Origin of the sequence: Streptomyces sp. NPDC021115 (genome assembly GCF_044333065.1) — a bacterium.
Taxonomy (GTDB): Bacteria; Actinomycetota; Actinomycetes; order Streptomycetales; family Streptomycetaceae; genus Streptomyces.
Genome location: NZ_JBIRQF010000003.1, coordinates 692,557 through 748,796, shown reverse-complemented (window position 1 = coordinate 748,796; position 56,240 = coordinate 692,557). Strand labels below are relative to the sequence as shown.

Below are 56,240 nucleotides of genomic sequence, written 5' to 3'. Positions count from 1 at the left end.
TACGAGCGCTTCACGCTGGTGCCGCTGGGTCGCACCATCGGGGCCGAGATCCGCGGCGCGGACCTCTCGCGGCCGCTGGACCCGGGGCTGCGCGAGGAGTTGAACCGCGCCCTGCTGGAGTGGAAGGTGCTCTTCTTCCGCGGCGCGCACCTCACCTCCGCCCAGCAGCGGGACTTCGCCCGGCACTGGGGCGAGCTGGAGACCAACCCCCTGCTCGCCAGTGGTTCGAGCCAGGACGTGGCCCGCTTCGACAAGAGCGAGGGCGCCACCCCCACCTTCGAGAACGTGTGGCACGCCGATGTCACGTTCCGGGAGCGGCCCGCGCTCGGCGCCGTGCTCCAGCTGCGCGAGGTGCCGCCCGTCGGCGGCGACACCATGTGGGCGGACATGGCCGCCGCGTACGACAACCTGCCCCGGGAGGTGCGGGAGCGCATCGACGGCGCCACGGCCGTGCACGACTTCATCCCCGGTTTCTCCCGCTTCTACGGCCCCGAACGGCTCGCCCCGTTCCAGGACGCGTTCCCGCCCGTCGAACACCCGGTGGTGCGCACCCATCCGGAGACCGGGCGGCGGATGCTCTTCGTGAACACCTCCTTCACCACCCGGATCACCGGCCTGGACCGGGAGGAGAGCGACCGGCTGCTGAGCTATCTGTGCCGTCAGGCGCAGGTCCCGGAGTACCAGGTGCGCTTCCGGTGGCAGCCCGGCGACGTGGCGTTCTGGGACAACCGCGCCACCCAGCACTACGCGGTGAACGACTACGCACCGCACCCGCGGGTGGCCGAGCGGGTCGCCATCGAGGGGGACCGCCCGTTCTGACGCGGAACGGGCGCGGCGGCGGGGTTGTGCCCCGCTGCCCGGGACTCATGCACCACTGCTCGGGACCGGTCCGGATACGGGATATCGGGCGCGGCCATGGCCAAAGCTGAGGTATACCGTTACCGGGGGCAACACGTCGACGGTCCTGACGGACCATGGAGCAGAGGCCGGGCTGTGGCAGGGGGCCTCGGAGGTTACGGGTGCGATACCGGGTCCTTGGGGCGCTCGAGCTGTGGGACGGCGACGCATGGACGTCCCTCGGCCCGGCGAAGTGGCGGATGCTGCTCGCGGTGCTGCTGTGCCACGCCAACCGGACCGTCCCGGCCGAACGGCTCATGGACGAGCTGTGGGGCGAGGACCAGACGCCGCAGAGCGCGGCCAAGTTGCTCCAGACGTATGTCTCCCGGCTGCGGCAGAGCCTCGGCGACGCGTCGGGCCGGGCCCTGATCACCGACAAGCAGGGGTACAAGGCGCACGGCTACCGGCTGGCTGTGGAGACGGCCGACTTCGACGCCCACCGGTTCGAGCAGCTGGTCGAGGAGGGGCGGCGCGGACTCGACCGGGAGGCCGAGTCCCCGGAGGACGCCGCCGAGCGGCTGCGCGAGGCGCTGGTGATGTGGCGCGGCACGCCGTTCGCTGACGTCCCTTCGACCCCGTCCGTGGAGGCGGAGAGCACCCGGCTCGGCGAGCTGAGGCTCCAGGCCCTGGACGCCCGTATCGACGCCGACCTGCGGTGCGGTCGGCACGCCGACGTCCTGGGTGAGCTGGAGGCGCTGAGCGCCGAGCATCCGTACCGCGAGGAGTTGCGCGGCCGGTTGATGCTGGCCCTGTACCGCTCCGGGCGGCAGGCCGACGCCCTGGCCGCGTACCGCGAGCTGCACCGGCTGCTGGCCGACGACCTCGGGGTCGAGCCGATCCCGCCGCTCCAGCGGCTCCAGCAGCGGATCCTCACCGCCGATGCCTCCCTGCTGGCGCCCCCGGCCCGCCGCAAGGAGGAGCGGCCCGCCGCTCCGGCCGCGCGCCCGGCCGCCCGCGGCCCGCGTCAACTTCCGCCCGCCAGCCAGGCGTTCACCGGACGGCATGGCGAAGTGGCGGTGATCCAGGCACTTCTGGACCAAGGCGATCAAACCGACCAGGGCCAAAGCGATCAGGGCGCCGAGAATGCCGACTCCGGCCGCCCCGTGGTGATCGCGGCCATCGACGGCACCGGCGGCGTGGGCAAGTCCACGCTGGCCATCCACGCCGCGCATCAGCTCGCCGAGCGGTTCCCGCACGGCCAGCTCTATGTCGATCTGCACGGCACCACCGCCGGGCTCTCGCCCCTCGAACCGGCCGAGGTGCTCGGGCGGTTCCTGCGCGCCCTGGGCGTGGACGGGTCGAGCGTGCCGGGCGACACCGACGAGGCGTCGGCCCAGTTCCGCTCGCTGGTGGCGGGGCGGCGGCTGCTGGTCATCCTCGACAACGCCGCCTCCGTGGACCAGGTCCGTCCGCTGCTGCCCGCCGGGCCGGACTGCGCCGCGCTGGTCACCAGCCGCGAGATGCTGACCACCCTGGAGGGCGCCACCCATCTGCATCTGGACGTCCTCCCCCACGACCAGGCCGTGGCACTGCTGGAGCGGATCGTCGGGGTGGAGCGGGTGCGGGCCGAGCCCGAGGAGGCCGAGGCCATCACCCGGCTGTGCGGCCGGCTGCCGCTGGCGCTGCGGATCGCGGGCGCCCGGCTGGCCGCCCGGCGGTCCTGGCCGCTGCGCACCCTGGTGGCCAAGCTGACCGACGCCCGCGGACGGCTGGACGAGCTGCGCTTCGGCGACCTGGCGGTGCGTACCAGCTTCCAGGTGAGCTACGACGCCTTCCGGCTCGGCGGGCGCTCCGACGACGCGGACGCGGTACGCGCCTTCCGGCTGCTGAGCGTGGTACCCGGGCAGGACGTGAGCCTGCCGGTGGCGGCCGCGCTGCTGGACCACCCCGCCGACCGCGCCGAGAACGCACTGGAGCGGCTGGTCGACGCGCAGCTGCTGGAGAGCCCGGACTCCGTCCGGTACCACATGCACGATCTGCTCCGGCTGTTCGCCTCGGAGCGGGCCGAGCGGGAGGAGCCCGAGGGCGAGTCCGCCGCGGCGCTGGAGCGGACGATGGCCTGTTACGTGGCCACGGCCCAGCGGGCGGTCACCCTGCTCGACCCTCGGCGGCCCTGGCCCCGCCATCCGGTCGAGGGCACCGTGGTCCCGCTGGGGGACCGTACGGAGGCGGAGGCGTGGCTCAAGACCGAGGCGGGCAACCTGGTGGCCGCCGTCGCCCACTCCGTCACCCAGTCGGACGGACTCGCCCGGCTCGGCATCCGGCTGGCCCAGGCCCTCCAGTGGTTCCTGTACCCGCGGGCCCACGCCCAGGACCTCCAGACCATCAACGAGCTGGCGATCGGGGCGGCCAGGCGGCTGGGCGACCTGGAGAGCCAGGCGTGGGCGCTGGATCATCTCGCGGGCGCTCACTGGCTCCAGCACAGCTACGAGGAGATGCGGGCCGCCCTGGAGCGGGCGCTGGAGATCTGGCGCGCCATCGGCCATCAGCGGGGCGAGCAGCGGTCGCTGTGCAACCTGGCTGACGCGCTGTCCGAACTGGGGCTGTTCGAGGAGGCCATCGGGGTGCAGCGGCGTCAGCTCGCGCTGGCCCGGGACACCGGGGACCGGGCGGCCGAGGTGATCGGCCTGGGCAACCTGGGCCGCGCCCACCGCGGTCTGGGCCGCTCCGACGACGCCCTCATGTGCTTCAAGGAGAGCCTGGAGCAGGCCCGGCGGACCGGTGACACCCACCATCAGGGCTTCGCGATGTACGAGATCGGCATCACGTACATGGAGCAGGGGAAGTTCCCGGAGGGCCGGGCGCATCTGGACGAGGCGCTGCCGGTGTGGCAGCGCCCGGGTACGTACGAGGGCTGGCGCGGGCACACCTGGAGCGGGCTCTTCCCCGCCTGTATGACGCTCCAGATCGGCCCCGGCCCGCACTGAGGCGGGGCCGGGGTCCGGGCCCGGGGCTTCGCTACGGCTTGCGCGCCACCCCGCCGTACGCCCACACCCGGCTCGGGTCGTGCTTGGCGCCGATGCCCGGGCGCCAGGCGGTCAGCTGCACCAGGCCCGGTTCGAGCACGTCGAGCCCGTGGAAGAAGCCCATGATGCCATCGTGGTCGCGCGCCTCCGCCGCGACCGGGCTGACGCTGAGCGGTGTCCAGTCCCGGTCGTCGGGCGTCTCGTCGGTGAAGTCGCCGGTGACATGCGAGACGATCAGATAGCTGCCGGGCGGGGCCCACTCCATGAGCCGGGCGACGATGCCGTACGGATCGTCCTTGTCGTCGATGTAGTCGAGGATGAAGGTGAGCACGATCCCGACCGGCTGTCCGGGGTCGAGCAGCCGGCCCACCTCGTCATGAGCCAGGATCTTGTCGGGCTCGAGCAGATCGCCGCTGATCATCGTGGTGCCGGGGACCGCGAGCCGGGCCTGGCCGTGGCTGGCCACGATGGGGTCGTTGTCGACGTAGACCACGCGGGACCGGGGGTTCACCGCCTGGGCGATCTCGTGCACGTTCGGGGTCGCGGGCAGGCCCGAGCCGATGTCCAGGAACTGCGTGATGCCCTCTTCGGCCAGCTCGGCCATCGCCCGCTGGAGGAACCGGCGGTTGGCCAGGGCGGTGTCGCGGATCTCCGGCGCGATCCGCAGGAAGTGCTGGGCCTGTTCGTAGTCGGCGAGGTAGTTGTCCTTGCCGCCGACGAGGTAGTTGTAGACCCGCGCCGGGTTCGCCCGATGGCCGGGGTGGCGGCCGTGGTCGAGCGGCTCCCAGTCCACCGTGGTGAGCCCGATGCCGGGCCCGCTGCTGTTCATCCGAGATTCCCCTGCCCTTGAGCCTGCCTCGCCCTGCCGCTTGCCGGTTCCGTCACCGCGGATGCGGCGCCGGTCCCGGACGCCAGGTGACCGTGTCACTGGGTCCCGGTTCCGCCCAGGCGACCGGGGCTCGCGACCAGAGGTGGAACGGCAGGTCCACATCCGCCGACACCCGGCTGAGCTGGCCCCAGGAGTACGCGTGGGAGTGGACCACCGCGGCCTGGAGCGCCGCTTCGAGGCAGGCCCGCGCGGTGCGCTCCGCGCGGCAGGTGCCACTCGGTCCGGACCCCTCCACGCCGCCGGAGAGCTGATAGGTGCTCCAGGCGTAGAGGGGTTCGTCCTCGGTGTGCGGTCGGGGTTGCGGTTGCTGCTGCTGGTCGACGTTCACGGGCCCTCTCCAGACGCGTCTCTACCGGTGGGGCTTGGCGATGCGTCCAGCATCGGAGAGGGCGGATTACCGGCGGTATAGCGGCGGTAAAGCGGTATGCGACGGCGCTATACCGGCCGGAGGGCGCGGGTCGTACGGGGCGTGCGCGGCGTACGGGGCGCAGGGGAGCCGGTCACCCGGCGAGCCAGGCCAGCACCTCCCGGTTGATCCGCTCGGGCTGTTCCAGGTGCAGGAAGTGGCCCGCGCCGTCGACCAGTTCGACGCGGGAGCCCGCCGGGAGGTGGTCCTTGGCGCTGTGGACCACGTCGGAGCCGATGCAGCCGTCGTCGGTGCCGTGCAGGAAGAGGATCGGCCGCTCGCCGGTGGCGGTGATCGCCGCCTGCTCCGCCGCGTACGCCGGGACCTGGCGGGCCGGGTCGAACAGGGCCTTGTAGTAGCCGATCGCGGCGGCGAGGTGGGCCGGGTCCTTCAGGCTCTCCTTGACGTGCGCGATGTCCTGCGCGGAGTCGTGGTAGCCGGGCGACCAGTCGCGCCACAGGCCGTCGATGAGCGCCATGTCGTGGGCCGCTGCGCCCGCTTCGGCGAGCGGGGTCTGGAACAGGAAGATGTAGAAGGAGCGCTTGAACTGTCCGTAGTCGTAGTCGAAGAAGTCGGCCAGCACGCCGCCCAGCGGGGGCACCGACATCGTCACGGCCCGCCGCCAGCGCTCGGGGGCGTGGGCGGTGGCGCCGTAGGCGGCGATGGCGCCCCAGTCGTGGCCGATGAGCACCGCGTCCCCGTCGGCGCCGAACGCCTCGTGCAGGGCGTTGGCGTCGGAGGCGATGGCGCCCGCCTGGTAGGCGCCGTCGTCGGGTATGCCGGTGGGTGCGTAGCCCCGCATGAAGGGGGCGACGGCGTGATAGCCCGCGTCCGCGAGGGCGGGGAGCAGATGGCGCCAGGAGTGTGCCGTGTCGGGGAAGCCATGCAGGCAGAGCGCCAGCGGGGCGTCCGCCGGGCCCGCGTCGAGATAGCCGAACTCGATTCCATTTGCGGTGATGCTCTTGACCTGTGTCACGCTCAGCGATGCTAATTCACCGTCAGGAACACGTCCACGCACGGCATCGGGGGATTTCCTCGACCCCCGATGATCCGGCTGCGCGGTGACCGCCGGGATGGCAGACTGCGCGCTGTCACCCGCACCCGCCCCGCCCGAGGGAGGCCCCCATGACCAGCCCCAGCAGCGCCGTCGCCGACCACCATGAGGCGATGGAGCATCGCGGGTTCCTCTACCGCGACGAGGGGGAAGTGGTCGACATCTGCGTGCCCTTCCTGCGGGCGGGCCTGGAGGCCGACGACGCGGTGGCCGTGGTGGCGGCCAAGTCGAACATCGCGGCGCTGCGGGACGCCCTCGGGCAGGACGCCCCGGCGGTGCAGTTCGAGGACGCGCTCAGCTGGTACCAGCACCCGGTGAAGACGATCGCCGCGTACGACTCGTTCGTGAAGGCCGAGTCGCCGCGCCGGGTCCGGGTGATCGCCGAGCCGGTGTGGCAGGGGCGCACCCCGCTGGAGGTGGTGGAGTGGGCGCGCTACGAGTCGATCGTGAACGCGGCGTTCGCCCACTCCGGCGCCCGCGCCATCTGCTGTTACGACCGCCGGGTGCTGCACCCCGAGATCCTGACGTACGCGCGCCGGACCCACCCCGAGATCATCGACGGTGAGGGGCCGGAGCAGAGCCTGGAGTACACCGCCCCCGGTCCGTTCAGCGCCACCTGCGACCGCCGGGCGCTGACGCCCGCTCCGGCGACCGCCGAGCGGCTGCCGGTCGAGGCGGCCGATCTGGACGCCGTACGCATCTTCATCGCCGAGCGCGGCGGATGGCACGGCATGGGCCAGGAGGGCCTGCGCAACATGGTCGCCGCCGTCGCCGAGGTGGCGGGCACCGCTCTCCGCCACGGCAGCGCCCCGGCGGAGCTGCGGGTGTGGACCCAGGACGGCGACCTGGTCTGTGAGATCGCCGGACCCGGCCACTGGTACCCGGACGCCCTGTGGGGTTTCACCCCGCCGGAGGGGTCGGAGACCGGCTTCGGGCTGTGGGGCGTACGGATGCTGTGCGACGTCGTACAGATGCAGACGGACGCGGACGGCACCCTGATCAGGCTGCGCACCGGCCTCTGACCCGGCCGGGGCTCACCTCGGCGACACCGGGAGCCGGGGCACCCCGTGGTCGGCCAGCGGGCCCACCTCCAGGCCCGCGGCGCGGCACGCGGTCACCAGATGCGGCAGCGCCGCCAGGGTGACGCGCCAGCAGCCGGGCGACGACGACCGGTCGGAGTCGTGCAGCAGGACCGTGGCGCCGCCCCGGAGCCCGCCGCCGAGAGCGGCGAGCACCGAGGCCGGGGTGGCGTTCGGGGACCAGTCGTGCCCCCAGGCCGACCACAGGATGGGCCGCAGCCCGGCGCGTACGGCCGCGAACCAGCGGCCGCCGGTCAGGACCCCGTACGGGGGCCGGTACCACAGCGGGACGGCACCGGTGGTCAGCCGCACCGCCCGGGCGGCGCCCGCCACCTCGGAGACGTCCCGGACCGGCCTCGGCAGCCAGGGGCGGTTGTGGGTCCAGCCGTGGACGGCGAGTTCATGGCCGCGGAACGCGATCTCACGGGTCGTGCGGGGATAGCGCATCACGCTCTCGCCCAGCACGAAGAACGTGGCGGTCACCGCCAGCTCGTCCAGCGCGTCCAGGAAGCGCGGGGTGGAGTGGGGATCGGGGCCGTCGTCGAAGGTCAGGGCGATGTGGTCGGACCTGCCCTGCCCGGACAGCGCGGGGAAGAGCACGCGCCGGGGCCCGGGCAGCCAGGTACCGGCCGGGACCAGATGCGCGGCCGCGGCCGCCACCGCCGCGTTCCGGGCCAGCGCACCCGTGCGTCGCCCGGCCCCCGACGCACCCGTCCGTCGCCCGGCGGTCACGGCGGGCTCCCGCTGTCCGGGACGCGGCGTACCGCCGGCCGCACCAGCGCGCCGGTGGTGTCCGCGTCCCAGCCCTGGGCCATGGCGGGCGACCGGGTGAGGCCGACGATCCCGGCCGCCATCAGCCCCATGCCGACCGCCTCGGGCAGCAGCCGCAGGCCCAGTTCGACGCGCTCGCCGAACAGCACCCAGCCCAGCGCGATGCTCACCAGCGCGTCCCCGAGGGTCAGCGCGGGCTGGGAGGCGGCCAGGGTGCCCGCGCGCAGGGTGCTCTGGAGCAGCAGAAAGCTGAGCAGCCCCACGACGCACACCGCGTACAGCGGCCAGCCGGTGAACACCGCGGCCACTCCCCCGCCGAACCGCCCGGTGAACTCCTTGATGAGGGCCGCCGTGCACGCGAAGCCGACGGCGGTCGCGCATCCGAGCACCGCAGCCCGCGCCGCGCCCCGCAGCGCCCGCGCCGCCAGGGCCAGAGCCCCCACGACGAGCGCCAGCACCACACCGGCGGGCAGCCAGAGCCCGTTCCGGGCGGTGGCGTGGCCGTGCGAGGGGTCGGCCGCGACGAGGAAGAGCGCGAGTCCGGCGGCGAGCATCACGAACGCCAGCCAGGTCCGGCCGCCTGGCCGCCGGCGGAACACCAGGCTCCCCACCACCAGGGTGAACAGCAGCTCGCTGACCAGCAGCGGCTGGACGACGGAGAGCCTCCCGACTGCCAGCGCCCCCACCTGGGCCACCGCCGAGACCACCATCGCCGCGCCCCCGGCCAGCCAGTACGGGCGCCGCAGCAGCCGCAGCAGATGCCGCAGCGCCTGCCCCGCCCCGCCGCCGTCGTCCCCCGGGGCCTCCCGCTCCTGGTCCATCGCGGCGCGCCGCTGGAGGACGGAGGCTGCGCCGTTGCCGAGGGCGGACAGCAGCGCGAGGAGGACGGTCAGGGCACCCATGTCACCCCCATCTCTCAGCCGAAGCGGGCGGCCAGCCGGTGGTACAGCCCCGGGGCCGCGCCGCGCACCAGCGCGGGCAGCCGCAGCCACGCGGGTACGTAGACCTCGTCCCGGCCGCGCGCGACGGCGTCCCAGACGGCCTCGGCGACCCGCTCGGGCGGCAGCGGGCGCGGCATCCGGCGGGTGTACGGGACGCCACGGCGGGCGAAGAACGGGGTGTCCACCACGCCGGGGACCACATGGGTGACGCGTACGCCGCCCCGCCGCAGCTCATGGCGCAGGGCGTCGGCGAAGACCCCGAGCGCCGCCTTGGCCGCGGAGTACACCGCCTCGCCGCGCACCCCGACACTGCCCGCGACCGATCCGATGAGCACGATGTGGCCGCGCCGCTCGGCCAGCATGTGCGGCAGGACCAGCCGTACCAGCCGCATGGTGGCGAGCAGATCGACGCCCACCACACGGTCGATGGCGGCGGGCGGCATCGCGCTGAACGGGCCCGCCCAGCCGATGCCCGCCCCCGCGACCAGCAGATCCACCCGCCCGGCGGCGTCGAAGGCGGCCTCCACCAGACCACGGCCGCCCTCGGGGGTGGCCAGATCGGCCGGGAGGGCGACGGCCGAGGTGTGCGCGGCCACCCGGTCGAGACGTTCCCGGTGGCGGCCGCTGACCAGAAGCCGCCATCCGCCGCCCGCCGCGAACCGGTGTGCGACGGCGGCGCCGATGCCCGAGGACGCGCCGGTCACCAGCGCCACCCCGAATTCGGTGGGGGCGGCCCCAGTGGCGGCACCGGCCGTGGTGCGCGCGGTGTCGGCGTGCGGCTGTGCGTCCGGCAGAGGGCGGGCCATGGCACCTTCCTGTCTCGCTGCGGACCCGTGGCGTCGATGCGCCACCGGCCGTCGAGCGCGCGGTTTGACGGCACGCGGAGCGGATACCTCCAGTGAGCCATGAGCGGTCGCGCCTCGCACCATCGGAGGTGAGCCCCATCGGAGGTGATCATGCGCCTGCCGTCGCAGCGTTTTCTCGTGGTGAGCGCGAGCATGGGGGCCGGTCATGACGCGGTGGCCGGGGAGCTGGTGCGCAGACTGGAGCGCGCGGGACACCGGGCGGACCGGGTGGATGTGCTGGAGCTGCTGCCCGCCGGGATCGGCCCGGGGCTGCGCGCCTTCTACCGGACGGCGGTCCGCCGGGCCCCGTTGGTCTACGCGGGCATCTACCGGGCGTTCTTCCACCCCGGGCACGGCTGGTCCGGTTCCGGCCGGGGGCCACGGCCCGGCACCGCCCCGCTGGCGGCGCTCGCCGAGGACCGGCTGCTGGCACTGGCCGGGCGGCTGCGGCCCGCCGCCGTGGTGCCCGTCTTCCACCTCGCCGCGCAGCTCACCGGCCGGTTGCGGGTCCGCGGGGCGCTGCCGGTGCCGAGCGCGGTGGTGGTCACCGATTTCGCCGTGCACCGCCAGTGGCTGCACCCGGGCAACGATCTGCACCTGTGTGTCACCGACGACGCCGCCGAGCGGGTGCGGCGGGCGCTCGGACGGCCCGCGGTGGCCACCGGCCCGCTGGTGGCGGAGGGTTTCCTCGGCCCGACCGCCGGGGCGGCGGGCTGGCGGCGCCGCTTCGAGCGGCACGCCCCCGGCCGGCCGCCGGTGGTCCTGTCCGCCGGGGCCTGGGGCGCCGGTACGCGGCTGGCGGCCACCGCACGGCTGCTGTCCGCCGCGGGCCATCTGCCGGTGGCGCTGTGCGGCCGGGACGATCGGCTGCGCCGACGGCTGTCCCGGTGGCCGCAGGTGGTGGCCCTCGGCTGGGAACCCGATCTGCCCGGACTGCTGGCCGCCACGCGGGCGCTGGTGGACAACGCGGCCGGACAGACCGCGCTGGAGGCGCTGGCCACCGGAGTTCCGGTGGTGGGCTACCGGCCCATCCCGGGCCATGGCCGCGAAGGGGTGCGCCGGATGGCCGCCCTCGGCCTGACGGACCACGCGGCGGACTCATGGGAGCTGCTGCGCCTGCTCGACGCGCTCACCGCGCCCTCGGCGCTGCGGACACGCCGTATCGCCGCGGGCCGACGGCTGTTCGCCACCGGCCCCGCCGATGTCGCCGCCCGGCTGGCCGAGATGGCGGCCGACGGCGGCCAGGGCGTCGTCACGAGATCTTCGTGACGGAGCGGGTGGCCTCCTCGTAAGGGAGTGGGTGGACCGCAGCTTCGGCACGCGCACTGGCGCCGACACATCCGGGTCCACCCTTCCCACACGCCACTTCCGCCCCCGCTGCCACCGAGGTGGCGGCGCACCGACAGGAGAACGGCGGTCAGCTGGTGGCCGCGGCCTCGTACAGGCCACGCCCGGAGCGCTTGGCCCGGTCCGTCGTGCGCAGCCGCTCCAGCGTGTTGCGCACCGAGTTGACGTTGGTACGCGTCTCGTCGCGGCCCAGGGCCTCGTTGACCTCGGACGCGCGCATCGGACGGCCCGCCTTCTTCAGGGCGCCGAGCACCGACTCGGCGAGCCCGGTGGAGCGCTCGGAGGAGGTGCCCGCCGCCTTGGCCGTCTTCTCGGTGGCCTTGGGGGCGGCGGCCTTGGCGGTCGCCTTGGGGGCGGTGGCCTTGGCGGGGGCCGTGGCCTTCTCGCTCGTCTGGGCGCTCTTCTCGGTGGCCTTGGCCGCCTTGGTGGTGGCCTTGGCGGTGGTCTTGCTGGTGTCCTTGGCCGCCGCCTTCTTGGCGGGCTTCTTCGTGGCGGTCTTCTTGGCCGCGGCCTTGGTGGCGGTCTTCGCGGCCCGACCGGAACCGGCGGTGGACTTGGCCTTGCTGCGCTGGCGGCCGATGGCGGCCTTGCGCGTGGCGGCGGGCGTCCGGGTCGCCGGGGCCGCGTCGGCGGCCGACGTGGAATCGGCCTCGGTGGCCGCGTCGGTGGCGGTGGCGACGGTGTCCCCGGCCGCCTTGGCCTCCGCGATGTCGCCGTTGCCGCTCTGCGGGAGCGCGGCCCCCGACAGGGCCTGAAGGCTGCTCAGCGCGGTGCTGACCACCTCCAGCCGCTTGGCCACGGCGTCCAAATCGCCCTTCAGGGCGTCGTGTTGCTTCTCCAGTTGCGGAAGCTCGGCCTTCAGTGCCTCGATCGTCGAGCCCACACTGTTGTCGGCACTCAGCGAGTTCACCATCGCTTCGTCCCCTTTCTGGGCGTCTGCGCCCATCGTTGCTGCGATTATGCCTGCTGTTAGGTGTGTGCGGTGCCCTGTGTGCCACCACGCAAAACAACCGGGACCGCCTTGACGGCTACCGAGCAGCCAACTTTCGGTGAAGTCAGGTGGCACGAACCCCCTTGTCAGACCGGTCGTGTCATCCGCAGGAGTGGTGGCGCGCGTCGTGATGACGACACATCAGGCGTGAAAAACACCGCGCGCGCCCCCAGGCCATCTGGATACCGTGCACACCATGACCGAACCCACGACCGGCTCCCTGAAGGTGCCCGGCGCCAGGCTGTATTACGAGGTGCGCGGCACCGGCCCGGTGCTGCTGCTCATCCCGGGCGGGGCCGGTGACGCCGCTTCCTACGACCATGCGGCGGCGGCCCTCGCCGACCGGTACACGGTGGTGTCCTACGACCGGCGCGGCGCCTCCCGCAGCACCCTCGACGACCCGCCCGCGGACCAGCGGGTCGAGGTGCACGGCGAGGACGCGTTCCTGCTGCTCGACGCGGTGGCACCGGACGGCGCACCGGCGTACGTGTTCGGGTGCAGCGCGGGCGCCATCGTCGCGATGGAACTGCTGGCCCGGCATCCGGAGCGGGTGCGGCTGGCGATCGCACACGAGCCGCCCCTGGTGGAGCTGCTGCCCGACGCCGCGCGGCAGCGGGCGTTCTTCGCCGAGGTGCGCGCGGCCTACCGCCGCGACGGGATCGGGGCGGCGATGGCGGTGATGGCCGAGGGCACCGGCCCGGCGGAGGGAGCCGCGCGGCGGGATCGCGCGGCGGAGCCTCCGCCGTTCCCGCCCGAGGTGATCGAGCGGATGACGGCCAACTTCCCGTACTACCTGGAGCACGTCCTGTGCCCGTTCACCGGCCACGTCCCGGATCTGGAGGCGCTGGCGGCCGTATCGGAGCGGCTGGTCCCGGCGGGCGGCCGGGAGTCGCACGGGCTGCTGCTGTACCGCCCGGCGGTGGCGCTCGCCGAGCGGCTGGGCACCGAGGTGGTGGACTTCCCCGGCGGTCACGCGGGGCTCGGCGAGCACCCGGCCGAGTTCACCGAGGTGTTGAGCCGGACGCTGCTGCGTCGATGAGGGCGGTCAGCGCTTCGGGGGTCATGCTGCCCGGTGCGCGCCGCTCCCGGGCGCAGTCGCCCGCGATCCGTCCCAGCGTCTCGTTGACCGGTGTCGGGACGCCGTGTTCGCGTCCGAGCAGCACGATCTCCCCGTTGAGATAGTCCGCCTCGATCGTGCCGGTCCCGCGGGTCAGGCTCTGCCACGACGAACCACCGCCGCGCTCCACGCCGTCGGGCGGCCGTATCTCCACCTTCCCGGATCGGAGCGCGGCCTGTTCGGCGGCGTCGGTGTGGGCGATGCCAGCGGCGTCGAGGACCGCGACGCCCTCCGCCTTCGCCCGCGCGGCGAGGGCCTGGGCCTCGTCCGGGATCAGCGGCCCGCAGATGGCCTCGACGGCGTTGGCGAGGTTGTTGATGAGCTTGGCGTATTTCCAGCGCATCACGTCCGGCACGACCGGCGCGAGGAACACGGACCCCTCGAGGTCCGCGGCCACCCCCCGGATGGTGTCGTCCTCCCCCGACGGATAGCGGCCCAGGCTGAGGATGCCGGTGTACGGGGCGCACGGCGCGGCGACCAGCCCCGGCTCCAGGTGGGTCGAGGGCATCCAGACGCACACGCCGTAGACCCGGCGGAAGCGGCGCAGCGCCAACCGCTCGTTCTCCACCCCGTTCTGGGCGCACAGCAGCGGCAGCCGCTCCCCCGCGGTGCCGCCGCCGGTGACCGGCCGCGGCGCCCAGTCGTCCAGCGCCGCCGCGCTGTCCTGGGTCTTCACGGCGAGGACGAGCACATCGTCGGGGCGCAGTTCGACGTCCTCGGGCCCGGTGACGGCGGGCACCGGGACCTCGTGGACGGAATCGGGCGCCGTGAAGCGCAGCCCGCGGTCGCGCAGCGCCTGATAGTGCGCGCCGCGCGCCACCAGGACGACGTCGTGGCCTGCGAGATGGAGCCGGGCGCCGACCGTTCCGCCGACCGCGCCCGCTCCGATGATGAGGTAACGCACCAGGACCCTTTCCCCGTGGGTGGTAGAAACAACGTACCTGCACGGACCCGTTGGAAGAGCCCGAGGTGGAACGATGAAACTGCGCTGTGCCGTGCTCGACGACTACCAGGACGTGGCCCTGTCCTCGGCCGACTGGTCGGGTGTCCGCGACGCGGTGGAGGTGGTGTCGCACCGGGACCGCTTCGCCGACCGGGACGCGCTGGTCGAGGCGATCGGGGACTGCGAGATCGTGGTCATCATGCGGGAGCGCACCCCGTTTCCCGCGGAGCTGTTCGCCCGGCTGCCCCGGCTCGGGCTGCTCATCACCACCGGGATGCGCAACGCGTCCGTCGATCTGGAGGCGGCCGCCCGGCACGGCGTCACCGTGTGCGGCACCGCCAGCTCCACTGAGCCGCCCGTCGAGCTGACCTGGGCGCTGATCCTGGGCCTGGCCCGCCACCTCGTGCGGGAGAGCACGGCACTGCGGGACGGCGGGCCGTGGCAGAGCACGGTCGGCATGGATCTGCACGGCCGTCGCCTCGGTCTGCTGGGGCTGGGCAAGATCGGCACCAAGGTGGCGCGGATCGGCCAGGCGTTCGGCATGGACGTGGTGGCCTGGAGCCAGAACCTCACGGCCGAACGGGCCGCGGCGGAGGGCGTCGGATTCGTCGCCTCCAAGGAGGAGCTGCTGGAGACCAGCGATGTGGTCTCGGTGCATCTGGTGCTGAGCGACCGCACCCGGGGGCTGCTCGGCCCGGCGGAGCTGCGCCGGATGCGCCCCACGGCGTACCTCGTGAACACCTCCCGCGCGGCCGTCGTGGACCAGGCGGCCCTCGCGGACGCCCTGCGGGGCGGCTGGATCGCGGGGGCGGGACTCGATGTGTTCGACGAGGAGCCGCTGGGTCCTGAGCATCCGTTCCGTACGCTGCCGAATCTGCTCGGCACCCCGCATCTGGGCTATGTGACCCGGCGCAACTACGAGGGCTACTACCGCGACGCGGTGGAGGACATCGGGGCCTATCTCGCCGGAGAGCCGGTCCGCGTCCTCGTCGCGCCCTAGGGGGTGTCCGTCAGGGTGTCCAGGGCCATGACGGCGACATGGAGCCGGGACCGCTGGGCGCCGGACTCCAGGCTGCCGCCGACCAGTCGCTCGATGGTGTGCAGCCGCTGGTAGAAGGCCTGCCGTGACAGCCCGGCCTGTTTGGCGGCGACCGACTTGTTGCCCGCGGCGTCGAGGTACTGGCGCAGGATGGCCAGCAGGTCGCCGCCGTGCCGTTCGTCGTGCTGCATCAGCCGCCCCAGCTGCCGCTCCACATAGTTCTGGACGCGGACGTCGTCGCGCAGCGTGTACAGCAGCTCCGGCAGCCCGAGGTCGGCGGACACATGGAAAGGCCGCCGCGGCGTGCCGGACCCGATGGCGTCCGCGACCTCCTCGGCCTGCCGGAACGACCGCGCCACCTGGTCGAGCGCGGTCACCCCGGGGCCGACCGCGAGGACGGCTTCCTCGCCGAGCGTTTCCTCGGTGACCCGGCCGATGCGCTCCACGACGGGCTGCCACGCGGCGGCGAGCGGCAGGGTGAGCAGGACGCCGGTGCGGTCCGGGGAGAGCCTGCCGACCAGGGCGTGGATTCCGGCGCCGCGCAGGTCGTCGCCGACCCTGCTGTCGAGGTCGGCGCGGTCGGCTGCGTCGGGCCGGTGGCGAAGAGCCAGGGCGATGAAGAGGTGGCCGACGGTCGGCAGGCCCAGGGCCTCGACCCGGATGCGGGACTCGGTGCGGCCGAGGGTCTTTCCGTGCCGCAGCTCCAGCAGGGCCGACGCGCGGGCCTCCCGGTCCCACTGGGTGTGGCCGGTCATCCGGGCCAGGGTGAGGGCGGTCGCGGCGCGCCGCAGGATCAGGGTGTGCTCGGCGCCGGAGGCCGGGCCGGTCTCGTCGGGCAGCGCGACGAGGCGCCCCCAGCGCTGTCCGTCGTGTTCGACGGGGGCCACCAGCCAGCCCTCGGGGCCGCTGGGTGCCGCGTGGTCGGGGGTGGGCGTGGCGCGTGAGCGGCGCTGCCACGCCTGGAGCAGCTGGCCGCCGGGGCGGCCAGCGGTACAGACGATCATGGCGTGGTGCACCAGGTTCTCCAGCACCACCGACCGTCCCATCAGGTCGGCCGCGACCTGGACCAGCTCTTCGGGGCGGGCGCCGCGCAGCGTCAGGTCGGTGAACAGCTCGTGGACCTGGTGGGAGCGGCGCAGCAGTTCGCCCTGGGCGTCGAGGATCAGCGCGTGGACGGTCTGGGTGACCTCGATGAAGCGGATGCCGTGGGAGAGCACGATCAGCGGGAGGTCCCGGGCCCGGCAGGCGGCCACGAGGTCCGGCGGCACCTGCTGGTAGCGGCGGCCCAGCTCCACGACAAGACCGGCCGCGCCGACGTCGGCGAGCTGGTCGGCGTAGCCGCGCAGCCGGGTGGGGTCGTTGGGCTGGGGCATGCCGGTGGTGAGCACCAGCTCGCCGCCCTCCAGGAACGACGCCGGGTCCAGCAGTTCGGTGACGTGGACCCAGCGGACGGGGCGGTTCAGCCGGTCCTCGCCCGCCATGACCCGGGGCAGTCCCGCGGCGATCACGGGCAGCCGCAGTACGTCGGCGACGGTGAGCAATGCCATCCGGCCAGCTCCCTCCCTGCGCTGTGCCCGCCGGGGCGGGCGGATCTCTGGAGTCCCGGCGGCGCCCGGGGAGGCGGGGCGCCGGGACTCCAGGATCTCAGGGACCCCGGGTTCTCCGGGTCGGCAGGTACTCAGGGCCGTCGGGTTCTCAGGGACGGCGGGCGATGAGGTCGGCGACGGTGGCGATGGGCGAGGTACGGGCGCGCCCGCCCGCCTCGTGCCGGTCCGCCAGCCGGTAGGCGACGTACAGTCCGCGCACCCCGAGCCAGCGGAACGGCTCCGGCTCCCAGGTGCCCGGGCGGTGCCCGGTCCACGGCAGCCGGGTCAGCCGGGTGTCCCGCTTCAGCACCAGGTCGGTGAGGGTACGGGCGGCCAGGTTGGTGGAGGTGACGCCGTGGCCGACGTAGCCGCCCGCCCAGCCGACGCCGGTGGCCGGGTCGAGGCCGACGGTGGCCGACCAGTCGCGGGGTACGGCGAGGACGCCGCACCAGGCGTGGTCGACGCGGACGCCGGTGGTCTGCGGCAGCATGCGCTGGAGGGTCTGGGTGAGCTGGAGGATCGTACGGTCGCTGACCCGGCCCGAGTCGTCGGTGCGGGAGCCGAAGCGGTACGGCACACCGCGCCCGCCGATGGCGATCCGGTCGTCCGGGGTGCGCTGGGCGTACATGTGGCCGTGTGCGGTGTCGCCGAGGGTTTCCCGGCCCTCCCAGCCGATCTCCTTCCAGACCTCGTCGGGCAGCGGCTCGGTCACGATCATCGAGCTGTTCATCGGGAGCCAGGCCCGCCTCAGCCCCTTGAGGGAGGCGGTGAACCCCTCGGTGGCGCGGAGCACCACGGGCGCGCTGACCGTGCCGTGCGCGGTGCGGGCGCGGCCGGGCTCGATGGCGGTGACGGGTGACTTCTCGTAGATGGTGACGCCGAGCCGTTCCACCGTCTCGGCGAGCCCCCGCACCAGGGCGGCGGGCTGGAGCCGGGCGCAGTGCGGGGTGTACGCGCCCGCGGTGACCCCGTCGATGGCGATGTGCCGGGCGGATTCGGCGGGGGTGAGCAGGACGGATTCCGGCACCCCCCACTCGTGGTCCTGCTCGATCTTGTGCCGCAGGCGGGTGGCCTGGGCGGGGGTGCGGGCGACCCGCAGGGTGCCGCCCTTGACGATGTCGGCGTCGATGCCCTCGCGCGCGGCGACGGCGATGACCTCGTCCACGGCCTCGTTCATGGCCCGCTGCCAGTCGAGGACGGCGTCGCGGCCGTACAGGCGGGCCAGCCGGTCGCGGGCGCCGGGGATCAGTCCGGAGGCCCAGCCGCCGTTGCGGCCGGAGGCACCGAAGCCCGCGAATTCGGCTTCCAGGACCGTGATGCGCAGGGAGGGGTCGGCCTGCTTGAGGTAGTAGGCGGTCCACAGCCCGGTCATTCCGGCGCCCACGACGCACACATCGGCGTCGCGGTCGCCGGGCAGCGCCGGGCGTGGGGCGGGCAGTTCGGCGAACCAGTGGGCGACGCGCCCGTTGACCGGTGCCGTGGTGGCGGACATGGGGTCCTCTCGCGGTGTGGGGGAGACGGCCGGGAGCCGGGTCAGACGCCGAGCAGGCCGGGCAGCTCGGACAGGTCCTTGATCTCCTCGTACGGCTGGTAGGCGGCCGAACCGGGGAAGCCGTACCGGTTGACCCAGATCCGCCGCATGCCCTCGTACCGCTTGGTCGGCATGATGTCGTACTCCCAGCCCTGGGCGGTGTGGATGATGTCCGCCGGGCCCCGCCCGGTGGCCTTCATGAGGTATTCGAAGGCCTGCGGCAGCGGCTTGAACGCGCCCGCCTGCTCGGCGGTGAGGACGTAGTCCCACTCCACGCCCAGCTCGTCGACGGCGTAGGTGATCAGGTCGTCCTCGCTGTTGGAGAGGATGGCGATGTCGTACTCGCTCTTCAGGCGGCGCAGCGCGTCGGGGACCTCGCGGAACGGCTTGAACCGCTTGATGGCCTCGATCAGCGCCTCGCCGTCCTCGTCGCGGTACGGCAGGCCGTGCAGCAGCATGACGTTGTGCAGGGTGCGGCGGACGGTCTCCCGGTACGGGCGGTAGTGGTCCACGACGCCCTGGAAGCGCATCACGTACGCGTCGTGGTGGAACTGCTTGGGGTCGACGCCGTATTCGGCGAGCCGGTCCTTGACGATCTCGTGGGTGGCGCTCTGGGTGTCGAAGTTGATGAGGGTGCGGTAGCAGTCGAAGGAGACGAGCTTGCGCATGGAGGTTTCCTTTCGGGGGATCAGGTCGGGGTTCAGGCGCGGCGGCTGGCTTCCGCCAGGCCGAGGTCCTTGGTCTCGGGGGCGAGGACGATGCACGCCACGAGGCCGATGAGGGTGATGCCCACGCCCATCGCGAGGGTGCCGCGGACGCCGAAGTCGACGGTGAGCATGGGCAGCAGGAAGGTGCTGGAGGCGGAGCCGACCCGGCTCATGGCGGTGGCCACGCCGACGCCGGTGGCGCGCAGGTCGGTGGGGAACAGCTCGCTCGGATACACGAACTGGAGCCCGCTGCCCGCGGCCTCGAAGAACTGGAATCCGGCGAAGAGGGCGACGACCAGGAACGCGTAGTGCAGGGGCAGCACGATCAGGGCGATGAGGCAGATGTTGATGCAGACGAAGCTGCCGATGAGCAGCGGCCGCCGTCCGATCCGGTTGACCACGAGCAGCCCGACCGCCGTACCGGCGACCGCGATGGTGGTGATGAGCGCGCTGGCGCCGAAGGTGCTGCCCACCCCGAACGACTCCAGCATCTGCGGCTGGAAGGACCGTACGGCGAAGGCGGGCGCCACCTGACAGATCCAGAACACCGAACAGAACAGGGCGGGGATGCCGTAGCCGCGGCGGAAGATCTCCGCCAGGTTGCCCAGGCCCGAGCCGCCGCGCCTGGCACCGCTCTCGGCGAGCAGTTCCTCGGTGCTGACCTCCTGCCGGAGATGGCGGCGTACGACCTCCTTGGCCTCCTCCACCCGGCCCCGGGAGGCCAGCCAGCGGGGTGACTCGGGCACTCCGGTCCGGAAGAAGATGAAGATCACGGCGGGGACCGCGCCGGAGGCCAGCATCCAGCGCCAGGCGTCGTCGCCGGTGCCCATCAGCAGCCACCCGGCCCAGAAGCTGACGCCGTAGCCGACCCACCAGGCGAGCACCAGGCCGGACAGGGCCGGGCCGCGTATCTTGCGCGGCACCAGTTCGGTGGTCAGGGCGGAGGCGATGGGGTAGTCCGCGCCGATCGCGATGCCGATCAGCAGCCTCAGCACCAGCAGCTGCCACGCCTCGGTGACGAAGAACTGGAGGGCCGAGAAGACCACGAAGGTCATCAGGTTGAGCACATACATCAGATGGCGGCCGACGCGGTCGGTGATGGGTCCGAAGACCGCGCCGCCGATGAAGACACCGACCAGGACGGAGGCGGCGATCAGCCCCTCCCACATGGTGTCCAGGCTGAGCGCCGGGGTGATCAGGCTGAGGGCGACGCCCATGATGCCCAGCAGATAGCCGTCGCAGAACGGCCCGCCCATGGCGACGGCCACCATCTTGCGGTGGAAGCCGGTGACGGGGGCTTCGTCGAGGCTGTGGGTCGGTGCGGTGGCTTCTGGTGTGGGGTGTGAAGGGTGGGACAAAGACATGCTTGAGACTCCTGGGGACGAGGAGGAGGCGCTGAGGCGCTGGGCGATGCGGCACGCAGATGTGGCACCGGGCGTCAAGCATTCGTGCGGGGCGCGGCGGGGGCCGCGGGGTGTGCTGCCGGGAACGGGCAGGTGACGGGATGACGGATGGCCATCACCATGGTTCAGCCGTCCGGGACCGTCAACGGCCATCCTGTTCCATCGCGGGCTCCGTGGTGGACACTGTGTCCGACGGTCCGCCACGGGGGCTGCGCAGGACTTTGGTCCCGGACCGTGGCCTCGTACGGGACACAGCGTCCACAACGGCCGGCCGGAGCGGACACTGTGCCCGTTGCCTGGTCACGCGGGGGCGGCCAGGGTGTGGGAATCCGTTGCGCACCCTTCCTGACCTCGGGAGAACCGTCATGACACTCCGGTGTGAGCCCCCGGGCGGCGTGAGCGAGCCGTCGGGAGGCGGCCGTGGGTGACCGGCGTGCCCCGCTCATCGTCTTGTACAACGACCACCTGCCGTACAACCGGGAGCGGATCGAGTCGCTGGCGCGGACCGTGTACGCGACCGAGGAGGAACTCCCCGCGGCCCTCCCCGGTGCGGACACCCTGCTCGCCTGGTGGCCGCTGAGCCCGGCCGTGGCCGCCTCGTGGCCCGACGATCCGGCGAAGGCGCCCCGCTGGGTGCATGTGGCCGCCGCGGGGGTGGACCCGTACCTGTTTCCCGCGCTGACCGGCAACCCCGATGTGGTGCTCACCAACTCGCGCGGGGTGTACGACCAGCCCATCGCCGAATACGTCCTCGGGCTGATCCTGTCCCTCGCCAAGGACTTCCCCGGCATGTGGGACCACCAGCGCGGCCGCCAGTGGCGGCCGCGTGACAGCGAGCGGGTCGGCGGGCGGACCGTGCTGGTCTGGGGCACCGGGTCCATCGGCCGGGCCGTGGCCCGGCTGCTGCGCGCGGTCGGCATGCGGGTGAGCGGCGCGGGCCGCGTCCCGCGCGCCGAGGACCCCGACTTCGGCACGGTGCACGGCCCGGCGACCCTGCGCACCGGGCTGGGCGAGGCCGATTACGTGGTGCTGGCCGCCCCGCTCACCCCGGCCACCCACGGCATGGTGGACGCCCCGGTGCTGGCGGCCATGAAGCCCGGCGCCCGGCTGGTCAACGTGGGGCGCGGCCAGCTGGTCGACGAGCCCGCCCTCGTCGAGGCCCTGACCGACGGCAGGCTGGCGGGCGCCGCGCTGGACGTGTTCGCCCGGGAGCCGCTGCCCGCCGCCTCCCCGCTGTGGGAGCTGCCGGGGGTCATCGTCTCCCCGCACACCGCGGGCGAGGTGGTCCACTGGCGCGACGACCTGGCCGAGCTGTTCCTGGACAACCTGCTCCGCAGGGCCGAGGGCCGTCCGCTGCGCAACGTGGTCGACAAGGAACTGGGTTACGTCAGGTAAGTGGTGGCCACCGCTCCGTTTCGTCTCCGCTCCGGCCGGAAAGCCGCAGGGGACGGGGAAAAACCCAACGGCCCGCGGACGGAGGGAACGTGGCGCACACCACACCAGGTCAGGACAACGGCGCCGAGCGTATCCGGGAGGACGACACCAGAGGACAGGGCACCCCGCCGACCCGGCGGGGGCTGCTCTCGGTGACGGCGGCAGCCGGGCTCGGTCTGCTCACCGGATGTGGCGAGCAGAGCACCGAATGGACCAAACCGGCCAGGAGCCCCACGCCCTCCAAGGGCCGCGAGACCTCCGCCGCGGGCTCGGACAACAGGGCGGCCTCCCCGTCGCCGAAGCCGACCAAGCGGCGGCCCGAACTCCCCCGCGGCGGCCGCGATCTGTCCCGGTACCGCCTGGTGGGGTACTGCGGACTGCCCGGCGCCGCCGCGCTCGGCCGGCTCGGCACCGGCGACCTGGACCAGCGGGTCAAGGAGATCGAGAAGACCGCGCGCGACTACGCCGCTGACCGGGAGCCGCTGCCGGTGCTCGAACTGCTCGCGACCGTGACCAACAGCTCCGCGGGGCCGGACGGCACCTATCGCACCCGTGTCCCGGACGACACGATCCGCCGTTTCCACAAGGCGGCCCGGCGCCATGACGCGATGCTGCTGCTCAACATCCAGCCGGGGCGGGCGGCGGCGCTGGACGAGGTCAAGGCGCTGCGCAAGTGGCTGGTCGAGCCCGACGTGGGCATCGCGCTGGACCCCGAGTGGGACATGGGCCCGGGCGAGGTGCCGGGCGACACCTACGGCCACACCAGCGGCCAGGAGCTGACCGACGTGGCGCGCTATGTGTCCGACGTCGTGGCGGAACACGATCTGCCGGAGAAGCCGCTCGTCTTCCACCAGGTGGCTGTGTCCGTGGTCAGCGATCAGTCCGCGCTGCGCCCGCAGCCCGGCGTCGTCCTGATCAAGAGCGCGGACGGCATCGGCTCGCCGGGCATGAAGCGGGACACCTGGCGGCAGCTGGTCAAGGACCAGCCGGAGGGCGTACGCACCGGCTTCAAGCTCTTCTACGAGGAGGACGCCGAGGTCAGCCGGCTGATGACGCCGAAGGAGGTGCTGGCGCTGCGGCCACGGCCGGACTATGTGATGTTCGAGTGACACGCATGAGGCCGCCCCCGGCCCGTGAGAGGGGCCGGGGGCGGCCTCGTGTCGCGTCTGACGGCGCCGGGGTCAGGGCTGCGGCGCCGTGGGAACGGCGACCCGCTCGTGTTCCTCGCGCTCGCCCGTACCGGGCCGGGTGAAGCGCATCAGGACGCAGGCGCCCGCGTACAGCACCGCCACCACCAGCAGCAGGGCCTGGTAGCCGGTGACCAGTGCGAGGTATTCGAGGGTGCCGCCGACCAGCGAGCCGAGCAGGTTGGCGCCAAAGGCCGACGTGGGATCGGAGGCCGCGGCGAGGCGGTCGGAGAAGATGAGGTTGGCGCAGAAGATGGGGGCGAAGGCCAGCGCGATCGCGGCGGCCAGACGCCCGGCGAAGGGCAGCCCGAGCACCAGATGGGCCGGGATGAGCCAGGAGACGGCCAGGGTCGCGAACAGCAGGAGCTGGAGCGCCGTCTGGTTGAGCTTGCGGATCCGCCGCCGCACCTCGACCGCGGACAGCACCGCCAGCAGCACCCCGGCGAACACCATGGCGTTGACCAGCCAGGTGGTGCCGAAGTACAGCGCGAAGCCGATGACGTTCTTCGTCTCCAGCAGCATGAAGGCGGCACCGAGCAGGAACATGTCGGCGTATCGGACGGTCCGCCGCAGCTTCACACCGGTCAGCCGCACCGACCCCAGGGTCACCAGCAGGATCGCGCCCAGCACACCGAGGTAGAGGGTGGGAATGGTGCGGTGCAGCAGATACGGGAACGGATGGTCGTCGGTCGCGGCCTTCGGCACCGGCCCGGACGCCTTCCACGTGGCGCCGCAGGACTGGGCGGCCGGGGTGGTGCCGGCGACGAGGACCGCGGCCCGCTTGTTGCCGTAGTGGGTGATGCAGGGGGCGTGCCCGAAGACGGAGGTGAGGGTGCCGCCGAAGCGGTCGATGAGCCAGTTCTGCCGGTAGTAGTTGTACATGGCGAACGCGCCGCCGGGTGCCAGGTGGCGATGGGCCGCCTCGAACGCCTGCCGGGTGAACAGATAGCTCTCCAGGCGCAGATTGCTGGCCCCTGACACCAGGGTCAGGGAGTCAGGCAGCGCGAGGACGACCAGGTCGTAGCGGGCGTCGGTCTGCTCCAGGAAGGCCCGCCCGTCGTTGATGTGGACGTGCACCCGGGGGTTGTCGTACGGCCGGGCCGGGTGCAGGGAGGCGCCGATCTCCTGGAGCCTCGGGTCGATCTCCACCGCGTCCACGCGCCGGGCCCCGTGGGCGAGGGCGAGGGCGACGTCGTTGCCGTTGCCCGCGCCGATGACCAGCACCCGGCGGTGGGAGTTGCGCGGGGTCTCGCGGTAGGGCTGCTCGTACGGTGACCCCGGCTTCGTCAGCGCCTTCATCGGGGCGATGGACTGATGCGGAACACCGTTGGCGGCGATGTTGTAGTCACGGGCGGTCGAGTCCGACCGCTTGACCTCGATCTTGTAGTACGGCGACCAGGAGATGCCGGTGGCCGCCGACTCCAGGGCCAGCACCGCCACCATCACGGCCAGCGGGATCGTGTACCGGATGGTATTGCGCCGCCCGCCCAGCACCAGCATCGCCAGCGCCGCCAGCACACCCCACACCACCGAAGGGGCGCGCAGCCAGGACAGCAGCGCGAAGGACACCGAGCCGGTGAGGGAGCCGAGCAGGTCGAAGCGGTACGCCTCAAGAGACGGCAGCCGCCGGAACTGGTCGGCGGTCATCTTGCCGATGGCCGCCATGATGAGCGCGGTCAGCCCGAACAGCACGGGCAGGGTGACCCACTGCGGCAGACCGGTGGTCTTCACGGCGGTGAAGTAGATGACCTCGCCGCTGCTCTGCCGCACCTGGACCGGGAACTCCCGGACCAGCACGACGAGGACGGCCAGCGGGATGGGCGCCCAGCGGGTGAGCCACTGCCCGCGGCCGGCGGGAAGGAGGAATCCGAGGCCGATTCCGAGGAACGAGCCCAGGAGGATGAAGTTCGAGAAATAGCTCAGATGGACGATATTGGCGCCGGTCCACCGGATCAGCGCCAGCTCGACGAAGAGCATGGTGGCGCTGGCCAGCAGCAGCCTCGCGCGCACGTTTTGCGGTCCAGGGCTGTGCTCCATGTCGGCCCACGCTGTCATCCGACACGGGGCAGGTCGAGCACCAGCAGGGCGGTCCGACCGCCCCCGGAGCACATCTCACCTGATGGGCCCAACGGCCGGGCGGGGTGGCGGCGGCGCTGTTGCGGGCCGGGTGTCCGGAGCGAAAATGGTGGTGCCCGTCTCTGTTGTGCTTGTCCACCGGAGAGAAGGTGCACACCATGCCGAGGGGATCGAGCTCGAAGCGCGAGAGACAGTACGAACACATCAAGAAGGGCGCGGAGCAGCGCGGCGCGAGCGAGCGCCGGGCCAAGGAGATGGCCGCCCGGACGGTGAACAAGGAGCGCGCCCGCACCGGGGAGTCCCGGACCGCGAGCCGCGTCTCCACCGAGGACATGGCGCCCTCGCGGCGCGGCGGCCAGCGCTCGCACTCCGGGGCGCAGGGCCCCACCCGCGACCAGCTCTACGCCGAGGCCAAGCGCCGGAACATCGAGGGCCGCTCCCATATGACCAAGTCCCAGCTGAAGAAGGCCCTGGGGAAGTAGGCCGGTCCTTCGGCGGCGGCCCGGGGCCCGGGCCGCCGCCGTAGCTCCGCCCGTGCTTAGAAGGCGCCGCTGTACGCGTTGAGCGCGGGCTGGCCGCCGAGGTGGGCGTACAGCACGGTGGAGTCGGCGGGGATGTCGCCCTTGCGTACGAGGTCGATGAGCCCGGCCATGGACTTGCCCTCGTACACCGGGTCGAGGATCACGCCCTCCAGGCCGCCGGTGAGGCGAATGGCGTCGACGGTGGAGGCCACCGGGACGCCGTAGGCGTCGCCCGCCCAGCCCTCCAGCAGAGTGATCTCCTCGTCGCGCAGGTCCCGGCCGATGCTGATCAGCTCCGCGGTGTTCCGCGCGATCTTCTCCACCTTCGCGCGGGTCTCGGCCGGTTTCGCGGAGGCGTCGATGCCCAGCACCCGGCGGGGGCGGTCCTGCCCGGCGAACCCCGCGATCATCCCGGCCTGGGTGGAGCCGGTGACGCTGCACACCACGATGGTGTCGAAGAACACGCCCAGCTCGCGCTCCTGCCGCTCGACCTCGTACGCCCAGTTGGCGAAGCCCAGCCCGCCCAGCGGATGGTCCGAGGCACCGGCCGGGATCGGGTACGGCCTACCGCCCGCGGCGCGCACCTCCTCCAGCGCGTGGGTCCAGCTGTCCTTGACGCCGATGCCGAACCCGGCGTCGACCAGCCGGACGTCCGCCCCCATCAGGCGGGACAGCAGGATGTTGCCGACCTTGTCGTTGACCGCGTCGGGCCAGTCCACCCAGCTCTCCTGCACCAGGACGGCCTTCAGCCCCAGCCGGGCGGCCACGGCCGCGACCTGGCGGGTGTGGTTGGACTGCACCCCGCCGATGCTCACCAGGGTGTCGGCGCCCTGCCGCAGCGCCTCGGGGACCAGGTATTCGAGCTTGCGGGTCTTGTTGCCTCCGTAGGCGAGCCCGCTGTTGCAGTCCTCGCGCTTGGCCCAGATACGGGGCCCGCCCAGGTGGTCGCTGAGGCGGTCGAGCGGGTGGACGGGGCTGGGGCCGAAGAGGAGGGGGTGGCGGGGGAAGTCGTCGAGGGGCATGACGTGCTCCATGGGGCCGGGGACGTGCGCCGTGGTGTGTTCGCCGCGGTCAGTGTGGAGCCCTACCCCGTCGCACGACCGGCCTATGCGTGTAGTCCGTTGGAGTCGGTCGGCGCGCCCGTTCCACCGATCGCGGCGGACCATCGAAGCCAGTGCCCCTGTCCGTCCCACTCCTCCAGGGGAGCCGCGATCATGCCGCTGTACTTCGCCGACTCGTCCGAATCACTGGTCCCCGACGCGCACGCCGGTTTCGCCACCGCCCACGCCGCCCTCGTGGAACACCATCCCGGCCACGGATACTTCCGTTCCCGGGTCACCTCGCCCGCCCGCCGGGTCGGGCTGGTCTCCGGCGGCGGGTCCGGCCATGAACCGCTGCACGCCGGATTCGTCGGTGCCGGGATACTGGACGCCGCCTGCCCCGGCCGGATCTTCGCCTCGCCGCACAACCGGCAGATCTTCGAGGCCAGCCGCTCCGTCGCCGGGGACGACGGTGTGCTGCACCTGGTCAAGAACTACACCGGCGACCGCATCAACTTCGGCATCGCCGCCGAACGCCTCCACCACGAGGGCATCCGCTGCGAGCGGGTCCTGATCGACGACGACCTCGCCACCGACTCCGACGAGATCGCCGTCGGGCGGCGCGGCACCGGCGCCACCCTGATCGTGGAGAAGATCCTCGGCGCCGCCGCCGACGAGGGGCGCGGCCTGGACGAACTCGTGGCGCTCGGCGTCGATCTGACCCGCCGCGCCCGCAGCCTCGCCGTCGCGTCCGCCGCGCACACCACCCCCGCCTCCGGGGCCCCGGCGTTCGACCTGCCCGAGGACGTGCTGGAGTTCGGCGTCGGCATCCACGGCGAGCGCGCCGACAAGACCGTGCCGTACGCCCCGCTCAGCAAGCTGGTCGAGACCATGGTGGACCGGCTGCTGGCCGCCCTCCCCCCTGGTCCGCGGCCCCGGGTTCTCGCGCTGGTCAACGGGCTGGGCTCGGTCACCTCGCTGGAGCTGTACGGGATCCACCACCTCCTCGCCAAGGCCCTCGACGCCCGGGACACCGCCCTCGACCGGTCCCTGACCGGCACCTTCGTCAGCGCCCTCGACATGCGTGGCTTCTCGCTGTCGCTGCTCGCCACCGACGACGAGGTCCTGCGGCTGTGGGACGCCCCCGCCCGCACCCCGTCCTGGCCCCTGTGACCCCGACCGCCGGTCCCCCGACGCCGCAAGGAGCCCCGCGCCCATGTCCGTGAACCCCGCCCCGCGCTCCCTGACCCGCGCCACCGTCACCGCCTGGATGATGCGCTTCGCCGCCACCGTACGGGCCGTGGAGCCCGAGCTGACCGCCCTGGACCAGCAGGCGGGCGACGGCGACTTCGGTGCCAACCTCGCCACCGGGATGGACGGGGTGCGCCGCGCCCTGGACAGCCTGTCGGCCACCCCGACGGTCGGCGAGGACACCGCGGCGACGCCGCTCGCGGCCGCCGCCGGGGTCTTCCTCGACGACGTCGGCGGCACCAGCGGGCCGCTGTTCGGCCTGCTCTTCCAGGAGCTGGCCGACGCGGTCGCCGCGGCCGCGCCGACCCCGCCGGGTACCGGCGAGCTGGCCACCGGGATCGCCGCCGGTACGGCCGCGATCCAGCGGGTCGGCGAGGCCGAGGTCGGCGACAAGACCATGGTCGACGCCCTGCTACCGGCAGCGAAGGCGCTCGCCGACTGCCCGCCGACCGCCGACCCGGCCCGCTCGCTGCGGCTCGCGGCGGTGGCCGCCCACCGCGGTGCCCGGGCCACCGCCTATCTGCGCGCCCGGCGCGGGCGGGCCAGCTACACCGGGGACCACGCGGTCGGCGTCCCCGACCCGGGCGCCCTGGCGGTGGCGCTGCTGTTCGCCTCCGCCGATGGCGAACTGACCACCGTTAGCAGACTTCCCGAGCACCGGGGCGCCGAATACTGAGCTTCTGGGGAAGTTCATCGAATTTCGATGAATGCGGACAGTTCCGCAAAGGTGGGGTGTCATTCGCCACTACCGTGAATGGTCATGAGCGGGGCCACGTCGGGCAGGCGAACGGGAAACCTCGCTGGCTCGATCGAAACGGTGACCGGGAGAAGCAGTGCACCAGGACACCCCCACCCGTGTGACAACTCCGCAGTCCACAGCGGAACGACCAGCACGGGGTGAGGGCGCGGCCCGCGGAAAGGCCCGCGACGCATACTTCGACAACGCGAAGTACCTCACCATCGTGCTGGTGGCCTGTGGCCACGCATGGGAACCACTGACGTACGGCAGCCGGGCCTCGATGGCCATCTACCTCGTGGTGTACGCGTTCCACATGCCCGCCTTCGCGCTGATATCGGGCTACTTCTCCCGCACCTTCGACATGGCGCCCAGGCGGCTCCAGCGGCTGGTGACCGGCGTGGTCGTGCCGTACGTCGTCTTCGAGGTGGCGTACACCCTCTTCTCCCGCTGGGCGCAGGACAACCCGGACGAGCCGTTCAGCATGCTCGACCCGTGGTACGTGATGTGGTTCCTGGTCGCGCTGTTCATCTGGCGGATCACCACCCCGCTGTGGCTCGCGCTGCGCCATCCGGTACCGGTCGCGCTGGCCGTGGCCGCGCTCGGCTCGCTCTCGCCGGAGACCGGCGGTGATCTGTCGTTCCAGCGGACCCTGGCCTTCCTGCCGTTCTTCGTGCTCGGGCTCACCCTCCGCCAGGAGCACTTCGCACGCTTGCGCACCTGGCGGGCCCGGTGGATCGCGCTGCCGGTCGCGCTCACGGCGCTGGTCACGGCGTACGTCGTGGCGCCATGGTGGAACTCGGAGTGGTTCTACCACCGCAAGAGCGTCGCGGCCCTGGGCGGCGTACCGGAGTGGGCGGGACTGATCAGCACGCCCGTCCTCTTCGTGGGCGCGCTGGTGCTCACCGCCTGCTTCCTGGCCTGGGTGCCGGGGCGCCGCACCTGGTTCACGGCGCTCGGCGCGGGGACGATGTACGGCTATCTGCTGCACGGCTTCATCATCAAGTCGTCCCGCTTCGGCGGGTGGTACGACCATCCGTGGCTGCACACCCCGCTCGGCGAGCTGACGGTGACCGCCGCGGCCGTCGCCATGATCACGCTGCTGTGCACGGCGCCGGTGCGGCGGGTCTTCCGCGGGGTGGTCGAGCCACGCATGGCATGGGCGTTCCGGCACACCGGTAACGAGAAGTCCCGGAGCGCGGCCTAGCGGCCGGAATCCAGCGGCTCAGCGGCTCTCCAGCCGCAGACGCAGTTCACGCTCCTGGTCACCGGCCATCCGGCCCTCGTCCCGTACGGCGAAGGTGGTGGCCAGGGCGTCACGCAGCTGTTCCACCTGGCGGGGGCCGCCCTGGAGGTCGGCGGTGAGGGGCGCGCCCAGCGGGGTGGGGGCGGGCTCCCGCCGCACACCGGCCACCTCGAAGGTCTCGCTCCACACCGTGGGGTGCCCCTCGGCCTCCTCCCGCGGCGGGGCGTCGGAGTGCGGGCCGGAGGGGAAGCAGGCGTGGAGCACGCCGAACACGGCGTCGGCGTCCTCCTTGGAGTGCCCGCTGAGGGCCACCACGACCTGCGCGGCGGACTGTTCCGGACTGGCCATCGTGAACACCGTCCTCGTCATCCTGTGGGTTCGTCGGGCACCGGCGCCTCGGGGTGTACGCCCCCGCTGTGCCCCTTTCCGCGCCGGCGGGTGCCGGGTTCGTCCAGGTCGGGGACGTCTTCCGGGTGGTGGGGCGGAGCGGTGTGCGGTGTGCCGCCGGTGATGTCCAGCGGGTCCGGGCCGCCCTGGGCCTGCTGGTCGGGCAGGTCCCTGGGGATGGCCGGGGCACTCTCGCCGGGGGCTTCGGGTCGCCGGTCGTCACTCACGATGCGCTCCTCTCTCGTAGGCGGGTCCCGTTGAGCGGAAAGGGACACAGGACGCCCGGTACCCCGCACACGGACACCAATGCAGACATTGCCGCTCCTCGTTCGCGGGTGTGAGCCCCGTCACCGCGCGGCGGCGAATTTGGTCTGAACACAACCAGCGGCCGAGCCGTATCAACTGCCGTAGCGAACCCCGTCCCCTGCGTACGACCCCGTGCGCCCCACAGGAGGTAGCAAGTTGAGCCGGAGTCACAAGCGCGCCCCCAAGACAAAGATCATCATTGGGGCCGCCGCTGCCGCCGCCATCGCGGGCGCCGCCATTGTGCTGCCCAACGCCAATGCCTCGCAGGACAAGAAGTCCGAGGCCCTCGACGCCAAGCCCAAGGCGTTCAACTCCTCGTCCGCCTCGGACGCGATCGCGCAGCTCGCGTCGAGCCTGGGCGAGGCGTTCGGCGGTGCCTGGTACGACAAGGACCAGCAGCAGGTCATCGTCAATGTCATCGGTGACAACAACAATGTCGACGTCGCCGCGGTCAAGAGCGCCGGGGCCGTCGCCAAGAGCGCCAAGAACAGCATGAAGTCGCTGAAGGCGGCCGAGTCGACGCTCAAGAAGAAGGCCACGATGGCGGGCACCGCCTGGGCCATCAACCCCAAGACCAACAAGCTCCAGGTCACGGCGGACAGCACCGTCAAGGGCGCGAAGTGGGACACCCTCCAGTCCACCGTGAAGTCGCTGGGCGCGGACATGGCCGACGTCAAGCGCTCCGCTGGCACGTTCAAGACCTTCGCCGAGGGCGGTGACGCCATCTTCGGCGGCGGTTCGCGCTGCTCGCTCGGGTTCAACGTCACCACCGAGAGCGGGGACCCCGGCTTCCTGACCGCCGGGCACTGCGGTGTCGCGGCCAAGGAGTGGTCGGAGACCCAGGACGGCGCCCCGGTCGCCACGGTCCAGGACGCCACCTTCCCGGGCACCGGCGACTTCGCGCTCGCCACGTACGACGACGCCGCCACCAACGCCCCGAGCACGGTCAACACCGGCGACGGCAAGAAGGTGGACATCACCGAGGCGGCCGAGGCGTCGGTGGGCCAGGAGGTGCAGCGCATGGGCAGCACCACCGGGCTGAACGGCGGCTCGGTGACCGGTCTGAACGCGACCGTCAACTACGCGGAGGGCTCGGTCAGCGGGCTCATCCAGACCGACGTGTGCGCCGAGCCCGGCGACAGCGGCGGCTCGCTCTTCACCGAGGACGGCAAGGCCATCGGCCTGACCTCCGGCGGCAGCGGCGACTGCACCTCGGGCGGTGAGACGTTCTTCCAGCCGGTGACCACCGCGCTGGAGGCGGTCGGCGCCACCATCGGCGACGGCGGTGCCGGTGGCGGGGCCGCCCAGTAAGGGGATGCCGTTGAACGGCTGACCCTCATGCTCCGGGTGTCCCGCGCCGTTACCGCGGGACACCCGGGCGGGGCGTTTCCGCCCCCTCCAGTATCTCAGGACGTGTCAGCTGGTCAGCGCGCCAGGCCGGTACGTCAGGCCGGGCGCACCCGCTCCAGGGTGATCGGCAGGTCACGCACCCGCACCCCGGTCGCATGATGGACGGCGTTGGCGATGGCCGCGGCCGTGCCGACGATGCCCAGCTCCCCGACGCCCTTGGCGCCGATCGGGCTGAGCTGGTCGTCCTCCTCCTCGATCCAGTGCGCCTCGACATCGCGCACATCGGCGTGTGCCGCCACGTGGTAGGTGGCGAGGTCATGGTTGGCGAAGTCGCCGAAGTTCGGGTCGAGTTCGAGGTTTTCGTACAGGGCCGCCGACAGCCCCATGCACATGCCGCCGCGCAGCTGCGAGCGGGCCGTACGGGCGTTGATGATGCGTCCGGCGGCGAACATCCCCAGCAGCCGGTCGACCCGTACCTGCCCGGTGTCCGTGTCCACCCGCACCTCGGCGAACTGGGCGCCGAAGGCGTGGCGCGAGAGGTCCTTGCGGGCCCTGATGTCCTCGGTGGTGTCCGCGTGGGCCTCAAGACCGCCGGGCGGGATCTTACCCGACACCTCGTCGAGCCGCTTGGCCAGCGCCCGGCACCCCTTGCTCACCGCCCACCCCCAAGAGCTGGTGCCCATGGAGCCCCCGGCGAAGGGTGCCAAGCCATGGACGCTGCGGCCGATGTCCAGGGTGACCCGGTCCAGCGCCACGCCGAGTTCGTCCGCGGCCACCTGGGTCAGTGCGGTACGGGCGCCGGTGCCGATGTCGACCGCGGCGATCCGCACGGTGAACCGCCCGTCCGGCTCCGCGCGGGCGGTGGCCGCGGCGGGCCAGGTGGTGGCCGGGTAGTTGCCCGCGGCCACGCCGGTACCCACCAGCCAGCGCCCCTCGCGGCGGCGGCCGGGGCGGGGGTCACGCCCGGCCCAGCCGAACCGGGCCGCGCCCTCGCGCAGACAGGCGACCAGGTTGCGGCTGCTGAAGGGGTGCCCCGTCTCGGGGTCCACGGACGGTTCGTTGACCACCCGCAGCTCGACGGGGTCCATGTCCAGCGCGTACGCCAGCTCGTCCATCGCGCTCTCCAGCGCGAACATCCCCGGCGCCTCGCCGGGCGCCCGCATCCACGACGGCGTGGGAACGTCCAGCTGCGCCAGGCGGTGGATGGTGCGGCGGTGGGGCGCCGCGTACATCATGCGGGTGGCGGCGACCGTCTGCTCGCAGTACGCGGTGAGCCGGGAGCTCTGCTGGAGCGCGTTGTGCGAGATCGCGGTGAGCCGGCCGTCGCGTTCGGCGCCCAGCCGGACGCGCTGCACGGTCGGGGTCCGGTAGGAGACCATGGTGAACATCTGCTGCCGGGTCGCCGCCAGCTTCACCGGGCGGCCGACGGCGCGCGCGGCCAGCGCGGCGAGCACCGTGGGCGGCCGGGGCACCGCCTTGGAGCCGAAGCCGCCGCCCACATGGTCCGCCACGATCCGCACCGCGCCCTCGGGGAGCCCGAAGAGGGCGGCGAGCGTGTTCGCCGTCATCCAGGGCCCCTGGTCGCCGTTGTAGAGGGTCAGCGTGTCGCCGTCCCAGACCGCGAGGGTGGCGTGCGGCTCCATCGCGCTGGTGTGCTCGGGCGGTGTGGTGTACGTGGCGTCGACGGTGACCGGCGCCGTGGCCAGGGCGGTGTCCACGTCGCCGGTCTCCGCCCGGCCCGGGTATCCGGCGTTGACCGTGTCGGGGACGAAGATGTCCGGGTCGCCGTCGCGCAGGCCGACGTCGTACGGCTCCTCCTCGTAGGTGACGCGCACCGCCGCCGCGGCCTGACACGCCGTCTCGAAGGTGTCCGCGACGACGGCCGCCACGATCTGCCCGCGGTAGGCGACCTCGGCGGACTGGAGGACGGACAGCTCCGGGTCGTCGGTCGGGTGCAGCCGCGGCACACTGCCGCTGTCCAGCACGGCGACGACCCCGGGGAGGGCGAGCGCGGCGCCGGGTTCGACGGAGCGCACCCGGCCGCGGACGACGGTGGACTGCACGGCCACCCCGTAGAGGGCGTCCGGTACGGGGTATTCGTACGCGTAGAGCGCGGTGCCGGTGACCTTGTCGCGCCCCTCGATCCGGGTCACCTCGGCGCCCACGGTGCGTTCGAGTGTGGTCATCGCCCCTCCCCTGCCACGAGGTCGCGCACGGTGGCCGCGACGAGGTCCACGGCGAGGCCGATCTTGAAGGCGTTGTGCGGCAGCGGGCGCGCCGCGGCGAATTCGGCCAGGGCCGCGGTCCGCAGCGCGTCCTCGGTCGGCCGCTGTCCGGTCAGCAGCCGCTCGGCCTTGTGCGCGCGCCACGGCTTGGGCGCCACCCCGCCGAACGCGAGCCGGATCTCCCGCAGCGCTCCCCCGTCGTCGGTGGCGGCCACGGCGGCGAGGGACACCACGGCGAACGCGTAGGACCAGCGGTCGCGCACCTTGCGGTAGTGCATGGCGCCGGGCGGGGGCGGGGGCAGCTCGACGCCGGTGACGAGGTCGCCGGGCTGGAGCACGTTCTCCCGGTGCGGGGTGTCGCCGGGCAGCAGGTAGAAGTCGGCGAGCGGCACGGTGCGCGGGCTGCCGTCGACGCGCCGCAGATGGACGACGGCGTCGAGCGCGGCCATGGCCACCGCCATGTCGGAGGGGTTGGTGGCCACGCAGGCGTCGGAGGTGCCGATGACGGCGAGGTCGCGGTGGCTGCCCTCGACGGCGGAGCAACCCGTGCCCGGGGACCGCTTGTTGCAGGGCTTGGTGACGTCCTGGAAGTACACGCAGCGGGTGCGCTGGAGCAGATTGCCGCCGGTGGTGGCGCGGGTGCGCAGCTGTCCCGAGGCACCCGCCAGCAGTGCCTGCGCGAGGGCCGGGAAACGGGTCCGGATGCCGCGGTCGCCGGAGAGTTCGCCATTGGACACCAGGGCTCCGATGAGCACCCCGCCGTCGGGGCGGTGCTCGATGCGGTCGTACGGCAGTCCGGTGATGTCCACGAGCAGGGCGGGCTCGGTGACGCCGAGCTTCATCAGGTCCACCAGGTTGGTGCCGCCGGCCAGGTACACCGCCTCGGTGGAGTCGGCGACGAGGGTGGCGGCGGCCTCGGGGCGGGTGGCGCGTTCGTACGCGAAGGGCTTCATCGCACACCGCCCCGCACCGGCACGCCCCGGCCGTCCGGCCCGGCGGCCTCACGGATGGCGTCCAGGATGCCGCGGTAGGCCCCGCAGCGGCACAGGTTGCCGCTCATCCGCTCCCGGATCTCGTCGTCGTCCAGGGCGTCGGGCGCGCGGACACCGGCGGCCACGTCCTCGGTGACGTGGCTGGGCCAGCCGCGGGCCGCCTCGGCGAGCGCGCCGATGGCGGAGCAGATCTGGCCCGGGGTGCAGTAGCCGCACTGGAAGCCGTCGTGTTCCAGGAACGCCCGCTGGAGCGGGTGCAGATCGTCCGTGGCGGCGAGGCCCGCGACACCCTCGATGGTGGTGATGTCGCGGCCCGCCGCGGTCACGGCGAACACCAGGCAGCTGTTCACCCGTTCGCCGTCGATCAGGACCGTGCAGGCGCCGCACTGGCCGTGGTCGCAGCCCTTCTTGGTGCCGGTCAGCGCGAGGTGTTCGCGCAGGGCGTCCAGCAGGGTGACCCGGTTGTCGAGGGTGAGGGGCCGCTCGGCGCCGTTGACACGCAGCGTGAGATCGGTGTGAAACCTCTGAGCTGTCACAACCCTCACCATGGCACCGGGTTGGGGGCCCCGCATCTTCAGGACGCATCTTTCAAGTACGTGCCTTCAGGGCGCGTCCGGTGGCGGGGGCGGCAGCCGCAGATGGGCGAGGTCGTCGGGGACCGGGCTGCGGGGCCGGTAGAACGGCGGGGCCTGGTCGGCGGCGGGCGAGTCGGCGAGCCGGAAGCGGTCGCGCAGCCGGTGGTAGAACTCGGTGGGCCGCATCCGCACCAGCCGCAGCCGGGCCGGGGCCCGGTACGCCGCCACCCAGTCGCCCGGCTCCAGCACCCCGCGCAGCTGGCCGTCGATGGACACGGCCACCCGCCCGGAGTGCGGCAGCACCCGGATCGCGACGGCCTCGTCCATCGCGGCCACCACGGTGCGGTCGAAGGCGATGTGCGGGGCGACGGGGGTGAAGACGACCGCGTCCAGGTGTGGGGAGAGGACCGGGCCGCCCGCGGAGAAGCTGTAGGCGGTGGAGCCGGTGGGGGTGGCCACGATGACGGCGTCGGCCGAGTACGAGGCGAGCAACTGCCCGGCCACATAGACCGCGAGACCGGCCTGGCGGTCACGGGCCAGCTTCTCGAACACGACGTCGTTGAGGGCGGTGACGTCCAGGGCGACGCCCCAGCCGACCTCTTCGGGGCCGCCGGGCCGGATCTTCGGCGGGGGCAGCACCGGCCCGCGTCCGTACCGCAGCAGCGCGTCCATCCCGGCGGGCATGTCCAGCGGCCGCGACGCCCGCAGCGTGAGCATCATGCGCTCCTCGACCGTGGTGTGCCCCGCCTGCACGGCGTCCAGGGCGCGCGGCACGTCGTCGGGGGTGATCTCGGTGAGGAAGCCGACCCGGCCCACGTTCACCCCCAGCGCCGCGGCGCCGTCCCTGGCGGCGATCCGGGCCCCGCGCAGGAACGTGCCGTCGCCCCCGAAGGTGACGATCAGATCGGGATGCCCGGCCGCCGCTGACTCCTCCTGCGCGCTGCGCCGCGGATGGTCCCCGCGCCATACGTCGATCTCGGTGCAGGAGATCCCCCGCGCCGCGGCCCAGGAGTGCGCGGCACGGGCCGCCGCGACGGCGGTGGGGCGGGCCTGGTGGACGACCAGGCCGAGCCGGTTGACAGACATCCTCCTTCCCACCGTAGGGCGCCCCGGCGCGCGGTGCCCGGCGGCGGGCCGGGCGTGGGGGTTGATCTAGGCTGACGACAGATCCGCGGGGGAGCCGACGAGCCTCATCGAGTCAGGGAGGGTGCAGCAGATGACGAGTCCGAACCGTACCGCGCTGGTCGAGGAGCTGATGGGACGCTTCCCGGAGGTACCGCCGGAGGCGGTGATCAAGGAGGATCTGCTGCGCGGCGGCATGGCCTTCGACGAGTCAGCGCTCAGCGGCGGCGACGACGGGGACGTCAAGCCGAAGTCGTACTTCATCTTCTCCTTCGACCACCGCACCCTCCCCGAGCTGGGCGCCGCCGCGCTCAACCGGCCGCCGGAGGAGGTCGTGCTCACCGGCGGGCCGTACGGGCTGCGGCGCACCGTGGTGTCGGTGCGGGTCAACCCGGACTCGCCGTACGTGGTGCGCGCCGGGGAGGACGGGGCGCTGGGGCTGTACCTGGACGGGACCCGGATCGCGGATGTCGGCCTGCCGCCGATGCCGGACTACTACCGGCACACGCTGTCGAACGGCAAGTCGGTGATGGAGGTCGCGCCGACCATCCAGTGGGGCTATCTCGTCTATCTGACGGTGTTCCGGGTGTGCCAGTACTTCGGCGCCAAGGAGGAGTGCCAGTACTGCGACATCAACCACAACTGGCGCCAGCACAAGGCGGCGGGCCGCCCGTACACCGGGGTCAAGCCGGTCGAGGAGGTGCTGGAGGCGCTGGAGATCATCGACCGGCACGACACCGCCGGTGCCTCCCAGGCGTACACCCTCACCGGCGGCTCGATCACCTCGCACGTCGGCGGCCGCGACGAGGCCGACTTCTACGGCCACTACGCGAAGGCCATCGAGGAGCGGTTCCCGGGCCGCTGGATCGGCAAGGTGGTGGCGCAGGCGCTGCCGCGCGACGACGTCCAGCGCTTCCACGACTACGGCATCCGCATCTACCACCCCAACTTCGAGGTGTGGGACCGGCGGCTGTTCGAGCTGTACTGCCCGGGCAAGGAGCGCTACGTCGGCCGCGACGAGTGGCACCGGCGGATCCTGGACTCGACCGAGGTGTTCGGGGCGCGCAATGTGATCCCCAACTTCGTGGCGGGCGTGGAGATGGCCGAGCCGTTCGGCTTCACGAGCGTGGACGAGGCCATCGACTCGACCGCCGAGGGGCTGCGGTTCTTCATGTCGAACGGTGTCGTCCCCCGCTTCACCACCTGGTGCCCGGAGCCGACCACCCCGCTCGGCAAGGCCAACCCCCAGGGCGCGCCGCTGGAGTACCACATCCGGCTGCTCCAGACCTACCGGGCGACGCTGGAGGAGTACGGCCTGACCTCGCCCCCGGGCTACGGTCCGGCCGGGCCCGGCCGGGCGGTGTTCTCGGTCAGCTCCTTCATGGACAGCCTGTCCGCCGACGAGCCCGTGGCCGCGGCGGCCGAATGAGCCACCCCGTCCGCGCGGCGGCCGTACCCGCCGCGCGGCTGGAGCTGCGGCCGCTGCTGCCCGAGCACGCGCCGGAGATGGCCGAGGTGCTGTCCGACCCGGCCCTGCACACCTTCACCGGCGGCGCCCCCTTGGACCCGGCGGCCCTGCGCGCCCGCTACGAACGCCTGACCGCGGGCTCGCCGGACCCGGACGTGGCCTGGTGCAACTGGGTGCTCCACGCATCCGCCGAGCGGTGTCTGGTGGGCACGGTCCAGGCCACGGTCAGCGGCCCCGCGGCCGACCTCACCGCCGAGGTCGCCTGGGTGGTGGGGGTTCCGTGGCAGGGCCGCGGATACGCCACGGAGGCGGCCCGGGCGCTGGTGGGGTGGCTCACGGCCCGTGGCGTGGCCCGGGTCGTCGCGCATATCCACCCCCGTCACCGGGCCTCGGAGGGGGTCGCCCGCGCCGCCGGGCTCGCGCCCACCGGTCACCGGCAGGACGGCGAGGTCCGGTGGCGGGCGGTCGTGGCGTGAGGCACTCCGTGGTGGTCAGCCGACGTGGATGTGGGGGCGCCGGTTGCGGTCGGGTTCGGCCTCGCGGAGGACCTCGCGGGTGACGGGGGCCACCTCGCCCTGTCCGAAGAGGAAGAAGCGGAGGAACTGGGCGAGGGGGTTGCCCTCGGTCCACTCGAAGTGGATGTGCGGCCGCTGGCCGGTCTCGTCGCGCACCGTCAGCAGCATGGCGGCGAGCGCGTTGGCGACGGTGGCGCTCTCCAGCGTGAGCACCCGGTAGCGGCCGTGCATGACCTTTCCGCACACCCGCAGCTCGCTTTCGAACTCGGACGGGTCGGCGACGGTGACCTCGACGAAGATGATGTCGTCCTCGGGCGGGATGTCGTTGTCGGCCCGGATCTCCTGCTCCTTGTCACGGTATTCGGCCAGGTCACAGGCCTGCGGCTTGTTGGCGATGAAGCGGATCTTGCGGTGCGCGGTGTCGCGGATGAACCGCCGGGCCATGTCGTCGAAGGTGACGCTGGTGACCCGTAGCTCGAAGGCCCGGGCGGCCCGGGACAGCAGGGACACGGCGATGATGCCGCCGATGAAGCAGGCGCCGATCTTGACGCCGTCGGGCCGTTCGACGACGTTGGCGGCCGTGGTGTAGAGGAAGACGACCGCGATGGTCCCGAACCCGAGCGTCCAGCGGCGCTGCCGGGCGCGCCGTGCGGCGATGGTGACGGCGATGGTGGCGGAGGTGATGAGGACGAGGACACCGGTGGCGTACGCCCCGCCCTGGGCGTCCACATTGGCCTTGAACAGCCAGGTCACCAGGAACGCGATGAGGGTGAAGACGAGCACCATCGGGCGCACCGCGCGCGCCCAGTGGGGCGCCATGCCGTAGCGCGGGAGGTAGCGGGGCATGAGGTTGAGCAGCCCGGCCATGGCGGAGGCGCCGGCGAACCAGAGGATGGCGATGGTGACGGCGTCGTAGACGCTGCCGAAAGCGGTCCCCAGGTAATCGTGGGCGAGGTAGGCGAGGGCGCGGCCGTTGGCCGGACCGCCCGGCTTGAACGCGCTCTGCGGGATCAGCAGGGTGGTGATCAGGCTGGACGTGATCAGGAACACACTCATGATCACCGCCGCGGTGGTGAGCAGCTTCCGGGCGCCGTGGATGCGGCCGGTGGGGCGCTCCTCGGTGTCGCCCGGCTTGCCCTCGATGTGCGGCATGACGGCGACACCGGTCTCGAACCCGGACAGCCCGAGCGCCAGCTTGGGGAAGATCACCAGGGATACGGCGATCATGGCCACGGGGCTGCCGCGCTGGGCAGTGAGCGCGGCGGTCCAGTCGGTGATCACATGCGGCGCGGTGAAGACGTGCCACAGTCCCACGGCCACCACGACGGCGTTGAGCAGCAGATACGCGCCGACCAGGACGACGGCCAGCCCGATGGCCTCGATGAAGCCCTTGAGGAAGACCGCGCCGAGGAGCCCGATGAGGACGAGGGTGATGGCCACCTCGTGGCCGTGCAGCGGGTCGGTGAGGTGCGGGTTCTCCACCAGATGGGCGGTGGCGTCGGCGGCCGAGAGGGTGATGGTGATCAGGAAGTCGGTCGCGGCGAAGCCGAGCAGGGTGAGGACGAAGAGCTTGCCCTTCCAGAAGGTCAGCAGCCGCTCCAGCATCGCGACCGAGCCCTGGCCGTGCGGGCTCTCGACGGCCACCCGCCGGTACACCGGCAGCGCGCCCACGAGGGTCACCAGCACCAGCACGACCGTGGCCAGCGGGGAGAGCAGCCCGGCGGCGAGGGCGGCGATACCGGGCTGATATCCGAGGGTCGAGAAGTAGTCGAGGCCGGTCAGACACATGACCCGCCACCACGGGCGGCCCTCGTGCGCGCCCTCCGGTTCCGCGCGCGCCCCGGGCTGCCGCTTGGCGATGTCGGTCATGCCCTCCAGCAGCCATGTGCGCAGCCGCGCCCGCGGTCCGCGGTGCGCGGCGGAGCGGCCGTGAGGAGAGCCGGTCACGATGTGCTCCTGTCGGTGCGGCCCGGTGTGGCGAAAAGATTCAGCCATCGTGAGACTGCCTGGCCAGCGTATGCGCAGCGGCCCGTGCGCACCGGTCGGCGGCACCCGGCCGGAGGGCGCGGCTCATTCTCAGCGGACTCTCATTTTCGGCACCTACGGTCCGCCCCATGGACACCACCAAGACGGACCAACCGACCGACCGCACAGCGCAGCCCGCAGAAGCCGAAGAAGCAACGGCGGAGGGTGTCCCGAACGCTGTCTCCGACCGCAAGTCGCAGACCGAGGCTCCCGCCGGGAAGTCCACCGAGAAGTCCGCCGCGGCCCCGGCCACCGACTCCGGTGCCGACGCCGCCACCGACGACTCCGGCGCGGACGGCCTCGACGAGCCCGCCACCGCTCCGGCCACCGCCCTGGCGGCCTCCACCGGAGTGTTCTCCGGCGCCGCCGCGGTGGCCTCCGCGGGCCTGGGGCTCGCCTCGCTCACCGGCACCTGGCTGGGCACCATGCTCCAGGAGCGTGCGCAGCTGACCGGGCAGATCAAGGCCCAGTCCGGGGCCGCCGCCAACCAGATCGAGGCGGTCTACGGCACGCCGTGGCACACCACGGCCTTCCTCAACGGGCTGTTCGGGCTCGCGGCCGTGGTGATCGCCGCCGTGGTGCTGCTGCGGCAGCGCTCCGCCGCGTCGGCCTCGGGCGCCAACTGGGTCTCGGCCGTGGCCTGGGGCGCGGTGGCGCTCGGCATCATCGGCCTGCTGATCGCGGCCGTGATGGGGCTGGACGTGTTCACCCCGATGCCGAAGGTCCCGGCCAGCCCGGGTGGCGCGCCCACCGGCTGACCCGCGCCGACCGACACCCGACCGGACGAACCGGAACGCCTCGTGGGAGTGGTACTCCCACGAGGCGTTCCGCGTTCCGGGACGATGCCGCGTGGGTGGACGCGACGGTTAAGGCGGCCACATCGGGACACCAGAGGGGGACACCAGACGTACCGAGTCCCACGATCGGAGTTCCACGATGAGCGAATCCGCGGCGCGCACCCCCGGCACCCGGTCCGGCGAGGACACCAGAACCGCGGTCACCGTGCTCGTCGCCCTCGCCGCCAACCTCGTCATCGCCCTCGCCAAGGCGATCGGCGGGGTCTTCACGGGCTCCCCCGCGCTGCTCTCCGAGGCCGCCCATTCGGTGGCCGACAGCCTCAACGAGGTGTTCCTGCTCGCCTCCCTCAAGCGCAGTAAACGCGCCCCGGACGCCCAGCACCCCTTCGGCTACGGCAAAGAGCGGTACTTCTGGGCGCTGCTCGCCGCCGTCGGCATCTTCGTCATGGGCGGCTGCTTCTCGTTCTTCCAGGGCTTCGAGGCGCTTCAGTCGGGCAGCTCGGAGAGCCACACCGGCTATGTGGTCGGCCTCGGCGTGCTGGGCGTGGCCCTCGTCGCGGAGGGCTCCTCGCTGGTCCGCGCCCTGGTCCAGGTCCGCGGCAAGGCCCGGAAGGCGGGCCACGGCATGCTCACCGAGATCCGCACCGGGGACGACCCCACGCTGCGCACCGTGCTGGCCGAGGACTCCACCGCCTGTCTCGGCGTGGTGTTCGCCCTGCTCGGCATGTGGCTCCACATGCTCACCGGCGACGGCGAGTACGAGGCGGTGGCGTCGTTCCTGATCGGGGCGCTGCTCGTCTACGTGGCCTACCGGCTGGCCATGGAGTCGCGGGGGCGGCTGATCGGTGAGGCGATCGATCCGGCGCAGCGGCGGGAGATACGGCGCTTCCTCGACGAACAGCCGGAGATCGACACGGTCACCACGCTGCTGACGATGCGTCTGGGCACCGAGTCCACGCTGGTCGCGGCCCGGGTCGACCTCGTCGCCGGGCTCGACAGCGAAGAGGTCGAGGAGGTCCTGATGCGGGTCAAGGCCAAGATGACGGAGGTCTGGCCGCATGCCGACCAGATCTTCCTGGACGTCACGGACGCCTCCGCCAAGGACCGCGCCCGGGCCCGCCGGGACCTCCGGGCGCTCGACCGTGCGGTGGCCACCGAAACCGGCGCCGACGCCGAGGGCGACCGCTCCTGAGCTCCCCGGATTGGAGGGGGCTTTGACGGGTACTCGGGCGCGGACCTGCCCGGAAGAGCTAATCATGTTCGGAGGCAATACTCATGGGCTTGGGCGGTTGCATCCTCATGGTCGCGATCGGAGGCATCCTCACCTTCGCGACCGACTGGGACGGCAATGGATTCAATGTGCATTTGGTGGGCCTGATCCTCATGGCCGTCGGCTTCATCGGCATGGCCGCGTACGTCAGCGTCTACAAGCGCCGGCGGGTGGTCCCGCCGACCGCCGCGCCTCCGGTGGTCGAGGATCCCGACCCGCACCACCGTCACCACTACGAGATCTGAGGAACCGCACGGGCCTTGACATCGGCCTGTTCGAAACTGTCAGAATCTGTTCACCAAAGGGGAGTTGAGGCCGTTCGGCACTCCCAAGAAGCAACATAACCGAAGAGAAGGGGATCGCCATGGCGGTCACTCGTAGATCGTTGCTGATCGCCGGCAGCGCCGCGCCCATGGCGGGGACGCTCGCCACCGGCATCCCCGCTCAAGCGGCCACCCCCGCGGCCACCGCGTCCCGGGCGAGCGGCGGACGGACCATCCCGCTCGACAACGGCTGGCGCTTCGCGCTCGTCACCCCGGACGGGAACGCCGAGCCGGACGAGACCTACGAGGACGCCCAGCAGCCCGGCTACGACGACGCGAAGTGGCGTACGGTCGCGGTGCCGCACGACTGGAGCATCGAACTGACCCCGACCACCGAGCACGGCACCACCGGCGGGACCGGCTTCCTGCCCGGTGGGCTCGGCTGGTACCGAAGATCCTTCACGCTGCCGTCCGGGCTCGCGGGCAAGCGGATCTCCGTCGAGTTCGACGGGGTGTACATGGACGCGTACGTGTACTGCAACGGCAAGCTCGTCGGCAACCACCCCTACGGCTACACCGGGTTCGCCCTCGACCTCACCGACACGGTGCACACCGACGGCACCACCCCCAACGTCCTCGCCGTCAAGGTCCAAAACCAGCTGCCCAGCAGCCGCTGGTACTCCGGCAGCGGCATCTACCGCCACGCCCGCCTGGTCATCACCGACCCCGTCCACGTGGCCCGCTGGGGCACCTACGTCACCACCCCCACCGTGAACGAGACCCGTGCCACCGTCCGGGCCCGCACCAGCGTCGTCAACGCAACGGGCTCCGAGAAGCCGGTCACCGTCGTCTCCACGGTCAAAGATCCTGAGGGCAAGACGGTCGCCCACACCCGCTCCACCCTCACCGTCGCCGCGGACACCACCCGCGACGCCACCCAGGACATCACCGTCGACACGCCCCGGCTTTGGTCCCTCGACACACCCCGGCTGTACACCCTGGAGACCGAGCTACGCGTCGGAGACGAGACCACCGACCGCTACCGCACCCCCTTCGGCATCCGCCACGTCACCATCGACCCCGACCACGGGCTCACGGTCAACGGCGAGTACACCAAGCTCCAGGGCGTCGACCTCCACCATGACCTCGGTGCGCTGGGCGCCGCGTTCCACGCCGACGCAGCGCTGCGGCAGCTGACCATCATGAAGAGCATGGGCGTCAACGCCCTGCGCACCTCCCACAATCCGCCCGCGCCGGAGATGATCGAGATCTGCGAGCGGCTGGGCATCGTCATGCTGGTCGAGGCGTTCGACTGCTGGCGCACCGGCAAGAACCCGTACGACTACGGGCGCTTCTTCGACGAGCACAGCGAGGCGGACATCACCGAGATGGTGCGGGCCGCCCGCAACTCCCCCGCGGTCATCATGTGGTCCATCGGCAACGAGATCCCGGACTCCACCAGCACCGCCGGACTCGGCATGGCCGAGCGGCTCATCGACGCCGTCAAGAAGGCCGACGACACCCGGCCGGTGGTGATCGGCTCCGACAAGTACCGTTCCCTCCCCTCCCCCGGCTCCGCCGCCGATCAGATGCTCGCCAAGCTGGACGGGCTGGGCCTCAACTACAACACCGCTGCCTCGGTGGACGCGCTGCACGCCCGCTATCCGCATCTGTTCCTGTTCGAGTCCGAGTCCTCCTCCGAGACCTCCTCCCGAGGGGCCTACCAGGAGCCGGAACACCTCAACACCGGGGAGAACCACACCCCCGGCAAGCGCGAGCCCTCCGCTTACGACAACAACCTCGCCTCGTGGACCATGAGCGGCGAGTACGGGCTGAAGAAGGACCGCGACCGGAAGTTCTTCACCGGGCAGTTCCTGTGGTCCGGCATCGACTACATCGGCGAGCCCACGCCGTACGACGTGTTCCCGGTGAAGGCGTCCTTCTTCGGCGCCGTGGACACCGCCGGATTCCCCAAGGACATGTACTACCTGTTCAAGAGCCAGTGGACCAGCGAGCCCATGGTCCACCTGGTGCCGATGGACTGGACCGGCCACCGGCCGGGCGAGACCGTCGAGGTCTGGGTCTACGCCAACGTCGACACCGTCGAACTCTTCCTCAACGGCCACTCGCTCGGGGTACGCCGCTTCGACACCAAGAAGACCACCGACGGCCGCACCTACCTGGAAACCACCGAAGCCACCGGCGACGACAAAACCGTCACCACCGGCCCCTACCCCGGCAGCTACACCAGCCCCAACAACAGCGCCGGAAAACTCCACCTCACCTGGAAAATCCCCTACGCCCCCGGCGAGCTGAAAGCCGTGGCCCGCCGCAACGGCCGCACCGTCGCCACCGACACACGCCGCACCGCCGGACGCCCCCACGCCCTCCGCCTCACCCCCGACCGCAAAACCACCACCGCCGACGGCCGCTCACTCACCTTCATCACCGCCGAAGTCATCGACGCCCACGGCGTACTAGTGCCCGACGCCGACCACCTCATCACCTTCCACGTATCCGGCGGCACACTCGCCGGTGTCGACAACGGACGCCAGGAAAGCGCCGAGCGCTACCAGGCCAGCACCCGCACCGCCTACCACGGCAAAGCCCTCGCCATCGTCCGCACCGGCACCAAGCCCGGCCACCTCACCCTCACCGCCCGCTCAGCAGGACTGCGCAAGGCCACCGCCACCGTCCGCACCACCGGCGGAACATCGGCGCACGTCACCCCCACCCCGCCCTTCGCACCCGACCCGGGACCGGACGCGCCCGCCTACCCGCTGGCCGACGCCAGCTACTCCGGCGCACCCCGAACGCTGCCCGCCGCCATGCTGGACGGCGACCCCGCCACCGGCTGGTCCAACGCGTTCCACAAGCCCGCCACCGCGCTGCTGCCCGCCTTCGAAGGGGCCAGGGAGACCGACTGGGTCTCGGTGACCTGGGCCAAGAAACGCCGGGTCCGTCGCGTCGAGGTGTCCTTCACCCTCGACGCGACCCACACCCTGCCCGCCTCGGTCACGGTGTCCGCGTGGGACGGCCGCCGCTTCGTCCCGGTCCGCGGGGCGGAGGTCGCCTGGGCCGAGGCGTCGGGCGAGCCGACCGTCATCACCTTCGACCCGGTGCGCACCGCCCGGCTCCGGCTGGACCTGGTCAGCCGGTACCCCGGGGAGGCCAAGGGCGCCCAGCGGATCGTGCTGCTGGACGCCCCGGAGGTCTGACCGGCGGACCCCGGGGCTCCGGCCCCGGGGAACCGGCTCACCAGCCCGGGGTGTAGTAGCTGTTGTAGCGGCGCCGACGCGGGCGCAGGCTGATGGCGAAGCCGACGACGCCACCGGCGATGATCCACAGGCCGGGGCCGAACGCCCGCACCCGCTCCATGATGCCGTCGAGCGATGTCACGCCGTCCTGGGCAGCCTGGGTGCCCGGGGCGGTGGCGGAGTTGTCGGCCGAGCCGCCCGCCTCACCGATCCTGGTGCCCGGGATGGTCACGCCGAGCGCCGTCATCGCCTTGGTCACGGGCTGGAAGAAGGTGACCCCGCCCTTGGTGCAGTCGCCGCTGCCGCCCGAGGTCACGCCGAGCGCCGTGTTCCCGACGAAGAGCGGGCCGCCGCTGTCGCCGGGCTCGGCGCACACGGTGGTCTGGATCAGCCCGCTGACGCTGCCCTCGGGGTAGTTGACGGTGGCGTTCAGCCCCGTCACCTTGCCGGAGCGCAGTCCGGACGTGGCGCCGCTGCGGAAGACCTCCTGACCCACGGTCGGGTCGGCGGCGCTGGTGATCTTCACCTGCTGGTTGTTGCCCACGTCCAGGACGCTGTTCCGGGAGAGCTTGGTGTTGTCGTAGCGCACCAGGGAGAAGTCGTTGCCGGGGAAGTTGGTCTGCACCGTGGTGCCGATGCTCGTCTTGCCCGAGGTGTCCTGGAACCAGGGAGTTCCGGGCGGGCCGCAGTGCCCGGCGGTCAGGATGAAGCCGGTCTGGCCGTTGGTGACGTTGAAACCGGCCGAGCAGCGGCTGCCGTTGGTGAAGATCGGGGCGGCACCATCGGTCTTGGTGGCGAACGTCCCCGAGGTGCGCTGCATGTTCACCTCCTCACCCATCGGCTCGGCCATGCCCTTCATCCGCGACCAGTCGGAGGTGGAGACGGAGCTGTCACCCAGCACCATCACCTTGTTGGACTTCGGGTCGACCATCCAGGCAGTGCCCGCCACCCGGGGTGCCTCGCGCAGCGCCTTGGTGACGGACTCCAGCTGGTCCATGCTGAACCGCACCCGCTTGGCCCGCGCCCCGGCCCGGCTGACCTCGTCGGCCGCGTCCGCGTCGGTCACCGCGACCACCGGCTTGCCGTCCTCGCCCGTCCAGTTCCCGGCCGTACGGGACGCGCCCAGCTCGGACACCAGGCTGCTCCCGAGATCGGTTCTCGTGCCGTCCCGGCCGTTCTCCCCGTCCAGAACCTGCGAGGAGCCACCGCTCTCCGCCCCGTGCGCCGATCCGCCCGGTGAGGACTGGGCGACCAACAGCCCGCCACAGACCATGGCACCGACGGCCGCGTACCGTACTGCATGGCGCACGCCTCGCCGCGTGTGCTTCACCACCACGTCTCCTTACGTCGATCCAGCGCGTCGCCGACAACCAGAGCCAGGGCTCGGCCGGCAAGGGCCCTCCCTTCTCATACGGGCGGGACCGGCATCGCGCTCACCGCGGGGCGCGGCTGTTGTGACGCGGCGGGAATCGACGGGGCGGCCCGGCTACGCCGGGGCGGTCAGGGGCGCTCCGCAGCGCAGGTTCCACCGGCCGGACCGGCCGCTCAGCGCGGTGGCCGTGAGCGGGGCGACGTCCAGCCGCCAGAAGGTCCGCGGGGGCAGGTCCAGCGCGTGGACCAGGGCGGCGCGGATGACGGCGGGTTCGGCGACGGCGAGCACCCGCGTGTCCTGTCCGGTCCTCGACTCCAGCCAGGCGCCGGTCCGTTCGATCAGCTCCAGCAGCGATTCACCGCCGTGCGGTGCCGCCGCCGGATCGGCCAGCCAGGCGGCGACGTCCTCGGGCGCCTCCCGCCCGACGTCGTCCAGCGACCGGCCGCGCCAGCGGCCCACGTCGAGGTCGCGCAGCCCGGGCGCGTCCGCCGCGTCCTGGGCGAGGGCCCGCGCGGTGCCGCGGCAGCGCGCGGAGGGTGCGGTGAATGTCACATCGTGGTGCGGCAGGGCGCCCGTGGCGGCCCTGGCCCGGCGTACGGCGGCCGCGTCCGGCGGGGCGTCATCGAAACGCACCTGCCGCAGGGCCGCGTTGACCGCGGGCGCCAGCAGGGTGATACGCACCGCCTTGTCCCCCTTTTCCGTACCATCTGCCGCCGTGCGGGCGCCGATTCCGGCGACCGGGCCGTAGCGGCGGCCGGGTGTCGCGCGCTACGGTCTCATGGAAAACGACGGCGTGATGGAAGTCCGGTGAGAACCCGGCACGGTCGCGCCACTGTGTGTCCGGCGGAACGGTCCCGTGAACGCGGGCCGCCCGGCGGGCGAGTCAGACCCGGCGCCGTCGTACGAGTACCAACAACCGGGACGCGTGTTCCCAGGAGGTCGCCATGGCTCAGTCCGCCGTTCCCGCACCCAGCTCCCAGCCGGTGCCGGAGATCACCCCCGTCTCGCTGAAGGCGATCGCCCCGTGGGCGCTGTTCTTCGGTGTCCTGATGCTGATCCTGCTGTACTTCGTCGGCGCCGAGCAGGGCGCCACCGCCGTCATCTCCGGCGAGAACGTGCACGAGTGGGTGCACGACGGGCGTCATCTGCTCGGTTTCCCCTGCCACTGACCGCCCTCATCGCCTCAGTTCGAGCTGCACACCAGGGGAATCGACACAGCCATGAACTCCATATCCGTCCGGGCGCTGCTCGTCCGGGGCATGCTCGCGGGTCTCGCCGCCGGGCTGCTCGCGCTCGCCGTGGCGTATCTGCTGGGCGAGTCGCGCGTGGACGCGGCCATCGGATTCGAGGAAGCGCACAGCCATGAACACGGCGGCGCCGAACTCGTCAGCCGCACCCTCCAGTCCACCGCGGGGCTCGCCACCGGCGTGCTGATCTACGGCGTCGCGCTCGGTGGCATCGCCGCCCTCGCGGTCTGCTTCGCCCTCGGGCGCGTCGGGCGGTTCGGGCCGCGGGCCACCGCCGCGCTGGTGTCGCTGGGCGCGCTGGTGAGCGTGTATGTGGTGCCGTTCCTCAAGTACCCGGCCAACCCGCCGTCCGTGGGCGACCCCGCGACCCTCGACCAGCGCACCACGCTGTACTTCCTGATGGTGGTGCTCAGTGTGCTGCTGGCGGTCGCCGCGGTCATCCTCGGCAAGCGGCTGGCGCCGCGTCTTGGCAACTGGAACGCCACCGTGGCCGCCTCGGTGGCCTTCGTGACGGCGGTCGGGCTCGCGTACGCGTTCCTGCCCTCGTTCAACGAGGTGCCCCATGGCTTCCCGGCCACCCTGCTGTGGCAGTTCCGGCTGGCGGCACTGGCCGTCCAGGCGACCCTGTGGGGGGCCTTCGGTCTGTTCTTCGGGTATCTGGCCGAGCGGCAGCTCGCTCCGCGCCCGGCCGTGGCGTCGGGTGCCCCGGCGAAGGCGGGCGTCGCCCACTGACCGTCCGTCCCGTCCGCCGCACCCGGTCCGCATCTGCCGCCAGAGGAAACACCACCCGTGCCGATAGCACGTCCTGCCCGATTCACCACCCTGCTGCTGACCGGCGCCCTACTGCTGACCGGATGCGGCGGCGGCCCGGAAACCTCCTCCGGCTCCTCGGAGGAGAACGCCCCCGGATATCCGCGCACCGTGAGCAACTGCGGCCAGAAGGTCCGTATCACCGCACCGCCCCGGCAGGCGGTGTCGCTCAACCAGGGGTCGACGGAAATCCTGCTCTCCCTGGGGCTCGCCGACCGGATGTCCGCCACCGCCACCTGGACCGACCCCGTCCTGCCCGGGCTGCGCAAGGCCAACGCCACCGTGCCCCGGCTCGCGGACAACGCGCCCTCCTTCGAGAAGGTGCTGGACAAGGAGCCGGACTTCGTGTCCGCGTCCTTCGAGTCCACCCTCGGCAAGGGCGGGGTGGCCACCCGCGAGCAGTTCGAGAAGCTCGGGGTGCCGACGTACGTCTCCCCCGCCGACTGCACGAAGGACAACAGCGGGGACGGTGACGGCAGCCGCACCACCCCGCTGACCATGGACCACATCTACGGGGAGATCCGCGACCTGGCCCGGGTCTTCGGCCTGGAGAAGCGCGGCGACGCGCTCGTCGGCAGCCTCAAGGCGCGGGTCGCCAAGGCCACCCGGGGCATCGACGCCTCCGGCACCTCGGTGCTCTACTGGTTCGCCAACTCCGAATCCCCCTATATGGCGGGCTGTTGCGGCGCCCCCGGCATCATCACCCACGCGGTCGGCGCGAAGAACGTCTTCGATGACGCCCATGAGGAATGGCCGCAGATCAACTGGGAGACGGTGGCGGAGCGGAACCCCGATGTCCTGGTCATCGGCGACCTCGCCCGCAAGCAGGAGTCGGCCGAGACCGCCGCGAAGAAGATCGCGTTCCTGGAGTCCAACCCGGTCACCCGCGGGATGGACGCCGTCCGCCACAAGCGGTACGTCCTGCTCAGCGGGCAGGCCATGAATCCGTCGATCCGTACGGTCGACGGCGTCGAGAAGGTGGCCGCCGCGCTGCGCCGCTACGGCCTCGATCGATGAGCGGTGCCACCGATACGACGGGTCCGGCCCCGGTCCGCGCACGGCGGCTGCGGTATCCGGCGCTGTGGGCGGCCGGGGTCGCGGCGCTGCCGCTGTCGATCGCCTTCGCCATCACCATCGGTCCGGCCGACATCCGGGTCGCCGACGTATGGGCCTCGGTCGCGTCCCACCTGGGCTGGGGCAGCACCGGGCTGACGCCGATCCGCGACGGCATCGTATGGAATCTGCGGCTGCCGCGGACCCTGCTCGCCGCGGTGTGCGGGGCCGGGCTCGCGGTGTGCGGGGCGGTGATGCAGTCGCTGCTGCGGAACCCGCTGGCCGACCCGTTCGTCCTGGGTGTCTCCTCGGGCGCGTCCACCGGCGCGGTCGCGGTGGTGGTGCTGGGGGCCGGCGGCGGGGCGGTGTCCGTCTCGGCCGGTGCCTTCGTGGGCGCGGTGGTGTCGTTCGCGCTGGTGCTGGCGCTCAGCCAGGTGCTGGGCGGCACGACGGACCGGGTGGTGCTGTCCGGGGTGGCCGCGATGCAGCTGTTCTCGGCGCTGACCTCGTTCGTCGTGATGACGGCGGCGGACGCGGAGCAGACCCGCGGCGTGCTGTTCTGGCTGCTCGGCTCGTTCGGAGGCGTGGGCTGGGCCGAGGTGTGGACGGGGCTCGCGGTGCTGGCCGTGGCGCTGGTCGTGTGCGGGGTGCACGCGCACGCGCTGGACGCGTTCGCGTTCGGGCAGGACGCGGCGGCCACCCTGGGCGTACGGGTGGTCCGCACCCGGATCGTGCTGCTGACCGTCACCGCGCTGCTGACCGCGGTGCTGGTCAGCTCGGCGGGGGCGATCGGCTTCGTCGGACTGGTGCTTCCGCACGCCGCCCGCGCCCTGGTGGGCTCCGGGCACGCCCGGCTGCTGCCGATCACGGCGCTGACCGGGGCGGTGTTCCTGGTGTGGGTCGACACGCTGGCGCGTACGATGCTCGACCCGCAGGAGGTGCCGGTGGGCGTGGTCACCTCGCTGATCGGCGTCCCCGCGTTCGTACTGATCCTCTACCGCACCCGGAAGGCGGGGACGGCATGACGGGGGACACCGGAACCGGGCTGCGCGCGGAGCGCGTGGCGCGCCGCGCGGGCGGCCGGCTGATCGTGGACGGGGTGAGCCTCACTCCGGCGCCCGGGTCGTGCGTCGGGCTGCTCGGGCCGAACGGCTCGGGCAAGTCGACACTGCTGCGGCTGCTGGCCGGGGTGCTGGCCCCCGCCTCGGGCGTGGTCACGCTCGACGGGCGCCCGCTGGGCGACCTGCACCGCAGGGCGGTGGCGCGCCGGATCGCGGTGGTCGAGCAGGAGGCCGTCACCCAGTCCGAGCTGACCGTGCGCGAGGTGGTGGGCCTCGGCCGCATTCCGCACCGCCGCCCCTGGTCGGGAGTGTCGGCGGCGGACGAGGAGGCCGTACGCCACGCCCTGGAGCGGACCGGGCTCGCGGACCGGGCCGGGCAGTCGTGGCACACCCTCTCCGGCGGTGAGCGCCAGCGCGCCCAGATCGCCCGCGCCCTCGCGCAGGCACCCCGTGAACTGCTACTGGACGAGCCGACCAACCACCTCGACATCCAGCATCAGCTCGATCTCATGGCGCTGGTCGCGGATCTGCCGGTCACCACGGTGATCGCGCTGCACGATCTGAACCTGGCGGCGATGTACTGCGACGCACTGCTGGTACTGCGGGAGGGGCGGGTGGCGGCCGCGGGCACGCCGGGGGACGTCCTCACCGAGGATCTCATCGCTGACGTCTACGGAGTGCGCACCGCCGTCACCCCGGACGGGCCCGAAGGACGCCCGCACATCCGCTTTCTCACCAGGTGACCGGCGGCAGTTCACCCGGCGAGCGCACCTGCGGATGCACACCACCCCGATCACCGGGAGAGTCGGAGATGTCCGACATACACGAGCTGGTTGGGGTGCTGCGGTATGCGTATCACCGGACTTGGACATGCAGGACTCTTCATCGAAACCGCGGCGGGATCGGTTCTGTGCGACCCGTGGGTGAACCCCGCCTTCTTCGGCTCGTGGTTTCCGTTCCCTGACAACACCGATCTGGACTGGGCGCACCTCGGGCGGTCCGCGGACTATCTGTACGTCTCCCATCTGCACCGGGACCACTTCGACGCACAGAATCTGCGCCGCAACGTGCGCAAGGACATCACGGTGCTGCTGCCCGCCTTCGCCACCGACGAGCTGGAGCGTGAGCTGCGCACACTCGGGTTCACCCGGTTCCTGCGCACCGAGAGCGGAAAGCCCGTCGAGCGCGACGGCCTGCGCATCATGATCACTGCCCTCACCGGCCCGGGTGACGGCCCCATCGGCGACTCCGCACTCTCCCTGGACGACGGTCGTACGGTGCTGCTGAACCAGAACGACGCCCATCCGCTGGACATCGCGGCCATCCGTGACTTCGGCGAGGTCGACGCGTACTTCGTGCAGTTCTCCGGGGCGATCTGGTACCCGATGGTCTACCAGCTGCCGGACTCCGCGAAGCGGGAGTTCGCCGCCCGCAAGCGGCAGGGCCAGTTCGACCGCGCGCTGCGCTACATCGACGCGGTCGAGGCGGCGCATGTCTTCCCCAACGCGGGCCCGCCGTGCTTCCTCGACGACGCGCTCTTCGAGTACAACGGCACCGGCCGCGACGGGGAGTCCATCTTCACCGACCAGCGGGAGTTCCTGGCCCAGCTCGCACGGGAGCGGCCGGACGTCTCGGCGCATCTGCTGCTGCCGGGCACGGTCGCCGAGCCGGAGGACACCGCCTGCAAGCTCACCCACCGCCACACCGACAAGGAGATCGACCGCATCTTCGGCGACAAGCGCGCCTATCTGCGCGACTTCGCCCGCCGTCAGCGGCCCGCCCTCGCCGCCGAACGCGCCTCGCGCACCCCCGCGCTGCCGCGCAAGCGGCTGCTGGCCGAGCTGAAGCAGTGGTGGGAGCCGCTGCTGTCGCGCGCGGACCACATCTGCACGGGCGTCGGCGGCCCGGCCCGGCTGGATGTGGGCGACATCCCGATCGTGATCGACTTCCCGGCGCGGGAGGTGCGGGAGTGGAACGGCGAGCGCTGCCGCTACACGCTGTCCACCACGGGCGACCTGGTGGCCACCAACGTCGTCAAGCGCGAGGTCGACTGGTCCAACAGCCTGCTGCTGTCGATGCGGTTCACCGCCAGCCGGATCGGGCCGTACAACGAGTTCCTGTACGTGTTCTTCAAGTGCCTTTCCATGGAGCGCATCGAGTACGTCGAGAACTACTACGCCTCCGGTGAGGACGACGGCCAGGACATCGAACTCGACGGCTGGCGGATCCAGCGCCGCTGCCCCCATCTCCGCGCCGACCTGGGCCGGTTCGGGCAGATCGAGGGCGATGTGCTCACCTGCACCCTGCACGGCTGGCGCTACGACCTGACCACGGGACGCTGTCTGACGGCCGACGGCCACGATCTGCGCGCCACCCGGTGCGAGAATCCGTGAGACGGGCGGGACTCCTGTGCGTATGGGCTCATGAACCCCACCGAAGGAGTCCCCCATGGCGCGCAGAAGAACCCTCGGCCGTCCGAAGAAGCTGATCCTGCTGATCGGCGCGGTGGCGCTGGCCGGTGCGGGAGCCGGGGTGATGGCGACCAGCAGTAGCGCCGGCACCACGGCTTCCAAGAACACGGTCAAGGCGGAGTCCACCGCGTGCGACGGACTGGCCCAGGCGCTGGCCAACAACGAGAAGTTCATCGCGGACCAGCGGGCGAACCCCGATGCCCAGTCGGACGCCCGGATCGCGAACCGGCAGGCGGTCGTCGAGGAAATCAAGCGGAAGCAGCAGGCGTCCGGATGCGCGGTGGGCGAGAGCGCCGCCACGTCCTCGCCGGGCGGCGGGAGCGCGGCCGAAGACACGACGGCGGCCGATGACGAGGCGGCCGACGACACGGCCGCCTCCGGGGGCGCCGCCGGCGATGTCGTCTGCGCGGGCTCGACGGTCACCCTGTCCGGCGAGGACGGGGCACCGGCGGCCTCCAGCAATCAGTTCCCGGCCGGCACCAAGCTCAAGGTGACCAATCTGGACAACGACAAGTCCACGACCGTCGCCGTCACGTCGACATCGGGCAGCTGCGCCCTGCTGAACAACGCCGCGTTCGAGCAGGTCCGTGAGCCCGGCAAGAACCTGATCCGCAACGCGCGCATCGAGCGCGTGGGCTGAGACCGCACCGGCACGGGGCCGGGGCGCGGCCATCGCTCCCCCGGCCCCGGCCGCCGCTCACCGCGCCTGGTCGGTGGCCTTGCCCCGGCGCGCGGCCACGGCCGCGAGCGCCTGCCAGGCCGCCTCCGGGTGGCAGGTCTCCTCCGGGTCGCCGTTGAACGGATCGAGCAGCACGGACTCGGCGCCCAGGCGGCGCAGTTCCTCGATGTCGTCCATGACCTGGTCGATCGTGCCCTGACCTGCCGGGCGTTCGGGGCCGGTGACCGGCTCGTCGGTGAGCTTCAGCACCACGCGCGGGGCCAGCCCGGGCACCGGTCGGCCCAGCTCGTCCGCGATGCCCTTCATCCGGTCCAGCGCCTCCCGAAGCCAGTCGAGGGTGAACCGGATGGGATGCCACGCCTGGCCGTGCCGTACCGTCCGGCGCAGCGCGGCGTCGCTGTTGCCGCCCACCCAGACCGGGATCTCCCCGCTGCGGTAGTCCGCGTCGTTCTCCCAGGCCGTACGGATCGTCCGAAGGGCCTCGTCGGTCAGCTTGCCGCGCCGCTCGAACTCCACGCCGAGCGCCTCGTATTCCTGCTTCGCCCATCCCACGCCGACGCCGAGGACGAGGCGTCCCCCGCTGAGCTGGTTGAGGTTGGCGGCCATGCGGGCGATGAGCAGCGGATGCCGGTACGGGGCGACCAGCACGGTCGTCCCCAGCCGCACCCGGTCGGTGATCCCGGCCAGCCAGGAGAGGGTGGTGAAGGGCTCGTAGAACGGGGCGGGATACTGCTCCGCCACATCGGGGGTGACCGCGACATGGTCCGAGACCATCAGCAGGTCGTACCCCAGTCCCTCCACGGTCCGCGCCCACTGACGCAGGACATCCGGCCGGGTGCCCGGGCCGAAATTCGGAACGTTGACTCCTATATCCATGCCGTCACCCTAGGCAATGATCATGACGGCGCACCCACCACCCCGTTACCCTCCCGCGCGGCCCGTCGGTCAATGAGGAGTTGCGCCGCCGGTCCCAGGCCCGTCTGTTACAGGCG

50 protein-coding genes (1 of these 50 running past the window's edge) are annotated in these 56,240 nt (G+C 72.3%); 26 read left to right on the top strand and 24 right to left on the bottom strand.

The annotated features are described in order from the left end of the window. Positions 1–819, top strand: partial view of a TauD/TfdA dioxygenase family protein gene (locus ACH4TL_RS13355; RefSeq protein WP_398327000.1) — the 3' portion only. Its footprint begins 123 nt before the window's first position; only the last 819 of its 942 coding nucleotides appear in the window; the start codon falls outside the window, past its left edge; the stop codon is at positions 817–819. Positions 820–1,019: 200 nt separating this feature from the next. After that, the gene (locus tag ACH4TL_RS13350) at positions 1,020–3,824 is read left to right on the top strand and encodes an AfsR/SARP family transcriptional regulator (RefSeq protein ID WP_398326997.1); all 2,805 of its coding nucleotides are present in this window, start codon (positions 1,020–1,022) and stop codon (positions 3,822–3,824) included. Between the two features lie 31 nt (positions 3,825–3,855). On the opposite strand, the gene ACH4TL_RS13345 is transcribed toward ACH4TL_RS13350, so the two are convergent. The 3 genes from ACH4TL_RS13345 to ACH4TL_RS13335 all read right to left on the bottom strand — a co-directional run bounded on the left by ACH4TL_RS13345 (position 3,856) and on the right by ACH4TL_RS13335 (position 6,134). Further along, positions 3,856–4,692 (bottom strand): SAM-dependent methyltransferase, encoded by an 837-nt coding sequence (locus ACH4TL_RS13345; RefSeq protein WP_398326994.1) that lies wholly within the window; start codon positions 4,690–4,692, stop codon positions 3,856–3,858. 52 nt (positions 4,693–4,744) lie between these two features. Next, positions 4,745–5,080 (bottom strand): hypothetical protein, encoded by a 336-nt coding sequence (locus tag ACH4TL_RS13340; protein WP_398326991.1) that lies wholly within the window; start codon positions 5,078–5,080, stop codon positions 4,745–4,747. 172 nt (positions 5,081–5,252) lie between these two features. Next, on the bottom strand, positions 5,253–6,134 hold the full coding sequence (locus tag ACH4TL_RS13335; protein WP_398326988.1) for an alpha/beta fold hydrolase: 882 nt from the start codon (positions 6,132–6,134) through the stop codon (positions 5,253–5,255). 149 nt (positions 6,135–6,283) lie between these two features. Between ACH4TL_RS13335 and ACH4TL_RS13330 the strand changes: the two genes are divergently transcribed. After that, positions 6,284–7,234, top strand: coding sequence for an anti-sigma factor RsbA family regulatory protein (locus ACH4TL_RS13330; protein ID WP_398326985.1), 951 nt, complete (start codon positions 6,284–6,286; stop codon positions 7,232–7,234). Positions 7,235–7,246: 12 nt separating this feature from the next. Here the strand turns inward: ACH4TL_RS13330 and ACH4TL_RS13325 are convergent, their stop codons facing one another. From ACH4TL_RS13325 to ACH4TL_RS13315, 3 genes are read right to left on the bottom strand one after another with little or no spacing between them, the layout of a single operon-like run. Next, a complete protein-coding gene (locus tag ACH4TL_RS13325; RefSeq protein ID WP_398326983.1) occupies positions 7,247–8,023 on the bottom strand; it encodes a polysaccharide deacetylase family protein in 777 nt (258 codons plus the stop codon). Next, positions 8,020–8,964, bottom strand: a complete 945-nt coding sequence (locus ACH4TL_RS13320; protein WP_398326980.1) for a DMT family transporter — start codon at positions 8,962–8,964, stop codon at positions 8,020–8,022. Before ACH4TL_RS13320 ends, ACH4TL_RS13325 begins: the two co-directional genes overlap by 4 nt. Positions 8,965–8,978: 14 nt before the next feature. Further along, complete coding sequence (locus ACH4TL_RS13315) at positions 8,979–9,809, bottom strand: SDR family NAD(P)-dependent oxidoreductase (protein WP_398326977.1); 831 nt, start codon at positions 9,807–9,809, stop codon at positions 8,979–8,981. Between the two features lie 150 nt (positions 9,810–9,959). Between ACH4TL_RS13315 and ACH4TL_RS13310 the strand changes: the two genes are divergently transcribed. After that, positions 9,960–11,117: a galactosyldiacylglycerol synthase gene (locus ACH4TL_RS13310; RefSeq protein ID WP_398326974.1), complete on the top strand. Its 1,158-nt coding sequence runs from the start codon at positions 9,960–9,962 to the stop codon at positions 11,115–11,117. Between the two features lie 148 nt (positions 11,118–11,265). On the opposite strand, the gene ACH4TL_RS13305 is transcribed toward ACH4TL_RS13310, so the two are convergent. Further along, positions 11,266–12,108: a prephenate dehydrogenase gene (locus ACH4TL_RS13305; protein ID WP_398326971.1), complete on the bottom strand. Its 843-nt coding sequence runs from the start codon at positions 12,106–12,108 to the stop codon at positions 11,266–11,268. A gap of 274 nt (positions 12,109–12,382) precedes the next feature. Here ACH4TL_RS13305 and ACH4TL_RS13300 point away from each other — a divergent pair, with 274 nt between their 5' ends. Further along, the gene (locus ACH4TL_RS13300) at positions 12,383–13,225 is read left to right on the top strand and encodes an alpha/beta fold hydrolase (protein ID WP_398326968.1); all 843 of its coding nucleotides are present in this window, start codon (positions 12,383–12,385) and stop codon (positions 13,223–13,225) included. On the opposite strand, the gene ACH4TL_RS13295 is transcribed toward ACH4TL_RS13300, so the two are convergent. Next, on the bottom strand, positions 13,188–14,207 hold the full coding sequence (locus ACH4TL_RS13295) for a ketopantoate reductase family protein (RefSeq protein ID WP_398326965.1): 1,020 nt from the start codon (positions 14,205–14,207) through the stop codon (positions 13,188–13,190). The genes ACH4TL_RS13300 and ACH4TL_RS13295 overlap by 38 nt on opposite strands. A gap of 73 nt (positions 14,208–14,280) precedes the next feature. On the opposite strand from ACH4TL_RS13295, the gene ACH4TL_RS13290 reads away from it, so the two are divergent. Beyond that, complete coding sequence (locus ACH4TL_RS13290; protein WP_398326962.1) at positions 14,281–15,246, top strand: D-2-hydroxyacid dehydrogenase family protein; 966 nt, start codon at positions 14,281–14,283, stop codon at positions 15,244–15,246. Here ACH4TL_RS13290 and ACH4TL_RS13285 read toward each other — a convergent pair. The 4 genes from ACH4TL_RS13285 to ACH4TL_RS13270 form a co-directional block, all read right to left on the bottom strand. Further along, on the bottom strand, positions 15,243–16,832 hold the full coding sequence (locus ACH4TL_RS13285; protein WP_398326959.1) for a PucR family transcriptional regulator: 1,590 nt from the start codon (positions 16,830–16,832) through the stop codon (positions 15,243–15,245). The genes ACH4TL_RS13290 and ACH4TL_RS13285 overlap by 4 nt on opposite strands. A 148-nt stretch (positions 16,833–16,980) precedes the next feature. Further along, complete coding sequence (locus ACH4TL_RS13280) at positions 16,981–18,363, bottom strand: NAD(P)/FAD-dependent oxidoreductase (protein ID WP_398326956.1); 1,383 nt, start codon at positions 18,361–18,363, stop codon at positions 16,981–16,983. 41 nt (positions 18,364–18,404) lie between these two features. Then, entirely contained in the window at positions 18,405–19,070 is a 666-nt protein-coding gene (locus tag ACH4TL_RS13275) for an HAD-IA family hydrolase (protein ID WP_398326953.1), read from the bottom strand. A gap of 32 nt (positions 19,071–19,102) precedes the next feature. Continuing rightward, complete coding sequence (locus ACH4TL_RS13270) at positions 19,103–20,473, bottom strand: MFS transporter (protein ID WP_398326950.1); 1,371 nt, start codon at positions 20,471–20,473, stop codon at positions 19,103–19,105. 459 nt (positions 20,474–20,932) lie between these two features. Here ACH4TL_RS13270 and ACH4TL_RS13265 point away from each other — a divergent pair, with 459 nt between their 5' ends. Both ACH4TL_RS13265 and ACH4TL_RS13260 read left to right on the top strand, forming a co-directional pair. After that, positions 20,933–21,907: a D-2-hydroxyacid dehydrogenase gene (locus ACH4TL_RS13265; protein WP_398326947.1), complete on the top strand. Its 975-nt coding sequence runs from the start codon at positions 20,933–20,935 to the stop codon at positions 21,905–21,907. Positions 21,908–21,996: 89 nt separating this feature from the next. After that, complete coding sequence (locus tag ACH4TL_RS13260; protein ID WP_398326944.1) at positions 21,997–23,055, top strand: hypothetical protein; 1,059 nt, start codon at positions 21,997–21,999, stop codon at positions 23,053–23,055. A 72-nt stretch (positions 23,056–23,127) separates the two neighbouring features. On the opposite strand, the gene ACH4TL_RS13255 is transcribed toward ACH4TL_RS13260, so the two are convergent. Continuing rightward, a complete protein-coding gene (locus ACH4TL_RS13255) occupies positions 23,128–25,143 on the bottom strand; it encodes a spermidine synthase (RefSeq protein WP_398326941.1) in 2,016 nt (671 codons plus the stop codon). A 224-nt stretch (positions 25,144–25,367) separates the two neighbouring features. Here ACH4TL_RS13255 and ACH4TL_RS13250 point away from each other — a divergent pair, with 224 nt between their 5' ends. Beyond that, the gene (locus ACH4TL_RS13250) at positions 25,368–25,691 is read left to right on the top strand and encodes a plasmid stabilization protein (RefSeq protein ID WP_398326938.1); all 324 of its coding nucleotides are present in this window, start codon (positions 25,368–25,370) and stop codon (positions 25,689–25,691) included. A gap of 56 nt (positions 25,692–25,747) precedes the next feature. Here the strand turns inward: ACH4TL_RS13250 and ACH4TL_RS13245 are convergent, their stop codons facing one another. Further along, positions 25,748–26,752, bottom strand: a complete 1,005-nt coding sequence (locus tag ACH4TL_RS13245) for a 1-aminocyclopropane-1-carboxylate deaminase (protein WP_398326935.1) — start codon at positions 26,750–26,752, stop codon at positions 25,748–25,750. 192 nt (positions 26,753–26,944) lie between these two features. On the opposite strand from ACH4TL_RS13245, the gene ACH4TL_RS13240 reads away from it, so the two are divergent. From ACH4TL_RS13240 to ACH4TL_RS13230, 3 genes are all read left to right on the top strand, one after another. Beyond that, positions 26,945–27,943 carry a dihydroxyacetone kinase subunit DhaK gene (locus ACH4TL_RS13240; protein ID WP_398326932.1) on the top strand — a complete coding sequence of 333 codons (999 nt, stop codon included), beginning with the start codon at positions 26,945–26,947 and terminating at the stop codon, positions 27,941–27,943. Between the two features lie 43 nt (positions 27,944–27,986). Next, the gene (gene dhaL / locus ACH4TL_RS13235; RefSeq protein ID WP_398326930.1) at positions 27,987–28,697 is read left to right on the top strand and encodes a dihydroxyacetone kinase subunit DhaL; all 711 of its coding nucleotides are present in this window, start codon (positions 27,987–27,989) and stop codon (positions 28,695–28,697) included. 181 nt (positions 28,698–28,878) lie between these two features. Beyond that, positions 28,879–29,964, top strand: coding sequence for an acyltransferase family protein (locus ACH4TL_RS13230; protein ID WP_398326927.1), 1,086 nt, complete (start codon positions 28,879–28,881; stop codon positions 29,962–29,964). Positions 29,965–29,982: 18 nt separating this feature from the next. Here the strand turns inward: ACH4TL_RS13230 and ACH4TL_RS13225 are convergent, their stop codons facing one another. After that, complete coding sequence (locus ACH4TL_RS13225) at positions 29,983–30,351, bottom strand: hypothetical protein (RefSeq protein ID WP_398326925.1); 369 nt, start codon at positions 30,349–30,351, stop codon at positions 29,983–29,985. Positions 30,352–30,368: 17 nt separating this feature from the next. Then, positions 30,369–30,617 carry a hypothetical protein gene (locus ACH4TL_RS13220; protein WP_398326923.1) on the bottom strand — a complete coding sequence of 83 codons (249 nt, stop codon included), beginning with the start codon at positions 30,615–30,617 and terminating at the stop codon, positions 30,369–30,371. Between the two features lie 235 nt (positions 30,618–30,852). Here ACH4TL_RS13220 and ACH4TL_RS13215 point away from each other — a divergent pair, with 235 nt between their 5' ends. Continuing rightward, positions 30,853–32,007: a S1 family peptidase gene (locus tag ACH4TL_RS13215; protein ID WP_398326920.1), complete on the top strand. Its 1,155-nt coding sequence runs from the start codon at positions 30,853–30,855 to the stop codon at positions 32,005–32,007. A 134-nt stretch (positions 32,008–32,141) separates the two neighbouring features. Here ACH4TL_RS13215 and ACH4TL_RS13210 read toward each other — a convergent pair whose 3' ends face one another. From ACH4TL_RS13210 to ACH4TL_RS13195, 4 genes are read right to left on the bottom strand one after another with little or no spacing between them, the layout of a single operon-like run. Next, the gene (locus ACH4TL_RS13210; RefSeq protein ID WP_398326918.1) at positions 32,142–34,232 is read right to left on the bottom strand and encodes a xanthine dehydrogenase family protein molybdopterin-binding subunit; all 2,091 of its coding nucleotides are present in this window, start codon (positions 34,230–34,232) and stop codon (positions 32,142–32,144) included. Continuing rightward, the gene (locus ACH4TL_RS13205) at positions 34,229–35,224 is read right to left on the bottom strand and encodes an FAD binding domain-containing protein (protein WP_398326915.1); all 996 of its coding nucleotides are present in this window, start codon (positions 35,222–35,224) and stop codon (positions 34,229–34,231) included. Before ACH4TL_RS13205 ends, ACH4TL_RS13210 begins: the two co-directional genes overlap by 4 nt. Next, complete coding sequence (locus tag ACH4TL_RS13200; protein ID WP_398326912.1) at positions 35,221–35,835, bottom strand: 2Fe-2S iron-sulfur cluster-binding protein; 615 nt, start codon at positions 35,833–35,835, stop codon at positions 35,221–35,223. The genes ACH4TL_RS13205 and ACH4TL_RS13200 overlap by 4 nt, the downstream gene beginning before the upstream one ends. A gap of 30 nt (positions 35,836–35,865) precedes the next feature. Next, complete coding sequence (locus ACH4TL_RS13195; RefSeq protein WP_398326909.1) at positions 35,866–36,924, bottom strand: NAD(+)/NADH kinase; 1,059 nt, start codon at positions 36,922–36,924, stop codon at positions 35,866–35,868. A gap of 130 nt (positions 36,925–37,054) precedes the next feature. Between ACH4TL_RS13195 and ACH4TL_RS13190 the strand changes: the two genes are divergently transcribed. Further along, a complete protein-coding gene (locus ACH4TL_RS13190) occupies positions 37,055–38,389 on the top strand; it encodes a radical SAM protein (RefSeq protein ID WP_398326906.1) in 1,335 nt (444 codons plus the stop codon). Continuing rightward, a complete protein-coding gene (locus ACH4TL_RS13185) occupies positions 38,386–38,904 on the top strand; it encodes a GNAT family N-acetyltransferase (RefSeq protein WP_398326903.1) in 519 nt (172 codons plus the stop codon). The genes ACH4TL_RS13190 and ACH4TL_RS13185 overlap by 4 nt, the downstream gene beginning before the upstream one ends. Before the next feature lie 15 nt (positions 38,905–38,919). Here ACH4TL_RS13185 and ACH4TL_RS13180 read toward each other — a convergent pair whose 3' ends face one another. Further along, the gene (locus tag ACH4TL_RS13180; protein ID WP_398327312.1) at positions 38,920–40,812 is read right to left on the bottom strand and encodes an amino acid transporter; all 1,893 of its coding nucleotides are present in this window, start codon (positions 40,810–40,812) and stop codon (positions 38,920–38,922) included. A gap of 245 nt (positions 40,813–41,057) precedes the next feature. Between ACH4TL_RS13180 and ACH4TL_RS13175 the strand changes: the two genes are divergently transcribed. From ACH4TL_RS13175 to ACH4TL_RS13160, 4 genes are all read left to right on the top strand, one after another. After that, complete coding sequence (locus tag ACH4TL_RS13175) at positions 41,058–41,726, top strand: hypothetical protein (protein WP_398326900.1); 669 nt, start codon at positions 41,058–41,060, stop codon at positions 41,724–41,726. Positions 41,727–41,904: 178 nt separating this feature from the next. Continuing rightward, positions 41,905–42,957 (top strand): cation diffusion facilitator family transporter, encoded by a 1,053-nt coding sequence (locus tag ACH4TL_RS13170; RefSeq protein ID WP_398326897.1) that lies wholly within the window; start codon positions 41,905–41,907, stop codon positions 42,955–42,957. A gap of 83 nt (positions 42,958–43,040) precedes the next feature. Beyond that, complete coding sequence (locus ACH4TL_RS13165) at positions 43,041–43,280, top strand: hypothetical protein (protein WP_398326894.1); 240 nt, start codon at positions 43,041–43,043, stop codon at positions 43,278–43,280. Positions 43,281–43,399: 119 nt separating this feature from the next. After that, on the top strand, positions 43,400–46,516 hold the full coding sequence (locus ACH4TL_RS13160) for a glycoside hydrolase family 2 TIM barrel-domain containing protein (protein ID WP_398425238.1): 3,117 nt from the start codon (positions 43,400–43,402) through the stop codon (positions 46,514–46,516). 37 nt (positions 46,517–46,553) lie between these two features. On the opposite strand, the gene ACH4TL_RS13155 is transcribed toward ACH4TL_RS13160, so the two are convergent. After that, positions 46,554–47,828, bottom strand: a complete 1,275-nt coding sequence (locus ACH4TL_RS13155) for a S1 family peptidase (protein WP_398318681.1) — start codon at positions 47,826–47,828, stop codon at positions 46,554–46,556. Between the two features lie 213 nt (positions 47,829–48,041). Then, positions 48,042–48,608, bottom strand: coding sequence for a histidine phosphatase family protein (locus ACH4TL_RS13150; RefSeq protein WP_398317788.1), 567 nt, complete (start codon positions 48,606–48,608; stop codon positions 48,042–48,044). Positions 48,609–48,871: 263 nt separating this feature from the next. On the opposite strand from ACH4TL_RS13150, the gene ACH4TL_RS13145 reads away from it, so the two are divergent. The 7 genes from ACH4TL_RS13145 to ACH4TL_RS13115 all read left to right on the top strand — a co-directional run bounded on the left by ACH4TL_RS13145 (position 48,872) and on the right by ACH4TL_RS13115 (position 55,209). Continuing rightward, positions 48,872–49,096: a CbtB-domain containing protein gene (locus ACH4TL_RS13145; protein ID WP_398317791.1), complete on the top strand. Its 225-nt coding sequence runs from the start codon at positions 48,872–48,874 to the stop codon at positions 49,094–49,096. A 51-nt stretch (positions 49,097–49,147) separates the two neighbouring features. Further along, positions 49,148–49,906, top strand: a complete 759-nt coding sequence (locus ACH4TL_RS13140) for a CbtA family protein (protein WP_398317794.1) — start codon at positions 49,148–49,150, stop codon at positions 49,904–49,906. Positions 49,907–49,963: 57 nt separating this feature from the next. Then, positions 49,964–51,001 carry an ABC transporter substrate-binding protein gene (locus tag ACH4TL_RS13135; protein ID WP_398317797.1) on the top strand — a complete coding sequence of 346 codons (1,038 nt, stop codon included), beginning with the start codon at positions 49,964–49,966 and terminating at the stop codon, positions 50,999–51,001. Then, positions 50,998–52,062 carry a FecCD family ABC transporter permease gene (locus ACH4TL_RS13130; RefSeq protein WP_398317800.1) on the top strand — a complete coding sequence of 355 codons (1,065 nt, stop codon included), beginning with the start codon at positions 50,998–51,000 and terminating at the stop codon, positions 52,060–52,062. Before ACH4TL_RS13135 ends, ACH4TL_RS13130 begins: the two co-directional genes overlap by 4 nt. Beyond that, the gene (locus ACH4TL_RS13125; protein ID WP_398317802.1) at positions 52,059–52,841 is read left to right on the top strand and encodes an ABC transporter ATP-binding protein; all 783 of its coding nucleotides are present in this window, start codon (positions 52,059–52,061) and stop codon (positions 52,839–52,841) included. The genes ACH4TL_RS13130 and ACH4TL_RS13125 overlap by 4 nt, the downstream gene beginning before the upstream one ends. A gap of 105 nt (positions 52,842–52,946) precedes the next feature. Further along, positions 52,947–54,491, top strand: coding sequence for a Rieske 2Fe-2S domain-containing protein (locus tag ACH4TL_RS13120; RefSeq protein WP_398317805.1), 1,545 nt, complete (start codon positions 52,947–52,949; stop codon positions 54,489–54,491). 55 nt (positions 54,492–54,546) lie between these two features. Then, entirely contained in the window at positions 54,547–55,209 is a 663-nt protein-coding gene (locus ACH4TL_RS13115; protein WP_398317808.1) for a hypothetical protein, read from the top strand. Positions 55,210–55,266: 57 nt separating this feature from the next. Here the strand turns inward: ACH4TL_RS13115 and ACH4TL_RS13110 are convergent, their stop codons facing one another. Next, positions 55,267–56,124 carry an LLM class flavin-dependent oxidoreductase gene (locus ACH4TL_RS13110; protein ID WP_398317811.1) on the bottom strand — a complete coding sequence of 286 codons (858 nt, stop codon included), beginning with the start codon at positions 56,122–56,124 and terminating at the stop codon, positions 55,267–55,269. Between the last annotated feature and the right edge of the window lie 116 nt (positions 56,125–56,240).

Excerpts from the sequence above, each read along its gene's own strand:
- ACH4TL_RS13175 (WP_398326900.1), top strand. The coding sequence starts at position 41,058 with ATGGACACCACCAAGACGGACCAACCGACCGACCGCACAGCGCAGCCC.
- ACH4TL_RS13165 (WP_398326894.1), top strand. The coding sequence starts at position 43,041 with ATGGGCTTGGGCGGTTGCATCCTCATGGTCGCGATCGGAGGCATCCTC.
- ACH4TL_RS13155 (WP_398318681.1), bottom strand. The coding sequence starts at position 47,828 with ATGGTCTGTGGCGGGCTGTTGGTCGCCCAGTCCTCACCGGGCGGATCG.
- ACH4TL_RS13210 (WP_398326918.1), bottom strand. The coding sequence starts at position 34,232 with ATGACCACACTCGAACGCACCGTGGGCGCCGAGGTGACCCGGATCGAG.
- ACH4TL_RS13195 (WP_398326909.1), bottom strand. The coding sequence starts at position 36,924 with ATGTCTGTCAACCGGCTCGGCCTGGTCGTCCACCAGGCCCGCCCCACC.
- ACH4TL_RS13330 (WP_398326985.1), top strand. The coding sequence starts at position 6,284 with ATGACCAGCCCCAGCAGCGCCGTCGCCGACCACCATGAGGCGATGGAG.
- ACH4TL_RS13110 (WP_398317811.1), bottom strand. The coding sequence starts at position 56,124 with ATGGATATAGGAGTCAACGTTCCGAATTTCGGCCCGGGCACCCGGCCG.
- ACH4TL_RS13205 (WP_398326915.1), bottom strand. The coding sequence starts at position 35,224 with ATGAAGCCCTTCGCGTACGAACGCGCCACCCGCCCCGAGGCCGCCGCC.
- ACH4TL_RS13285 (WP_398326959.1), bottom strand. The coding sequence starts at position 16,832 with ATGGCATTGCTCACCGTCGCCGACGTACTGCGGCTGCCCGTGATCGCC.
- ACH4TL_RS13200 (WP_398326912.1), bottom strand. The coding sequence starts at position 35,835 with ATGCGGGGCCCCCAACCCGGTGCCATGGTGAGGGTTGTGACAGCTCAG.
- ACH4TL_RS13140 (WP_398317794.1), top strand. The coding sequence starts at position 49,148 with ATGAACTCCATATCCGTCCGGGCGCTGCTCGTCCGGGGCATGCTCGCG.
- ACH4TL_RS13185 (WP_398326903.1), top strand. The coding sequence starts at position 38,386 with ATGAGCCACCCCGTCCGCGCGGCGGCCGTACCCGCCGCGCGGCTGGAG.
- ACH4TL_RS13180 (WP_398327312.1), bottom strand. The coding sequence starts at position 40,812 with ATGACCGACATCGCCAAGCGGCAGCCCGGGGCGCGCGCGGAACCGGAG.
- ACH4TL_RS13245 (WP_398326935.1), bottom strand. The coding sequence starts at position 26,752 with ATGCCCCTCGACGACTTCCCCCGCCACCCCCTCCTCTTCGGCCCCAGC.
- ACH4TL_RS13280 (WP_398326956.1), bottom strand. The coding sequence starts at position 18,363 with ATGTCCGCCACCACGGCACCGGTCAACGGGCGCGTCGCCCACTGGTTC.
- ACH4TL_RS13320 (WP_398326980.1), bottom strand. The coding sequence starts at position 8,964 with ATGGGTGCCCTGACCGTCCTCCTCGCGCTGCTGTCCGCCCTCGGCAAC.
- ACH4TL_RS13115 (WP_398317808.1), top strand. The coding sequence starts at position 54,547 with ATGGCGCGCAGAAGAACCCTCGGCCGTCCGAAGAAGCTGATCCTGCTG.
- ACH4TL_RS13345 (WP_398326994.1), bottom strand. The coding sequence starts at position 4,692 with ATGAACAGCAGCGGGCCCGGCATCGGGCTCACCACGGTGGACTGGGAG.
- ACH4TL_RS13130 (WP_398317800.1), top strand. The coding sequence starts at position 50,998 with ATGAGCGGTGCCACCGATACGACGGGTCCGGCCCCGGTCCGCGCACGG.
- ACH4TL_RS13305 (WP_398326971.1), bottom strand. The coding sequence starts at position 12,108 with ATGGTGAACTCGCTGAGTGCCGACAACAGTGTGGGCTCGACGATCGAG.
- ACH4TL_RS13125 (WP_398317802.1), top strand. The coding sequence starts at position 52,059 with ATGACGGGGGACACCGGAACCGGGCTGCGCGCGGAGCGCGTGGCGCGC.
- ACH4TL_RS13190 (WP_398326906.1), top strand. The coding sequence starts at position 37,055 with ATGACGAGTCCGAACCGTACCGCGCTGGTCGAGGAGCTGATGGGACGC.
- ACH4TL_RS13240 (WP_398326932.1), top strand. The coding sequence starts at position 26,945 with ATGCCGCTGTACTTCGCCGACTCGTCCGAATCACTGGTCCCCGACGCG.
- ACH4TL_RS13250 (WP_398326938.1), top strand. The coding sequence starts at position 25,368 with ATGCCGAGGGGATCGAGCTCGAAGCGCGAGAGACAGTACGAACACATC.
- ACH4TL_RS13275 (WP_398326953.1), bottom strand. The coding sequence starts at position 19,070 with ATGCGCAAGCTCGTCTCCTTCGACTGCTACCGCACCCTCATCAACTTC.
- ACH4TL_RS13120 (WP_398317805.1), top strand. The coding sequence starts at position 52,947 with ATGCGTATCACCGGACTTGGACATGCAGGACTCTTCATCGAAACCGCG.
- dhaL (WP_398326930.1), top strand. The coding sequence starts at position 27,987 with ATGTCCGTGAACCCCGCCCCGCGCTCCCTGACCCGCGCCACCGTCACC.
- ACH4TL_RS13270 (WP_398326950.1), bottom strand. The coding sequence starts at position 20,473 with ATGTCTTTGTCCCACCCTTCACACCCCACACCAGAAGCCACCGCACCG.
- ACH4TL_RS13310 (WP_398326974.1), top strand. The coding sequence starts at position 9,960 with ATGCGCCTGCCGTCGCAGCGTTTTCTCGTGGTGAGCGCGAGCATGGGG.
- ACH4TL_RS13170 (WP_398326897.1), top strand. The coding sequence starts at position 41,905 with ATGAGCGAATCCGCGGCGCGCACCCCCGGCACCCGGTCCGGCGAGGAC.
- ACH4TL_RS13300 (WP_398326968.1), top strand. The coding sequence starts at position 12,383 with ATGACCGAACCCACGACCGGCTCCCTGAAGGTGCCCGGCGCCAGGCTG.
- ACH4TL_RS13145 (WP_398317791.1), top strand. The coding sequence starts at position 48,872 with ATGGCTCAGTCCGCCGTTCCCGCACCCAGCTCCCAGCCGGTGCCGGAG.
- ACH4TL_RS13290 (WP_398326962.1), top strand. The coding sequence starts at position 14,281 with ATGAAACTGCGCTGTGCCGTGCTCGACGACTACCAGGACGTGGCCCTG.
- ACH4TL_RS13315 (WP_398326977.1), bottom strand. The coding sequence starts at position 9,809 with ATGGCCCGCCCTCTGCCGGACGCACAGCCGCACGCCGACACCGCGCGC.
- ACH4TL_RS13160 (WP_398425238.1), top strand. The coding sequence starts at position 43,400 with ATGGCGGTCACTCGTAGATCGTTGCTGATCGCCGGCAGCGCCGCGCCC.
- ACH4TL_RS13225 (WP_398326925.1), bottom strand. The coding sequence starts at position 30,351 with ATGGCCAGTCCGGAACAGTCCGCCGCGCAGGTCGTGGTGGCCCTCAGC.